The organism is Winogradskyella sp., assembly GCF_013042245.1.
Taxonomy (GTDB): domain Bacteria; phylum Bacteroidota; class Bacteroidia; order Flavobacteriales; family Flavobacteriaceae; genus Winogradskyella.
On the sequence record NZ_JABDQL010000025.1, the window covers coordinates 115,343 to 161,685 of the forward strand.

Annotated in this window: 37 protein-coding genes, 2 tRNA genes and 1 pseudogene (1 of these 40 cut by a window edge); 12 read left to right on the plus strand and 28 right to left on the minus strand. The window is 33.3% G+C overall.

Annotated elements, in window-relative coordinates:
• A protein-coding gene (locus tag HKP48_RS02520) for a TAT-variant-translocated molybdopterin oxidoreductase (RefSeq protein WP_296342470.1) crosses the window boundary here: on the minus strand, positions 1–1,871 show its 5' portion. The gene continues 1,213 nt to the left of window position 1, outside the view; 1,871 of the gene's 3,084 nt are visible here — the first part of the coding sequence; the start codon lies at positions 1,869–1,871; its stop codon lies beyond the left edge, outside the window.
• Between the two features lie 24 nt (positions 1,872–1,895).
• The gene (locus HKP48_RS02525) at positions 1,896–3,191 is read right to left on the minus strand and encodes a cytochrome c3 family protein (RefSeq protein ID WP_296342472.1); all 1,296 of its coding nucleotides are present in this window, start codon (positions 3,189–3,191) and stop codon (positions 1,896–1,898) included.
• A gap of 213 nt (positions 3,192–3,404) precedes the next feature.
• Here HKP48_RS02525 and HKP48_RS02530 point away from each other — a divergent pair, with 213 nt between their 5' ends.
• Complete coding sequence (locus tag HKP48_RS02530; protein ID WP_296342474.1) at positions 3,405–3,782, plus strand: SPOR domain-containing protein; 378 nt, start codon at positions 3,405–3,407, stop codon at positions 3,780–3,782.
• A gap of 55 nt (positions 3,783–3,837) precedes the next feature.
• Here HKP48_RS02530 and HKP48_RS12190 read toward each other — a convergent pair.
• The 9 genes and pseudogenes from HKP48_RS12190 to HKP48_RS02570 form a co-directional block, all read right to left on the minus strand.
• A pseudogene (locus HKP48_RS12190) lies at positions 3,838–3,930 on the minus strand (T9SS type A sorting domain-containing protein); the annotation flags it as partial.
• Positions 3,931–3,960: 30 nt separating this feature from the next.
• Positions 3,961–4,131, minus strand: coding sequence for a hypothetical protein (locus HKP48_RS02535; protein ID WP_296342476.1), 171 nt, complete (start codon positions 4,129–4,131; stop codon positions 3,961–3,963).
• A gap of 53 nt (positions 4,132–4,184) precedes the next feature.
• Positions 4,185–4,352 carry a hypothetical protein gene (locus tag HKP48_RS02540; RefSeq protein WP_296342479.1) on the minus strand — a complete coding sequence of 56 codons (168 nt, stop codon included), beginning with the start codon at positions 4,350–4,352 and terminating at the stop codon, positions 4,185–4,187.
• 295 nt (positions 4,353–4,647) lie between these two features.
• The gene (locus HKP48_RS02545; protein WP_363928580.1) at positions 4,648–4,833 is read right to left on the minus strand and encodes a tail fiber protein; all 186 of its coding nucleotides are present in this window, start codon (positions 4,831–4,833) and stop codon (positions 4,648–4,650) included.
• A gap of 203 nt (positions 4,834–5,036) precedes the next feature.
• A complete protein-coding gene (gene infB, locus HKP48_RS02550; RefSeq protein WP_296342481.1) occupies positions 5,037–7,772 on the minus strand; it encodes a translation initiation factor IF-2 in 2,736 nt (911 codons plus the stop codon).
• Positions 7,773–7,835: 63 nt separating this feature from the next.
• Positions 7,836–9,068 (minus strand): transcription termination factor NusA, encoded by a 1,233-nt coding sequence (gene nusA, locus HKP48_RS02555; protein ID WP_296342484.1) that lies wholly within the window; start codon positions 9,066–9,068, stop codon positions 7,836–7,838.
• 11 nt (positions 9,069–9,079) lie between these two features.
• On the minus strand, positions 9,080–9,544 hold the full coding sequence (gene rimP, locus HKP48_RS02560) for a ribosome assembly cofactor RimP (protein ID WP_296342486.1): 465 nt from the start codon (positions 9,542–9,544) through the stop codon (positions 9,080–9,082).
• A gap of 107 nt (positions 9,545–9,651) precedes the next feature.
• Entirely contained in the window at positions 9,652–10,455 is an 804-nt protein-coding gene (locus tag HKP48_RS02565; protein WP_296342488.1) for an FkbM family methyltransferase, read from the minus strand.
• Positions 10,456–10,672: 217 nt separating this feature from the next.
• A tRNA-Gln gene (locus HKP48_RS02570) sits at positions 10,673–10,745 on the minus strand.
• 154 nt (positions 10,746–10,899) lie between these two features.
• Between HKP48_RS02570 and HKP48_RS02575 the strand changes: the two genes are divergently transcribed.
• The gene (locus HKP48_RS02575) at positions 10,900–14,334 is read left to right on the plus strand and encodes a DUF2723 domain-containing protein (protein ID WP_296342490.1); all 3,435 of its coding nucleotides are present in this window, start codon (positions 10,900–10,902) and stop codon (positions 14,332–14,334) included.
• Positions 14,335–15,033 (plus strand): polysaccharide deacetylase family protein, encoded by a 699-nt coding sequence (locus HKP48_RS02580; RefSeq protein ID WP_296342492.1) that lies wholly within the window; start codon positions 14,335–14,337, stop codon positions 15,031–15,033.
• Here the strand turns inward: HKP48_RS02580 and HKP48_RS02585 are convergent.
• The 5 genes from HKP48_RS02585 to HKP48_RS02605 all read right to left on the minus strand — a co-directional run bounded on the left by HKP48_RS02585 (position 15,030) and on the right by HKP48_RS02605 (position 22,336).
• Positions 15,030–15,326, minus strand: coding sequence for a thioredoxin family protein (locus HKP48_RS02585; RefSeq protein WP_296342494.1), 297 nt, complete (start codon positions 15,324–15,326; stop codon positions 15,030–15,032). The genes HKP48_RS02580 and HKP48_RS02585 overlap by 4 nt on opposite strands.
• A gap of 136 nt (positions 15,327–15,462) precedes the next feature.
• The gene (locus HKP48_RS02590; protein ID WP_296342496.1) at positions 15,463–16,710 is read right to left on the minus strand and encodes a metallophosphoesterase; all 1,248 of its coding nucleotides are present in this window, start codon (positions 16,708–16,710) and stop codon (positions 15,463–15,465) included.
• A 42-nt stretch (positions 16,711–16,752) separates the two neighbouring features.
• Positions 16,753–19,161, minus strand: coding sequence for a glycoside hydrolase family 2 protein (locus HKP48_RS02595; protein ID WP_296342498.1), 2,409 nt, complete (start codon positions 19,159–19,161; stop codon positions 16,753–16,755).
• 79 nt (positions 19,162–19,240) lie between these two features.
• Positions 19,241–19,936: a copper homeostasis protein CutC gene (locus HKP48_RS02600; protein ID WP_296342500.1), complete on the minus strand. Its 696-nt coding sequence runs from the start codon at positions 19,934–19,936 to the stop codon at positions 19,241–19,243.
• Between the two features lie 111 nt (positions 19,937–20,047).
• Positions 20,048–22,336 (minus strand): family 20 glycosylhydrolase, encoded by a 2,289-nt coding sequence (locus tag HKP48_RS02605; RefSeq protein WP_296342502.1) that lies wholly within the window; start codon positions 22,334–22,336, stop codon positions 20,048–20,050.
• Between the two features lie 38 nt (positions 22,337–22,374).
• Between HKP48_RS02605 and HKP48_RS02610 the strand changes: the two genes are divergently transcribed.
• The 3 genes from HKP48_RS02610 to HKP48_RS02620 are packed head-to-tail and all read left to right on the plus strand — an operon-like array spanning position 22,375 to position 28,037.
• Entirely contained in the window at positions 22,375–25,302 is a 2,928-nt protein-coding gene (locus tag HKP48_RS02610; protein WP_296342504.1) for a GH92 family glycosyl hydrolase, read from the plus strand.
• Positions 25,303–25,327: 25 nt separating this feature from the next.
• Positions 25,328–27,007, plus strand: coding sequence for an MFS transporter (locus tag HKP48_RS02615; protein WP_296342506.1), 1,680 nt, complete (start codon positions 25,328–25,330; stop codon positions 27,005–27,007).
• A 16-nt stretch (positions 27,008–27,023) separates the two neighbouring features.
• Positions 27,024–28,037, plus strand: coding sequence for a N(4)-(beta-N-acetylglucosaminyl)-L-asparaginase (locus tag HKP48_RS02620; RefSeq protein WP_296342509.1), 1,014 nt, complete (start codon positions 27,024–27,026; stop codon positions 28,035–28,037).
• 89 nt (positions 28,038–28,126) lie between these two features.
• Here HKP48_RS02620 and HKP48_RS02625 read toward each other — a convergent pair whose 3' ends face one another.
• Positions 28,127–29,539 (minus strand): aldehyde dehydrogenase family protein, encoded by a 1,413-nt coding sequence (locus HKP48_RS02625; RefSeq protein ID WP_296342511.1) that lies wholly within the window; start codon positions 29,537–29,539, stop codon positions 28,127–28,129.
• 299 nt (positions 29,540–29,838) lie between these two features.
• Entirely contained in the window at positions 29,839–31,734 is a 1,896-nt protein-coding gene (locus HKP48_RS02630) for a hypothetical protein (protein ID WP_296342513.1), read from the minus strand.
• Positions 31,735–32,034: 300 nt separating this feature from the next.
• Here HKP48_RS02630 and HKP48_RS02635 point away from each other — a divergent pair, with 300 nt between their 5' ends.
• Positions 32,035–32,640 carry a hypothetical protein gene (locus HKP48_RS02635; RefSeq protein WP_296342516.1) on the plus strand — a complete coding sequence of 202 codons (606 nt, stop codon included), beginning with the start codon at positions 32,035–32,037 and terminating at the stop codon, positions 32,638–32,640.
• Here the strand turns inward: HKP48_RS02635 and HKP48_RS02640 are convergent.
• The 10 genes from HKP48_RS02640 to HKP48_RS02685 form a co-directional block, all read right to left on the minus strand.
• Positions 32,635–33,330 (minus strand): porin family protein, encoded by a 696-nt coding sequence (locus HKP48_RS02640; protein WP_296342518.1) that lies wholly within the window; start codon positions 33,328–33,330, stop codon positions 32,635–32,637. The genes HKP48_RS02635 and HKP48_RS02640 overlap by 6 nt on opposite strands.
• Positions 33,331–33,426: 96 nt before the next feature.
• The gene (locus HKP48_RS02645; protein ID WP_296342520.1) at positions 33,427–33,891 is read right to left on the minus strand and encodes a biopolymer transporter ExbD; all 465 of its coding nucleotides are present in this window, start codon (positions 33,889–33,891) and stop codon (positions 33,427–33,429) included.
• Positions 33,892–33,895: 4 nt separating this feature from the next.
• Entirely contained in the window at positions 33,896–34,510 is a 615-nt protein-coding gene (locus HKP48_RS02650; RefSeq protein WP_296342522.1) for a biopolymer transporter ExbD, read from the minus strand.
• A gap of 6 nt (positions 34,511–34,516) precedes the next feature.
• A complete protein-coding gene (locus tag HKP48_RS02655) occupies positions 34,517–34,954 on the minus strand; it encodes a hypothetical protein (protein ID WP_296342525.1) in 438 nt (145 codons plus the stop codon).
• A 9-nt stretch (positions 34,955–34,963) separates the two neighbouring features.
• Positions 34,964–35,734, minus strand: a complete 771-nt coding sequence (locus tag HKP48_RS02660) for a MotA/TolQ/ExbB proton channel family protein (protein WP_296342526.1) — start codon at positions 35,732–35,734, stop codon at positions 34,964–34,966.
• 74 nt (positions 35,735–35,808) lie between these two features.
• Positions 35,809–35,896: transfer RNA gene (locus HKP48_RS02665), tRNA-Ser, on the minus strand.
• 72 nt (positions 35,897–35,968) lie between these two features.
• The gene (locus HKP48_RS02670; RefSeq protein ID WP_296342527.1) at positions 35,969–36,994 is read right to left on the minus strand and encodes an asparaginase; all 1,026 of its coding nucleotides are present in this window, start codon (positions 36,992–36,994) and stop codon (positions 35,969–35,971) included.
• A gap of 1 nt (position 36,995) precedes the next feature.
• Positions 36,996–37,763 carry a TatD family hydrolase gene (locus HKP48_RS02675; protein ID WP_296342530.1) on the minus strand — a complete coding sequence of 256 codons (768 nt, stop codon included), beginning with the start codon at positions 37,761–37,763 and terminating at the stop codon, positions 36,996–36,998.
• 21 nt (positions 37,764–37,784) lie between these two features.
• Positions 37,785–38,528, minus strand: a complete 744-nt coding sequence (locus HKP48_RS02680) for a hypothetical protein (RefSeq protein ID WP_296342532.1) — start codon at positions 38,526–38,528, stop codon at positions 37,785–37,787.
• Entirely contained in the window at positions 38,528–39,109 is a 582-nt protein-coding gene (locus HKP48_RS02685; protein WP_296342534.1) for a sigma-70 family RNA polymerase sigma factor, read from the minus strand. Before HKP48_RS02685 ends, HKP48_RS02680 begins: the two co-directional genes overlap by 1 nt.
• Positions 39,110–39,317: 208 nt before the next feature.
• Between HKP48_RS02685 and HKP48_RS02690 the strand changes: the two genes are divergently transcribed.
• The 5 genes from HKP48_RS02690 to HKP48_RS02710 all read left to right on the plus strand — a co-directional run bounded on the left by HKP48_RS02690 (position 39,318) and on the right by HKP48_RS02710 (position 45,982).
• Complete coding sequence (locus tag HKP48_RS02690; protein ID WP_296342536.1) at positions 39,318–39,761, plus strand: hypothetical protein; 444 nt, start codon at positions 39,318–39,320, stop codon at positions 39,759–39,761.
• A 71-nt stretch (positions 39,762–39,832) separates the two neighbouring features.
• Positions 39,833–40,816: a hypothetical protein gene (locus HKP48_RS02695; RefSeq protein WP_296342537.1), complete on the plus strand. Its 984-nt coding sequence runs from the start codon at positions 39,833–39,835 to the stop codon at positions 40,814–40,816.
• Between the two features lie 86 nt (positions 40,817–40,902).
• Positions 40,903–42,945, plus strand: coding sequence for a PKD domain-containing protein (locus HKP48_RS02700; RefSeq protein ID WP_296342538.1), 2,043 nt, complete (start codon positions 40,903–40,905; stop codon positions 42,943–42,945).
• A gap of 78 nt (positions 42,946–43,023) precedes the next feature.
• Positions 43,024–45,549: a CHAT domain-containing protein gene (locus HKP48_RS02705; RefSeq protein ID WP_296342540.1), complete on the plus strand. Its 2,526-nt coding sequence runs from the start codon at positions 43,024–43,026 to the stop codon at positions 45,547–45,549.
• Positions 45,539–45,982: a retropepsin-like aspartic protease gene (locus tag HKP48_RS02710; RefSeq protein ID WP_296342542.1), complete on the plus strand. Its 444-nt coding sequence runs from the start codon at positions 45,539–45,541 to the stop codon at positions 45,980–45,982. Before HKP48_RS02705 ends, HKP48_RS02710 begins: the two co-directional genes overlap by 11 nt.
• Positions 45,983–46,343: the final 361 nt, after the last annotated feature.

Genomic DNA, 46,343 nt, shown 5'->3' on the forward strand with positions numbered 1-46,343 from the left:
TTACTACCGTTAAGACCTCCATTAGCAACATTTTCATTAATTAAGCCTGCTGCATCTGCATCAACTTTTGAAATGGTTAAATAGTTGTCCCAAGATGTTCTTGTAATTGGATCAGGAAATTCTTGTAACCACGGATTGTTAGCTTGTTGTCCATCTCCCATACCCGTTTTGGTATAGATAGCTAACTCCATACCGCTAGACTTAGCTGAAGCAGCTAATGCTCTTGCAGCATTTCCGTTAGGTATTTCAACAGCTTCACTGTCTGTAGTAGACGCTTCTATAGTAGAAGTAGAAGCAGCAACAAAAACACCATCATGCAAAGCTTGGTTATATGATGCGCCATTTAAGATGCTCTCGGTCCAAGTTGCTTTGATGTAATCGTTATAATCTGTTCCATTATCAGTCCATGCTAAAAGCACTTCTTGAAATTGCTTTGTATCAAATAAAGGACGAATGGTCGGTTGCATCAATGCATAATGACCAGTCTTCATTTCAACATCGCCCCATGATTCTAAATAATGAGGTGCTGCTGCAATGTAATCACAGTGTATTGCTGTTTCGTCTTGTTTCATCGAAAAAGCAATAGACTTTGTTTTCTTTAAGCCTTCTGCAAAATCAGAAGCATTAGGTAATGTGTACATCGGATTAACACCAACCATTACTAAAGCACCAACTTTACCTGCTTTCATATCGGCAACTAATTGCATAACTGCTTTGTCGTTACCTTGTTTTGTATGTATTGTAGTTGTTGTATCAAAAGCCTTACTAGATAATGCTTCATTAAGTTCTAATACAACAGTTTGTGCATTTACATCTTGAATACCCGATACAACTACACCATTACTACCTGCTTTCTTTAACTCTGAAGCAGCAGCTCTAACAGCTTTGTCTAGATTTTCTGGAAGATTACCACTAACACTGTTTCCTGTAACATAACTATATAACTTTGCTAAGGCAAGACGTTGTTCGCTTGGCTTCACTGGCACACGCTTGTCTGCATTAGCTCCAGTTAAAGACATGTTAGACTCAAACTGAATATGACGTGACATTTTTCCGTTGTCAGGAATACGTTTATTAGCATAAGCAGCATCAAAGCCACCTCCTTGCCAATCTCCTAAGAAATCAGCTCCTACAGAAACAATAGTCATCGCTTTAGAAAAATCGTAATTTGCTAAAGCGCGTTTGCCGTATTTTGCTTGAAAAGCATCTAATGCAGTAGATTCTGAAACAGCATCGTAAGATACGTGACGCACATTACCATACTTCTCAGTAAACTCACCAACTAATTTTGACGTCGATGGACTTGCAAAAGTTTGAGTTAAAAACACGATGTCTTTATCGGCAGCATCGCTTAATATTTGTTTTGTATCCTTTACAAAAGCACCCCAAGAAATAGTGGCATCACCTTTCATTGGTCCTTGGACACGTAAGCTATCGTATAATCCTAAAATTGAAGCGTTAACTCTAGCATTAGCGTGACCATTAGTCTTGGCTAATTTGTTATTTTCAATTTTAATTGGACGTCCTTCTCTTGTTTTCACTAAAACACTAGCAAAATCATAACCATTTGCAATGGTAGTTGCATAATAATTTGCAACACCTGGAACAATCTCCTTCGGCTGCACTACGTAAGGTATAGATTTCACAACTGGCCCTTCACAGGCAGCTAATGACGCTGCAGCTGTACTAAAACCAACATATTTTAAGAAATCACGACGCGATGTAGATGAAGACTCTAAAGTTTCTTTATCTCCTAAAAACTCATCCGTAGGAATTGCTTCCACAAATTCGTTTTGTTGTAGCGTCTCAACAATAGAGCTGTTTTCGTTTAGCTCCTCAACACTTTTCCAGTATTTTTTGTTAGTTGACATATAATTGTGAGTTACTTCTAATTATTAATAATGACACTTACCGCATTCTAATCCGCCCATTTGAGCTGCAGTTAACTGCTCCACTCCATATTTCTTAGATAATTGCTCATGGATTTTGGTATAGTATGCGTTGTCTTTAACTTTTACATTTGTTTCTCTATGGCAGTTAATACACCAGCCCATTGTTAATGGCGCATGCTGATACATTATTTCCATTTCTTCAACTGGACCATGACACGTCTGACATTCTAACCCTGCCACAGAAACGTGCTGAGAGTGATTAAAGTAAGCAAAGTCTGGTAAGTTGTGTATACGTATCCATTTTACAGGACTTGTATCGCCTGTGTATTTTTGATTATCTGCATCCCAACCAACTGCTTTGTATAATTTTTGAATCTCTGCGTTGTAATCTACACCGTATTCTTGACCTTCTGCTAGGGTTTCTGGAGCAACTTCTCCTATACTCTTATGACAGTTCATACACACATTCAATGAAGGAATACCAGAATGCTTACTTACTCTTGCTGAAGAGTGGCAATATTTACAATCTATTTTATTATCACCAGCGTGTATTCTGTGTGAATAATGTATTGGCTGTACTGGCTCGTAACCTTGATCAATTCCAACTTGCATTAAATACCCATAAACAAAATACCCACTTGCTAATAATAATACAATTGAAGTGACTAATACTAAGAATTGGTTTTGTACAAAAGCTTTCCAAATTGGCGTTCTTTTTTCAGTTTCTGGCACCTGAACCCCTTTTGCATCTGCGAATCGCTTTAAAGTGCGATTTACCAAAACTAAGGCCATGGCTAATAAGCCAAACAATAAAGCTAATGCACCTAATATTATTGAATTTGAAGTTGAATCGCCTGTTTGACCACCTTCACCTGAAACAAGTACCGGAGGTTTTGGAGGTTCTGGTTTTGGCTGTGCTGTATAAGCCAAAATATCAGATATATCTTGGTCACTCAAAAGCGGAAACGCGTTCATCGCTGTTTGATTATACTCGTTCCAGATTTTATTGGCATAAGCATCTCCAGATTTTATTAAAGCAGCACTATTTCTTATCCAGCTATTTAACCACTCCCTGTCTAAACCTTCATCTTCATAAAGCCTTGCTTCAACGTTACGTAAAGCAGGACCCGTCATTTTTTTATCTAACTTATGACAAGCTGCACACTGTGCGTTAAATAAAGATTTTCCATTTGCTGGATCACCCTCTTGGGCCAAAACGGTAGTTGAAAACGTAAGTAATAATATGAAACCTAAACGAAGAATGCTTGAGGTTAAATTACGGTAGATAACGTGTTTCATATGTGTAATTGAATTATCTTCTAAAATTTGGTACGATTTTTTCAGTAATTATGATAAAAATCATGTTTCTAAAAACTCAGGCAAAAATAAGGTATAAAGTCGATTTTATAAATGTTACATAAGTCATAATATACAATTTATACACATTCTAAATAACAATTTATCCCTTGAATACGTTAAGAAAATATAACTTTGTAACACAAACAGAAGATTATGAATAAATTAAATATAAAAATGTTACATTTTTTAATACTCACTGGCTTTTCTATGGCAATATTTGCACAAGATGCAACTGTAACTGTTAATCAGCCAGAAGCTATCAATAAGCTTTTAGAGTTCAAAAAAGATACGCGAACGGTTGAAACCTTTAGGATACAGATTTATAGTGGTGACAGTTCTTTTAGAGCTAAAAAAGTTAAATCTGAGTTTAGAGAAAAGTATGGCGAATGGCCAACAGAAATGGTTTTTAATACGCCAAATTATAAAATTTGGGTTGGCAATTTTAGAAGCCGTTTGGAAGCAGACCGTGCTTTACTTCGTATTAAAAAAAATTATATAAATGCTTTTATTTTTAAACCTAAAAAGGATTAATATTTCATTTTAAACCAGTATAAGAGCCGAAATCAAATATTGATTCTGGCTTCGTTTATTTAATAATTATTTTCTTTTCTAAGGTGACAAGTTCAGTCTCAAGCTTTAAAAAATAAATACCTTGCTTAAGCCGAGAAACGTCAATTGAGTTTTGGTTTTCTCTTTAAAACTCTTTTTTCTAAAATATCAAAGAATCAAAGAATGAAACAGAATAATCTGGATTCGAAATATTACTAGTGACATAAAGAATGTCGTTAGCAGAATTAGGAAATACTTTAAATTGCGATTCTAAATCAGCATTATCAATACTCAAAATACTACTTTGGACTGCGCCACTTAAAACAGTCATGTTACTACATAATGATTGTGTTGTTGCAGTTTCCTGTACCCAAGTTCCTAAAGTTAAATCGGGCGGGTTTGGTAAAGATGCTTCGGTATTTGAAAAAGGATATAAACATTATTAAACCCATCATTTCCATCATCTGCAGAGATTTCCCAGCGGCTTTGTATATCGTTCCATGCTATACGCATTTTACAAAAACCTATTCCGCTACAATCTCTAGATTCCATAACGGGATCAGTAGGATCTCATAAACATAGCGCTCGTTTACTAAAGAGATTTGTTCAAAAACATAGTCATTTCCGTCTATCAAGGTATTACATGCATTCATTGTAATACTTTGAGAAAACAAAAAACCACCAGATGCCAAAACACAGGCAAACTAAACTTGATTATAATACTTCAAAATCTAATTAATTTTGTGAAGAGAATATTCCAACTAAAGTTAAATAAAGGTAAAGTCTGTATATGGCGATCTATGGCTTATGGATTGACCTCCACCTGTATTCCCAATCATAGCAGAATTCATTGTTGACTAAAACAACCATGAACTGGTCCACGACCTCTTAAATCTGGTAAAGCAATTGTCGTTTGTCCGACACCACCATAGGTCGTTCCTATAATTGAAAACAAAGCTGTATTTTGAGCCATAGGAAGTAACTGTCCTTCAGATTTTACCCAACCTACCGGAGCAAAGTTACCAACAAACATTCTAATCTCTTCTATATAAGCATCTTGAGCATTAGATAAATTGACTGAGCACAGAGCGACAATCAGTAAAAAAGTGTAATAATTTTTTTCATGACTTAAAGTATTACGTTGTTTTTGAGTCTACCCATAAATAATGAATGAAAAAAGCACTTATTAGAAAATAAGTGCTTTGTCTACTTTTTGTCCGCTCTAAAAAGAGTTATCTATTTCAAGGTCTTCTTCACTTCAACTTCTTGGAAAGCTTCTATAACGTCACCTTCTTTAATATCATTGTAATTCTTGACTTGCATACCACAATCATAACCCTTTGATACTTCTTTGACATCGTCTTTAAATCGCTTTAGTGATGCTAATTCACCTGTATAAATTACAACACCATCACGTATTAAACGAATACCTGAATTTCTATAAATTTTTCCACTTGTAACCATACATCCTGCAATAGTTCCAATTTTAGATATCTTAAAAGTCTCGCGAATTTCGGCAGTACCAATAATCTCTTCCTTAAGCTCTGGAGATAACATTCCTTCCATAGCATCTTTAAGGTCATTAATGGCATCATAAATAATAGAGTATGTACGGATATCGATTTCTTCTTTATCTGCGATTTGACGAGCATTACCCATCGGTCGCACATTAAATCCGATAATAATAGCATCAGAAGCTGTTGCTAGTAGTACATCACTCTCAGTAATTGCACCAACACCTTTATGAATTATATTTACCTGAATCTCTTCCGTAGATAGCTTTTGGAATGAATCTGTTAATGCTTCAACAGAACCATCCACATCACCTTTTAGGATGATATTCAACTCTTGGAAATCGCCAAGGGCAATACGCCTTCCAATTTCATCAAGTGTAATGTGACGTTGCGTTCTTACTGTTTGTTCGCGTTGCAACTGTGTACGTTTTGTAGCTATTTGCTTAGCTTCACGTTCATCTTCAAACACATTGAATTTATCACCTGCTTGTGGTGCACCATCTAAACCTAATATTGATACTGGAGTTGACGGACCTGCTGCTTCGATGTCGTTTCCACGTTCATCTTGCATAGCTTTTACTTTACCTGAAGTTGTACCAGCTAAGACATAATCACCAACTTTTAAAGTTCCTGCTTGTACTAAAATTGTAGATACATATCCACGACCTTTGTCTAAGAATGCTTCGACAACAGTACCTTGTGCAGCTTTATTTGGATTTGCTTTGAGCTCTAATAATTCAGCTTCTAGCAATACTTTTTCTAATAATTCTTTAACACCAGTACCAAATTTAGCAGAGATATCATGAGATTGAATTTTTCCACCCCAATCTTCTACCAATAAATTCATTTGTGCTAATCCTTCTTTTACTTTTTCAGGATTTGCATCTGGCTTATCTATTTTATTAATTGCAAAAACAATAGGCACTCCTGCGGCTTGCGCATGAGAAATCGCTTCTTTTGTTTGTGGCATGATATCATCATCCGCAGCTGCTACAATAATTGCTATATCTGTAACTTGTGCACCACGAGCACGCATTGCTGTAAAAGCTTCGTGACCAGGTGTATCTAAAAATGCAATTTTTTGACCATTCTCTAATTGAACACCGTAAGCACCAATATGCTGGGTAATTCCTCCAGACTCTCCAGCAATTACATTTTCTTCACGTATATAATCTAATAATGATGTTTTACCATGATCTACGTGACCCATTACAGTTACGATTGGCGCACGTTCAACTAAATCTTCTGGCTTGTCTTCTACTTCTTCAAAGGACTCTTCGATATCTGCAGTTACAAACTCTACGCTGTACCCAAATTCTTCAGCAACAATAGTTAATGTTTCAGCATCTAAACGCTGATTCATTGTTACCATCATACCTAGAGACATACATGCAGAAATCACTTCTGTTACACCAACATTCATCATTGTAGCAACTTCACTAACGGTAACAAATTCTGTTACTTTTAGTGTTTTGCTTTCTGCTTCTTCTATTTGAGCATCAATTTCTGTTTGTTCTCTTCGTTGGTCTCTCTTTTCTCTACGGTACTTAGCACCTTTACCTTTACTACTTTTACCTTGAAGTTTTTCTAAAGTTTCTCGGATTTGCTTTTGTACATCCTCTTCGCTAGGTTCTTCTTTAACAACCTTTGGTCTATTACCACGACCCTTGTAATTTCCTCTTCTGTCGTTCTTATTATTTGATTTTCCTGGATCTCCTGGCTTGCTAATTCTTCTTCGCTTACGTTTATTAGAATTATCACCAGCTTTAGGTTTATCTTCTTTTTTCTTTTTAGGCTTATTGAATTGAGTTAAATCAATCTTTTTTCCTGTAATATTTGGTCCGCTAAGTTTTTTATACTGTGTTTTAATCTTTTCATCTACTGGCTCAGAAGTAGACTTAGATTCTTCCTTAGTATCTTCCTTATTATCTTCCTTTTTAGCTTCAATTACTTTAGGCTTTTCTTCTGCTGGTGTAGGCTTTTCTTCTGCTGGTGTAGGCTTTTCTTTTTTAGCTTTTGCTTGTGCTTTTGGCTTAGTCACAGGAGCCTCTTTTTTTTCTACTTCAGCTTTAGGTTCTTCTTTCTTAGGTGTTTCAGCTTTTGGTTTATTACCTTCCAAATCTATTTTACCAACTTGTTTTGGACCAGAAAGTTCTGCCTTAGCCTTAAGAACCGTTTCTTTTGCAGCCTCTTCTTTAGCTTTTTCTTCGAGCTCACGCTCACGTTTTTCTCTAAGCGCTTCTTTTTCTTTCAACTTTGCTTCGCTGACCTCTTGCGCTTTTTCACGTTTAGTTGCATCGGTCTGAAATTCATCAGCCAATGTATCGTAAACATCTTGAGAGATTTTTGTATTAGGGCTTTTCTCTATCTCGATACCTTTGGATTCTAAGAAATCCACAGCACGATCTAAAGAGATATTTAATTCCCTAAGTACTTTATTTATTCTAATTTGAGCCATAAATGCTTTTATATAATCCTAAATATATAGTTTACCAATCAATTTGCAAAAATTGGTAAGTTTTTAGTCTTCGAATTCTTCTTTTAAAATTCTGATAACGTCTGTAATTGTTTCTTCTTCTAAGTCTGTACGCTTCACAAGGTCGTTAACATCTTGTTCTAAAATACTTTTTGCTGTATCTAGACCTGCTTTGCTAAACTCTTGGATAATCCATCCTTCGATTTCATCAGAGAACTCACTTAATTCTACATCTTCTTCTGCACCTTCTCTAAAGACATCAATTTCGTAACCTGTTAATTTACCAGCCAATCTAATGTTGTGACCACCACGACCGATTGCTTTAGATACTTCTTCTGGCTTTAATAACACTTCTGCTCGCATGTTTTCTTCATCTAATTTTAAAGAAGTTACTCTTGCAGGACTTAAAGCACGTGTGATAAATAACTGGATATTATTGGTGTAATTGATAACATCAATATTTTCGTTCCCTAATTCACGGACAATACCGTGGATTCTAGAACCTTTCATACCAACACAAGCACCAACTGGGTCTATCCTATCGTCATAAGAGTCTACGGCGACTTTCGCTTTTTCACCTGGAATACGAACTACACTTTTAACTGTGATTAAACCATCGAACACCTCAGGAATTTCCTGCTCAAATAATTTTTCTAAGAACAATGGCGATGTTCTAGACATAATTATCGCTGGCTTGCTTCCTTTGAGCTCTACACTTTCTATAACACCTCTTACATTTTCTCCTTTGCGGAAAAAGTCTGAAGGTATTTGCTTGTCTTTTGGTAAAATAATTTCGTTACCATCATCATCTAATAAAATAATTGCTCTGTGACGTATGTGATGTACCTCAGCCGTATAGATTTCACCTTCAAGCTCTTTGAATTGCTTATATATGTTGGTATTATCGTGTTCATGAATTTTAGAAATTAAGTTTTGCTTTAATGCTAAAATAGAGCGTCTTCCTAATTGATGAAGTTTTACTTCTTCTGCAACATCTTCTCCAACTTCAAAATCTGGTTCAATTTTTTGAGCTTCAGATAATTCTATTTCTTGATTTTCGTCCTCTACCTCACCATTAGCAACAACAATTCTGTTTCTCCAAATCTCTAAATCTCCTTTATCTGGATTAATGATAATATCAAAGTTATCGTCATCACCATATTTCTTCTTTAACGCATTACGCAATACATCTTCTAGTATTGCCATAAGCGTAACTCTATCTATTAATTTATCATCTTTAAAATCCGAAAATGATTCAATTAACGCTAAATTTTCCATATTAACAGGACTTAAAATTTTATTTTAACTTTTGCTTCTTTAATATTTTCTAAAGCGATTGTAGCCTCTTTGGTTACAGTCACTTTTCCTTTTCCTACTGGTTTTGGTTCTCGAGTTTTCCATGTTAAATGAATGGATTCTTCGTCAGCCTTTACCAATTGACCTTCTATGTTTTGATCGTCCTTTGTTTTAATTTCCAAATTACGTCCTACATTTTTCTTATACTGTCTTGGCATCGTTAAAGGTGATGCGGCACCTGCAGAAAGCACTTCTAGAGAAAAATCTTCTTCTTCTCTATCTAAGTTATGCTCGATTGCTCTGCTAATAAACATACAATCTTCTACCAAGACACCTTTATCACCATCGATTACTATTTTGATAGCATTGTCTAGTCCAAAAGTAAAGCTTATAAGAAATAAGTCTTGACGTTCTTCAAGAGCGTTTTGTAATAATTCTTCTACCTTATTTTTTAACATACAGCTATAAAAAGAGGGGACTTTTCGTCCCCTCATAATCTTAGTTTCCTTAAACAGAGTTGCAAATATACGATATATATTGTGTTTTACAAAGCAACAACTTAGATTTAAAAGTTCTGTTTTTTAATAGCTCGTATAGCTGAGCTATGATTATCGTCCTTCCAGGCTTTAAAACCTTTATTCTCTAGTATACTTATGTATTCACTTATTTCACCATCTTGTAGTAAATGCATTTCAATATTTAGCTCAATAACTCTATCCAACCAATCTAAATTTTGGTCGCTTAGTATGTCTTTTTCAGTTCCTTCAATATCTATCTTTAGGTAATCAATCTTTTTAATAGCATGAGTATCTATTAATTGGTGCATCGATATACTTGGCACACTTGCATTATTCTCTTTCGACAAAATATTTAATGAATAACCATCATAACTACCGTCTTTATAATATTTGACAATATCTTCTTTTATCCATATTGCTTTGTTTTCAATAATTATATTACTATAATCTAACGTGTTTTTTTTAGCTAACTCGTAGTTATCTTTATCCATCTCATAACCAATGATTTTTGAGTTAGGAAATAGATTTTTATAATGCCCTATTGTTACTCCAATATTACAACCTAAATCAACTATAATACACTTATTTTCATTTATCTTATTTATAGGTAAATGGTATTCTCGAAGAAAAACATCTTGAACCGTTCTTTTATCTCTAAAACTATTTCTAACCTTAATTTCGTTTACCCATTTCTTAGGGTTGAAATTTAAATAACGTTCTTCATCAGAGACATTATTTTTAAAATATGATAATTGAAAAGCCTGAGCAATATTGAAATCTGAGATTAATCTATAGAATTTTAAAAATCTTTGTAATTCGTACTTTATTCTATTTATAATCTTTTTTAGCATTGCTTTTTAGCTATTTTTACTAATACAATAATTTTTCTGTTGAAAAATTTATAGACTAGGTTTATAATCTCCATCTTTTATTTACCTACAATTTAAAACAGTAAATGTAAATTTATTGAGAAATCCTGTATAAGCTGTGGTTTAAAAAAAACTATGTTCCTAATGTAGAGGAATAAAAAATCCTAATTCAGAATTGAATTAGGATTTTAAAATTATGTTGGCCTACTAGGGCTCGAACCTAGACTCTTCTGGACCAAAACCAGACGTGTTGCCAGTTACACCATAGGCCATCATCTCAAAACGAGGGTGCAAATTTATAACAAAGTTTTACTTGGACAAAAAAAATTTGAATAAATAATTGCAAATACTTAACGTTTGCTTAAAAGCATTAGGCTGTGTTGTAATAATTACTAAATTCGCCTGCATCAATAAGAGTTCGTTTTTATGACCAATTTTAACTTCAAGAAGTGGAACACAATTTTAGGATGGGTTGTGTTTGCTATAGCTGCAATCACTTACGCATTAACGATAGAGCCGACAGTTAGTTTTTGGGATGCTGGAGAATATATTTTGACCTCATCAAAACTACAAGTTGGGCATCCACCAGGAGCACCATTATTTCAAATGCTTGGTGCATTTTTCTCAATGTTTGCTTTAGCGCCTTCACAAATTGGCGCTTTACTAAATATGATGAGTGGTGTTTCTAGCGCATTCACCATATTATTTATGTTCTGGACAGTTACTATTTTACTTAGAAAATTAGTAAAATATGATACTGAAAAAGATAATTCAAGTAAAGGTATGGCTATCTTAGGAAGTGCTCTGGTCGGTAGTTTAGCGTTTACATTCACAGATTCTTTTTGGTTTAATGCTGTTGAAACTGAAGTCTATGCGATGGCAACACTAATCATGGCAGTGCTGTTTTACCTCGCTTTACGCTGGGAAGAAGATATGCACAAACCTCGTGGTAATCGTTGGTTAATTCTTATTGCTTTTGTTATTGGATTATCATTCGGCGTCCACTTTATGGGTCTATTAACTATACCTGCAATAGGATTGATTTATTACTTCAAAAATTTCAAAACGATAACGGTTCAAAATTTCATTTTAGCGAATGTTATTTCGGCAGCAATACTATTATTTATCTTCAAACTCTTACTACCCAATGCTCTTCGCTTTTTTGGTTGGATGGAAGTTTTTATTGTCAATACCTTCGGAATGCCCTTCCACTCAGGCACCATAATCGCAGGACTTATTGTTATCGCTGCCTTTTATTACGGGCTTAATTATACCCTTAAAAAAGGGTTTATCCACGCCAACACGTTAACACTCTGTTTACTTTTTATTTTTATTGGATTTTCGTCTTGGATGATGTTACCCATTAGAGCAAATGCAAACGTTATTATTAATGAAAATGACCCTTCTGATGCCAGAGAATTATTAGCTTACTACAACTTAGAGCAGTATCCCGAAACCCATTTATTCTATGGTCCTCAGTTTACAGAATTATACTCTGGACAAGATGAAAATGAACCGTTTGTAGATGATAAAAAGAATTACGAACGTGATGAAGAAAAAGGAGAGTATGTTATCATCAACGATTGGAAAAACGCAAAGCAAAATTATAATTCTGAGCATGCTTCAATATTACCACGTATGTGGAGTACAGAGCACGCAGAAAATTACTTTATGTTTACTGGTTTAATAGATTTTAAAGTTAAACCAACACTTGGTAATGACATCTATAATAGCTATCTCAATGGTGGTTATCCTGAGGAGGAAGCAAGTGCTAGAGCAAGTTACCAGATGCAACAAATTAACCAAATGGTAAGTCAGTTTAGACTAGCGGTTTCTCAAGGTAAAGTTGATTATGAAGATTACCATAATTTCCTAAAAGAAAATGCACAATCGTGGTTTGAAGTAGAGAAACCTTCATTTGTAGATAACATGTTTTACATGATTCAATACCAATTTGGTTACATGTATTGGCGTTATTTTATGTGGAATTTTACCGGGAGACAAAATGATATTCAAGGAAGATACGATGATTTTAATGGTAATTGGATTTCTGGAATTTCGTTTATTGATGAATTACATCTTGGTATGTCACAAGACAATCTACCGAGTGATGTTGAAAATAATAAAGGTAGAAACACCTACTACTTCTTGCCACTTATTTTAGGATTAATAGGCTTTTTCTTTCTACTAAATGCAGATAAGAAACGTTTTTGGGTGCTTTTAGTTTTCTTTTTACTTACAGGTTTAGCCATCCAGTTTTACACCAATATTAGACCTTTTGAACCAAGAGAGCGCGATTACTCTGTTGTTGGTTCTTTTTATGTATTTGCGATTTGGATAGGTTTTGGTGTTTATGCACTTTACGATTTACTAAGTAAGAAAGCTAAGAAAAGTGTCATACCTGTTACGGCAATTACACTAGCTTGCTTAGTTGCAGTTCCTGGAGTTCTAGCTGCTAATAATTGGGATGATCATGACCGCTCAGGTAAATATACAGCTAACTCAATGGCTCGAAAATATTTAGAATCTTGTGCGCCAAATGCCATATTGTTCACTATCGGAGATAATGACTCCTTCCCATTATGGTATCTGCAGGAAATTGAGGGTGTTAGTACGGACGTCCGTGTGGTCAATACAAGCCTGTTTCAAACGGCATGGTATATAGATCAAATGAAACGAAAAGCTTACAGTAGTGACCCTATACCGTCGCAACTTACGCACAAACAATATAGGGATGGCACAAGAGATTATATTTTCTACAGAGAAATCAATAAAAAAATTGCTGAAGATACTTTGGACATCAAAGACTTTATGGATTTTGTTGCTGGCGATGACCCAAAACGAAAAATTAAACATTTAGTCAAAGCACAAGGTGAAGATCCAAACGATTACCCAACGTATTATGTCAATTCTAACTACTACCCGACACAAAATATCAGAGTGCCTGTTAATAAGGAAACTGTTCTTAAAAATGGGATTGTAAAACCAAAAGACGCTGATAAAATTGAAGATTATTTAGATATTAAAGTTTCTGGGAATGCGATTTATAAAAATCGTTTACTAATGCTAGATATTATAGCCAACAACAATTGGGAGCGTCCAATCTATTTTAGTGGTGGTGCATTTTCTGATGAAGATTATATTTGGATGAAAGACTATCTTCAATTAGATGGTTTGTGCTACAAATTAGTACCTATAAAAACACCTGTAGATAAAGCAAACCCTTTTGATATGGGACGTGTTGACCCTGATTTAATGTATAACCTTGTAAAAAAGTGGGATTGGGGTGGTACAGATAAAGATATCTATCATGATGTGGAAACGCGTAAAAATGGTATTACTTACCGTGGGAATATTGCTCGCATGATAGAAAGTCTTTTAGATGAAAAAAAATTAGATAGAGCAGAAGAAATGGCCGATTTAGCTATGGAGAAAATGCCTGTAGATAAATTTGGGTATTACACGCTTTTAGAGCCTTATATTTCTACTTATTTTGAAGTTGGTGAAGACAAAAAGGCTAAGAAACTATTTATAGATGTGGCTAAGAAATACCAAGAAAATTTGGTGTTTTACAGTGGGCAAGATATTGATGTGCAGACTGATATTATTGACGAAATATTTACAGATATTCAAAAATACCGCTCTTTAGTTGATGCACTTGTTGCATATGGCGATAGAGATTATGCATTAGAACAAACTAGAGTTTTTAATGATTATTTGGGTTTATTTGGCCCATTAATGGGGGATGAAGAACTTTCTGAAGAACCTGAAGCAGATATCAATGACATTTTACAAGACGGACAAACAGTTAACGATACTATAAAAAAACTAACTCCAACAGAAAGCAATAGTAATAAGTAAATGAACTTAATTCCTGCAAGGATACCAGGATTTGTAATGTCTTTATTCCCAAATTTTATATGGAATATTGATACAAATAACAAGGAATTATATCTCACGTTTGATGATGGTCCTACCCCAGGTATAACACCTTGGGTTTTACAGCAGCTAAAGAATTACAATGCCAAAGCTACATTCTTCTGTATCGGAAGTAATATTGAAAAATATCCTGAAATCTTTGAAATGATTGTTGCTGAAGGTCATTCCATAGGAAACCATACTTATAATCATCTAAAAGGCTGGAAACATGAGACTAAAACTTATTTGGAAGATATTAAAAAAACACAGCTAATTATAAACTACAATAGCCAAAAAGAAGTAGAATACCATACTGAGCTAGCCTGCACTAAGCGAAGTCGAAGTGATGTATCTCAAACTATCAAATTATTCAGACCGCCATACGGAAAACTTAAAACAAAACAAGCAAAACAAATTCAAAAATTAGGTTATAAAATAGCACTTTGGGATGTATTGTCTTTTGATTGGGATTCAAAAGTTTCAGAAGAAAAATGCTATGATAACATCATAAATTCTGCAAAAGCAGGGAGTATTATTGTGATGCATGATAGTAAAAAAGCAAAAAGGAATTTAAAAACTGTATTACCAAGGGTTTTGGATTATTACAACAAAAGAAGTTTCGAGTTCAAAGCAATCTCCTAAATGTACTCCTGGATAATCCCAATCAGAGTATTTGCATCTTGCTCACCACTATGGCGCCATTTCATTTCACCGTCTTTATAGATAATAAGTGTTGGCAAGCCTTTTACACGAAGTGCTTCAGCTAATTCTTGGTTTTTATCAACATTAATTTTTATAACTTTGGCTTTGTCTCCAAGAGCCGCTGCTACATCTCTAACTACTGGATGCATTGCAGTACATTGCTCGTTCCATTCTGTGAAGAAGTCTAGTAGCACAGGTTTGTCTACATCTATAAGCTCTCCAAATTTTGACATATCATTGCGTTTTTTTGTCCAATGTATGCTTCAAACTTAAGCAATTTTTCTATACTATACTTTAAATAAGCTTCAGTATTGCTTTCAGTTTGATGCTTTTATAAATATACAAAATTGTTTAATGCAATTTGCATCTCTACACATTGACTTTTTTACTCCCTTTTTTAAGCTCAATGACTGTGATTTCTGGCCAGATGCCCACTCGTCCAGGAAATGCCAAATACCCAAATCCACGGTTTACATTAATATATTGACCCAACTCTTCATAAACGCCAGCCCAACGCTTGTAACGCCACTTAACTGGACTCCACTTAAACCATCCTGGAATTTCGATACCGAATTGCATACCATGTGTATGACCACTTAATGTTAAATGATAATGATAATCATCATTAACAACCTCAGCGTCCCAATGACTCGGGTCATGACTAAGTAAAACTTTAAAGTCCTTTTCATTGACTTGAGATTTTGCTTTCTGTAAATCACCTGCTTTTTTAAACCCACCTTTACCCCAATTTTCAACACCAATTAAGGCTATGCGTTCTCCTTTCTTTTCAATAAATCGATTTTCGTTTAGAAGTAAATCGAAACCTATATCCTTTTGAAGAGTTTTTAAATCTTCTAGGTTTTGTTGTTTTTCTTTTTCAGAAGTCCAACTGATGTAATCACCATAGTCGTGGTTTCCTAATACGGAATACAAACCATCTTTAGCTTTTAATTTATTGAACACAGAAACATAAGGTTCTAATTCTGTAGCTTTGTTATTAACCATATCCCCAGTAAATAAAATGACATCACTCTGTTGTTTATTGATTAAGTCTACGGCATATTTTACCTTATCCATATTATCGAAACTCCCAGAATGAATATCACTTATTTGTGTGAGTCTATAGCCATCAAAGGCTTCAGGTAAATCTTCAAAATGTAGTACATATTTTAAAACCTTGAAGTTATATTTTCCTTTATACATACCGTATAATATGGATACAAAAGGAATAGCTGCAAATCCTAGCCCAATCTGACTAATAAACTTTCGGCGTGAAGGTAAATAATTTAAATCTTGTCCATTCTCGCTACTTTGCATGAAATAACTGTAAATTCCTTGTGGAATTCGGAACACGTCTTCGGCAAACATGATGGTTATTAGAATGAGTTTTGGAACTACCATAGCTATCAAAAACCCAATAGCCAAACCGTGAGCTTGCGAAAAACCATCGCTTCTACTAAATCCAAAAAATTGATATACGAAATTACCTAAAAGAGCTATCGTAAAAACCCAATATAAAGCATACCACCAATTACTTTTTGTGATAGTCCGTAAAGACTGAAATGCATAATAATCTGCAATAACAAACACAATAATAAATATAAACCAGCGAATCATAATAGAATTATAATTGCCAAATTTACAAAGACAACCTTCTACTTATCTTACAAAAGTGTTAAAGGTTTTTAGCTGCAGATATTGAAGTGATTCTGCTTCGGTTTTATAATGAATTTGGTACGTTTTATTTGGCAATATATCGAAGAAATTATCACTGAAATGACCTTTGTGATTTGAATATAAAAATACATCTTTTTGAAGTGTTTCACTTTTTAAGTCAATATTAAAACCATCTGAAACTTTTTCAATCTCAGTTTCAATTTTAGCTTGATTTAGTTTTAAATTTTTAGGGCTTACAAAGTAAAAAAACGACGTCTGTCCATTAAATTCTGAGACTAAAACAGCCTTTTCTTTTTCGAATGTTATTCCGAACAAATCTTGAGAATTTATAAGTAAACTCGTATTTGCCTTTGCTGTTTTTTGGCTTGTATTTTCCCAAATAATAGTCCCTCCAAAATCCATAATTTTTAGCGACAAAATACCTGTAAAATCATCCAAACCATCATTTACTATCCAAGTTTCCAAGGTGTTATTTTCAACTTTTGAAGACACTAAAATATTCTCAAAGCTACGTTTGGCTTTATAATGCAATGCTTTCCAATTTCCCATAAAATCAATGCTAGACCAAGAAACTACGGGCCAACAATCGTTGAGTTGCCAATACAAAGTTCCCATATTGTATGGTCGAGAACGCCGTTGTGCTTCAAACCCCATCGTCATACCATGAGCTTGTAGCAATTGACTCATATACATGTAATCTTCTGGTTTTGTTGGCACCGGAAAGTCGCGCTGCATATACTCATTAATGAGCTGAAAACCTCTAATATGTTTTTGATGGTTTTTAAAACCCTTTGAAGAAATTTCTATACTATCATTAGGATTTATATACCGAATCGCTTCATAACTAGGAAAGGACTGAAATCCAAACTCGCTCATAAAACGTGGTACGTTTTCTTGAAGATGCTCAAACGGATACGCATCATGCCAAATCCACCAGTTATGCGCATCTCCCTCGGTTTTGTATTTAGGATTACCACGACCATATTTTGGGGACGTTTCCCAATAGTCAGTTTCTGTATATTTTAATACTGTATTTGGTAAAATAGAATCGAAAACCTTGAGATAATTATCCCAAATTTCTTCTTTCTCTGTTTTGCTTCTATCGGCTTGCCAACCCCAACGTTTCCAACCTTCTGAGTTTTCATTATTACCGCACCAGAGTGCAATAGATGCATGATTACGCAAACGCTTTACGTTATCAATAGCTTCTTGTTGCACATTTTCTAAGAAGGCTTTATCTCCAGGATACATGGCACAAGCAAACATAAAATCTTGCCAAACTAAAATGCCTTTATCATCGCATAAATCATAGAAAATATCATTCTCGTAAATGCCGCCACCCCAAACTCTGAGCATATTCATATTGGCTTTAACGACATCATTTAGTAATTTTTTGTAATGCTCATCTGTGACTTTGTTTTGAAAACTGTTTTGCGGAATGTAATTCGCACCTTTTGCATAAATAGGTTTGCCGTTTACTTTAAAATAAAAACTCTCGCCAAAACTGTCTTTTTCTGTAACTAACTCAATATCTCTAATACCATATTTAGTAGAAACGCTATCTAAAATTTTTTCACCCTCTTTTACAATGACTTTGATATCGTACAAATAGGGTTCTCCTAAATTATTTGGCCACCAGAGTTTTGGATTCTCTACTGTTAATGGTAAAAAAAGAGGCGAAAGTGGATTGGTCTCTGTAAATTTAAAATTCAAACTATCGTTCACATATATATGATAAGAGTAATCTGAATTAAAACCACCTTCCGAGATTAAATCTATAATTAAGTTGCTTATATTCTCATTAGTATGACCTTTAATAATATTTAGATCTTCAATTTTATAATCATCCCAACCTACCAACTTAATTAGCCGCCAAATACCGTACGTATTTAATTTTGGTCCCCAATCCCAACCGTATTGAAATTGCGCTTTTCTTGTGAAAATGCGTTCGCCTTCTGGTAATTCGTATGGTAACTTTTGATTTTCTTTTTCTTCGTATTTTGAAGTGGATTCAAACAAAATTCTCAATTCATTTTCAGACTTTAAAAGTGGTTTTACATCAACTTCAAATTCTCGAAATGCATTATTGGTTTTTAAGATGAGACTGTCATTCAAAAAAACAGAAGCGTACGTATCTAAACCTTCGAAATTGAGTTCTATATTTTTCTTATCTAGTATTTTTTTATCAACCAAAAAAGTGGTTCTATATTCCCAATCTTCTTGCGACACCCATTGCACCTCTTTTTCGTTATCGCCAATAAAAGGGTCTTCAATTAACTTATGGTTTAATAAATCTGAAAAGACATTTCCAGGAACAATTGCCGAATTCCAAACGGTATCCCCTACTTTTTTGAATTGCCATTTTTGATTCAATTCAATGGTAACTGGCACATCGTGTTTGGGTTGACAGCTAAAACAAATTAGAATGAGAAATAATAGAGATTTCTCGACAGGGCTAAAAATGATATTTCTATTTTGATATGGCATCTAAAATGGCTTTTATTTTGTTAATATCTGAAACGCTTTGTGTCATCCCAAATATGGAATTTTCTTGTTCAATTTTTACAGAAGCAGAGGCATGTACTTCTTGTAAACCAGCGGTTTTAAATTTTGATGCATTGTCTGCATTTACACCACCACCGGCTAAAATGGTAATTCTCCCGTTTGCGATTTTATTCAATTCTTTTAGCAAACTCAAACCTTCTTCTGCTGATGATTTTTGCCCTGAAGTCAGCACACGGTCAACACCTAAATCTATTAATTGCTCTAACGCTTCTTTTGGTTTTAGCACCTCATCAAACGCACGATGAAATGTAAATGGTAATGGTTTTGACAACTCAACCAATTCTTGTGTTCGTTTTAAATCTATGGTTTTATTATGATTTAAAACACCTAAAACAATACCCTGACAGCCTAAATCCTTACAGATTTTAATATCATTTTTAATAATTTGAAACTCGTTATCTGTATAAACAAAATCTCCACTTCGAGGACGAATTAAAACAAATATTTCAATCTCTAAATCCTTAATAACTTGCTTTAATAAGCCATATGATGGTGTGATGCCTCCTACTGATAACTCTTGACAAAGCTCTATCCGTTGTGCTTGTGCTGATTGCGCATTTTTTGCGGATTGGTATGAGTTGGCGCAGACTTCTAGTTTCATATTAGTTTTGATTCGTCACTTCGAGTGATTTTCGAGGTTCGATAAAATAGTATCGAGATGTTTCTGGTTCTCGATACATCACGCAAAAAGCGTGACACTCGAACTGACGTATTAATTAATTATAATTTCATCTATAAAGGTCCAAGCTTTATTGCCAGCACCTTGTTTTCCTTCTGGAATTGTCCCGTAGTTTTTTATAACTATTTCTATTCGGGTAACAACCGTAGGTTCTATTTTATAAGCATAATCAACTATCAAATCATGACTATCTTTAATAAGCTTTATATCATTGATTGTTCTTCCATCTTCTTGGAGTTTAAAACTAAAACCGATTTCCTCTGGCGCATAAATCCACTGCCCATTTCCATTATGAAATCGAGTGGAGATTGAGCTAATCTCCTTTGGTGTTGAAAAATCTATGATAACAACAATATCTTCTCCCCAAAAGCCCAACCATTCTTTATCACCGTAACGACTAACACTTCCACTAATCCCATTTATTAAGCCTTCTGCACCACTACCTGAATAGGCCTTATGCGGTTCTTTATCTATAGAAATTTTTGCGCCAACAGCTTTATGGAAATTAATGTTTTGAGAAAATATTTTGCCTAGTTTTTCTTCAGCATTAAAAACTGCAGCTTTTATTTCTAAACTTTTAGAAATAGGAATTTCAGCCTTATAAATTTCTGATTTTAAAGTTGGCTCATTACCGTCTAAAGTATAACGGATGTCTTTACCTTCAGTAAGTGTTTCTAATTTGTAAAATGACTCGTTGTTAATTGAAATCATTTCGCCGTTAATTTCATATAAGTGATTTGCATAATTGATCCCCAAAACGTATAGTCGCTTATGGAAATCTTCAACTCTAGTTACAAAATCTCTATAATTTTTATTTTCAGTATTTGTCCAAAGGACTTCACTCATAGCTAATATCCTTGGGAACGCCATATACTCTACTTGTTCTGAAGTTGGCATATATTCCGTCCAAACATTTCCTTGAACACCTATGATATATTTAGATTCTTCCTCGGTTAATTCATCTGGAATTGGATTAAAACTATATACTTTCTCTAATGGTAAATAACCACCAATAGCTGTGGGTTCATTTTCATTGTCGGACTGGTAATAATCAAAATAACAATGAGATGTTGGTGTCATGACAACATTATGTCCAGATTTTGCAGCTTCTACTGCACCACTTGTTCCACGCCAAGACATTACGGTTGCATTTGGCGCTAAACCCCCTTCAAGAATTTCGTCCCAACCGATAATCTGTTTGCCTTTAGAATTCAAATATTTTTCCATTCGGGTAATAAAATAATTCTGAAGTTCATGTTCATCCTTTAAACCTTCAGCCTTTATCCTAGCCTGACAATTTTTGCAAGTTTTCCATCGTGTTTTTGGTGCTTCATCACCTCCGATATGAATATACTCACTTGGGAAAAGTGCCACTACCTCGTCTAGTACATTTTCTATAAAATTAAACGTTTCATCCTTTGTGCAATAAATATCTTCAAAAACACCCCATTTTGTAGCTACTTCTACCTGTTCTCCAGTGCATCCTAATTCTGGGTATGCTGCAATGGCAGCCTGACTATGACCAGGCATTTCGATTTCTGGGATGACCGTAACAAATCTTTCCGCTGCATAGGCGACAACTTCTTTTACTTCTTCTTGGGTATAATACCCTCCATATTTTTTACCATCAAACTGATGTGGTTGGTCACTATAATGTCCCATAAGGGTTTCTTTTCTGTATGCTGCAACTTTTTGTAATTTCGGATACTTTTTAATTTCTATACGCCAACCTTGGTCTTCGGTCAGGTGCCAATGAAACGTATTCATTTTTAACATGGCTAGAGCATCGATATATTTCTTTATAAATTCAACAGGATACATATGTCGTGCTACATCGAGATGCATGCCTCGATATGAAAACTGAGGCTTGTCCGTTATGGTTAAAGCTTTTATTTTCAAACTATTTGACTTATACTCTTTCTCAATAAATTCGGCTGGAAGTAATTGGATTAAAGTTTGTACTGCATAAAAAGCACCTTTTGCTGAGCTTGCTTTTATTGTAATTTCCTCTGTATTAACAACTAAATTATAGGCTTCTAAATTTTTAATTGTCTTATCTAAAACAAACTTTATAGTATTTACTTCTCCAGTATTTCCCCCAAAAACTGGTGTTGTGATTGATTCCCAATATGCAACAGCAGGTTTAAGCTCTTCATCATAAACAAGGTTTGTATTAGAACTTAAAAGAAATTCGCCTTTGTTAATATTTAAAGTATTTGGTGCTGGAATTATTTGCGGGTCAATCGCTGACTGCTCATTCTCTTTACAAGCAATAATGCTTACTAACAAAAATAAAACAAGGCACTTTTTCTTGAAATTCATTTTAGTATCTTAGGTGCATTAAAATTAGTAATCTTTTGATGAATCCTAAATTTATTCCTGCTTTCCTTGGTATATTCTTGTTATTTGGATGTCAAAGTGAAAACTCAACCACAACAGCAAAAAAAGAACAAACGCTTATAAATTATGTCAATACATTTATCGGTACAGGTGGTCACGGTCATACCTACCCTGGCGCATCTGCACCTTTTGGTATGATGCAACTAGGGCCAGATACACGACTTGAAGGTTGGGATGGTTGCTCTGGTTACCATTATACGGATGAATATATTTACGGCTTTTCGCACACACATTTAAGTGGCACAGGTATTAGCGATTATGGCGATGTACTTTTAATGCCAACAAATCAACAAATTTTTAATAATGGTGCTGATGGAAAACTAGGATATCGTGCTCATTTTTCTCATGATAATGAATCTGCCCGGCCAGGATATTATAAAGTAAAATTAGATTCTACAAATATTGATGTCGAATTAACTGTATCCAAACGCAGTGGTATCCACAAATATCAATTTCCTTCTTCAGACAATCAATATGTAATTTTAGATTTAGTACATCGCGATAAAGTCTTAGACGCTAAAATTGAAAAAGTATCAAATACCGAAATTGTAGGTTACAGACATTCTGAAGCTTGGGCAAAAGACCAACGCTTATTTTACGCCATTAAAACCTCGCATCCATTCTCCGACGTGATGCAATCTCCTGAAAAAACAGGATTATCTGGCGGAAGACGCTCTGCTTTAAAATTTAACAACCCAAATAACGAACCTATATACATTAAGGTTGGTATTTCAGCAGTTGATATTGAAGGTGCACGTAAAAATCTAGAAGCTGAAATAGAAAATAAAGATTTTTCAGCTATTAAAAAAGAAGTACAAGATTATTGGGAACAACAACTTGAAAAAATAGTGATTGAAGATGATAATTTAGATAATAAAACCAACTTCTACTCCGCTTTGTATCATACCATGTTGGCACCGAATCGCTATCAAGATGTTGATGGACGTTACAGAGGTATGGATTTAGAAATTCATAATGCAGATTTTGACTACTACTCAGTATTCTCGCTTTGGGATACTTATCGTGCAGCGCATCCTCTTTACACCATTATTGAACAAGAAAAAACCAACGATTTTATAAATACGTTTTTAGCAAAATATGACGAAGGTGGAATTATGCCTATGTGGGATTTGGCAGGGAACTACACCGATTGCATGATTGGTTACCATGCTGTACCAGTAATTGCAGACGCTTACTTAAAAGGTATTAGAGATTATGACACTGAAAAAGCTTTTGAAGCTATGAAACATTCTGCCACTCGTGATAAATTTGGCCTTGAAGCATACAAAAAATACGGTTTTATTCCAGTTGATGAAGAAAGTGAATCGGTCTCTAAAACATTAGAATACGCCTATGACGATTGGACCATTGCACAAATGGCAAAAGACATGGGCAAAACAGAAGATTACAAAAATTACATTCAGCGTGCCCAGTATTACAAAAATGTGTTTGACCCAGAAAGCAAATTTATGCGTGGACGTTTTAGAAATACATGGTTTGCGCCTTTTGATCCTTATGAAGTAAATTTTAATTATACCGAAGCCAACTCATGGCAATACAGTTTTTATGTTCCACAAGACATTTCAGGATTTATAGAGTTATTAGGTGGTAAAGACCAACTTGAAAGTCAATTGGACGAGTTATTTACTGCAAAAACAGAAATATCAGGACGAAATCAGTCTGATATTACAGGATTAATAGGGCAATATGCGCATGGAAACGAACCTAGTCATCACATGGCGTACTTGTATAATTTTGTAAACAAACCACATAAAACTCAAGAACGCGTTTATCAGATTTTGACGGAATTGTACAATAATGACCCTGACGGCGTTTCTGGAAATGAAGATTGCGGTCAAATGAGTGCTTGGTATGTTTTAAGTTCAATGGGGTTTTATTCTGTCACACCTGGAAGCAATCAATATATTATTGGAACACCGCTTTTCGACAAAGCAACTATTAATTTAGAAAATGGCAAACAATTTACAGTTATTGCTAAAAATCGAAGTGAAACCAATATTTACATAGAAAGTGCAAAACTTAATGGTAATCCGTTAGAGGAAACATTAATCAAACACTCAGATATTATTGAAGGAGGAACTTTGGAATTCAAAATGACCAATCAACCTTCAACTTGGGGAACATCTGAAGGTAGCGAACCAATAACTGAAATCACGGAGCATATTATTTTGCCTTCACCATATATTGAAAAAGGTGATATTACATTTAGAGGTAGTACTGAAGTGGTTCTTAATACTTCTGAAAAAGATGCCCAAATTTTTTATGCTTTAGATGCTGAAGAATTTCAACCTTACGACAAACCGTTTACTGTTACAGAAGATACTAAAGTGAAATTATATTCTGAAAAAGGGGAATTAAAAAGTCCTGTTTTAGAAACACCTTTCTATAAAATTGACCCAAATTTGAGAATAACATTAGAAAGTGAATTTGCTAATCAATATTCCGCTGGTGGCAATGATGCGTTAATTGATGGGATTAGAAGTACAAAAAATTATAGAACAGGTAGTTGGCAAGGTTATCACAATCAAGATTTGGTTGTTATTGTAGACTTGGGTAAATTAAAGCCTATTTATAATTTGAAAGTAAATTTTCTACGTGACCAAGGTGCTTGGATATTTCTACCTAAATCGGTCGATGTATTGACATCTATTGATGGCAAAAAATTCAGGAAACATATTACATGGAATTTTCACACTAAAGAAAAAAATGACACTATAGACATCAAAACTGTTCATCTATCAAAATTGGGTAAAGCTAAATATGTAAAAGTCATTGCCAAAAAACTAGGCGATTTACCTCAATGGCACATTGGACATCCTATGAATGGAAAAAGCTGGATTTTTGCAGATGAGATTTCAATAAAATAAATTAACTAATAACTAATAAAAAATCATGAGTAACCAACAAACTAATAAATCGGCATTAACAACCTTAGTCACAGTCTTCTTTTTCTGGGGATTTATTGCTGCGTCAAACGGTGTGTTTATTCCGTTTTGTAAAACGTATTTCAATATCGACCAATTTCAATCACAATTAGTTGATTTTGCATTTTATGGTGCTTATTATATTGGTGCTTTAATGCTTTTTATTATTTCGAGTTCTATTAAAAAGGACATTGTCAATTCTTGGGGTTATAAAAAAGTGATTGTTAATGGATTGTTGCTTTCGGCAATTGGAGCTTTTGTCATGTATCCAGCAACTGCAGGTGCAGAGCAAGGACAAACTGCTGTTTTCTATTTTGTATTAATTGCTTTATTTATTGTTGGCCTTGGATTTTCATTACAACAAACAGGTGCAAACCCTTTTGCTATTGCACTTGGTCCAACAGAAACAGGTTCTCATCGTTTAAATCTCGCTGGCGGAATTAACTCTTTTGGAACAACTATTGGCCCTATTGTTGTGGCACTCGTTCTATTTGGAACAGCGTCTGTAAGTCCTGAAGAGTTAGTTGCTATGATTAAGAATAATAAAATCACCTTAACCACAGTACAGTTATTATATCTTGGTGTTGGAGGATTGTTTTTAGTTGCGGCAGCATTATTTCACTTTTCAAAAAAATTACCAGCACTTAAATCAGATACGCCGTTTGAGCCTGCCAACAAAGCGCGAAATCTATTGATTGTATTAACACTAATAATAATGGCTTGTTTTGGCTATATCTTTAGTACGTATTCGGGAGAAACCCAAGTATCAGAATCAGTTGAAAACATACGTTTAGTATTATTATTTGTTGCTTTAATAGCTGTGATTGCTTCAGTATTTATTGCTAATTCAAGAGCTACAAAAAAACCAGAAGGTTGGGGTGCGATGAAATACCCTCAACTCGTTTTAGGAATGTTAGCTATCTTCACCTATGTAGGTGTGGAAGTTACGATTCAGAGTAACTTAGGGGAGCTTCTAAAGACCGTTGCAGATAAAGTCAATAACTTAAACCCTTTAGGTCTCCCAGTTTTAAATGACGCCGGAATTGCACCTTTTATATCACTTTACTGGGGTGGTTTAATGATTGGTCGTTGGGTTGGTGCTATTACAGTATTCAACCCAAGTAAAGGATTAAAAAAGGTGTTATTAATCATTGTACCCTATATTGCTTTTGCGGTGATACTAATTGCTAATAGAGCTGGTGGAAAGAGCTTCTCTTCAGACGAAATTATATTCTTTGGCATCTGTGTTGCGGTACAAGTTGGTGGTTTCTTTTTAGCTAAAGACAATCCAGTAAAAACACTAAAAATATTTAGTTTACTTGGCGTTTTAGGCATGTTAGTAGGTTTATTCACAACAGGTAATTTGGCGTTATTCGCATTTTTATCTGGTGGATTGTTTTGTTCTATTATGTGGCCTTGTATTTTTACGTTGAGTATTGCAGGTTTAGGGAAATACACCTCTCAAGGTTCAGCATTTTTAATCATGATGATTTTAGGTGGTGCAATTATTCCTCCTCTTCAAGGTAAGCTTGCAGATATATTTAACATCCAATCGTCTTATTGGATTGCAGTTTTCTGCTTTGTATACTTATTATTCTATGCCTACAGAACAAAAACAGTATTAGACAAACAAGGCGTGACTTACTAATTCTAAATCAAAAAACATGGAACGTAGAAAGTTTATAAAAAATGCCTCATTAACTGGTGTTGGGTTGGCTGTTGGCACATCAGTATCTTCTTGCAGAAACCTGACAGAAAAAAAATCTATTCAAACAAAACCGAAAGAGAAGATGCCGATAGACATATCTAATTTTCCCATAGCCATATGTACATGGGGTTTTGTTAAGGCAAATGCTAAAGCTGGAGAAGCCTTGCTATCTGGAAAAAATGCATTAGATGCGGCTATTGAAGGTGTTGCTGTAGAAGAAGAAAACCTAAAGAACACCACCGTTGGAAAAGGTGGCGCGCCTGACCGTGAAGGCAACGTAACTTTAGATGCTTGTGTTATGGATAGTAATGGTGATTGTGGTGCTGTGGTTTGTGTTGGAGGCTATACCAATGTTGCTGCTTTGGCTAAGAAAGTAATGGAAGAAACGCCTCATGTAATGTTGGCTGGTAAAGGCGCTGAAGAATTTGCAAAAGTTCAGGGTTTTAAAAAAGAAAATCTTTTAACTGATGCTTCTAGAAAAGCGTGGGAAGAATGGAAAAAGTCTCCTGAATACAAACCCATAATTAATATAGAAAATCATGATACCATTGGTATGCTCTGCATCGACAAAGATGGGGATATAGCAGGCGCTTGCACAACTTCTGGCTTATCGTATAAAATGAAAGGTCGTGTAGGCGATTCACCAATAATAGGCTCAGGATTATTTGTTGATAACGAAATTGGTGGTGCAGCAGCAACCGGAATGGGGGAAGAAATTATGAAAACCGTTGGAAGTTTTTTAATTGTAGAATTAATGCGAAACGGTATAAGTCCTCAAGAAGCTTGTGAAGAGGCCGTAAATAGAATTGTTTCTAAAAACGATAGGTACAAAGATTTTCAAATTGCCTATATAGCTATAAATAAAGCTGGAAAAACTGGTGCCTATTGTATTCATCAAGGTTTTTCAATGATGAAATATCAAAATAAAAAGAACGAACGCATGGAGGTTGATTTTTTTAATAAAGTATAATTATCGCTAGGGTTTCGGTATAAGTTATAACTAAATTAGCTTTCGACTACATTGACTTCTCCCAATAGCTATCGGGATTCAACTTTAAATTAAAACCACTTCACTGTAAATCGCGCTAATTTTTCTTTATAATTACTATATGGCGGAAACAACAACTCCGTGATTCCAAATGTATGTTGCTTAACAATGGCACGCTCGTTACTAAATGCTTTAAAGCCATAATAACCGTGAGATTTTCCAATTCCGCTATTGTTTACACCTCCAAATGGTAAATTGTGGTTGGCGTAATGTATAATATTGTTGTTAATACATGTTCCCCCAGCTCTTGTATAACTAAGTAGTTTTTCAGTATTCCTTTTACTTTTACTATATATATAAAGTGCAAGTGGTCGTTCTTTAGAATTTACATAAGCAATAGCATCATCTATGGTTTTATAAGTTACCATAGGAAAGATAGGTCCAAAAATTTCTTCTTCTAATAACAACGCATTTTCCCCTAAACCTGAAACTATAGTCGGCGCTATATATTTTTTAGCTTTATCAGTTATATTCCCAAATTCAAAATTACCTCCATTATCTTCAGCATCTGTCAGAAGGGATTTAAGACGTTCAAAATGTTTTGGTGTCACAATACGCGCATAAGAACTAGACTCTTTTGGATTATTGCTGTAAAAGGCTTTTAACACATTTTTACATTCTTCAATAAATTGATTTTTGACGTTCTGCTGTACTAAAGCATAATCGGGTGATATACAAATCTGTCCGCAATTCATAAACTTACCCCACATAATTTTTTTTGCAGCTGTTTTTAGGTTAGCAGTTTCATCAATTATTGTTGGTGACTTACCGCCTAATTCTAAAGTTACAGATGCTAAATGCTCTGCAGCGGCTTTCATAATAATTTTACCAACGGTTGGCGAGCCTGTAAAAAAGATATGATTAAATGGTAGTTTTAATAAGTCTGTAGATGTTTGCACTTCACCTTCAACTAAAGCGACTTCTTCTTCACTGAAAACAGTGTCAACAATTTTTTTCATCAATGCAGAAGAATGTGGTGTCATTTCCGATGGTTTTATGATTGCAGTGTTGCCAGCAGAAATAGCTGATATCAATGGGCCAAAGGTTAAATTAAAAGGGAAATTCCATGGCGAAATAATTAGGCAAACACCTTTAGCTTCGTACTTAATATAGGATGACGCACCTAACATTGACAATGGTGTTTTTACTTTTTTGTTACGCATCCATTTGTGCAAATAGTTTTTTGCATGCTTAATGTCTCCTACTATCTGGTAAATTTCAGTCATTTCAGACTCCACATATGGTTTACCTAAATCTTTTAATAATGCTTCTTTAATTTCCTCTCTAAAGGTAATTTCTATAGCTCGTTGAAGTGCACTCAACTTCTTAATTCTCTGATTATAAGCGCCATTAGAGACTTTAAACTGATTGTTTTTTTGCTTTATGAATAGATTATAATATGGATTATTGGTGTTTTCTGTCATTATATAGTATTGATTTTAAAAGGCTAAGGGAAGAAACTATATATTTCACCGATATTTTAGACAATTACTATCCGTGGATCTAAAAGTGTCCCTTTTTGGTCTAAAAATTTCTTTTTAAGACATAATCCTCGCTTATGTTTGTACCGTTGTTAAAAATAAGAACAATAAAACAAATTAAAAACTTAATTCTATTACTAGTCTTTTTAACTCTACCTTTAGTAGGGTTAGCACAGACTGAAAAGCCTGTGTCGGTAGATGTGGACTACCCAATTAATTTGCGCTCTAATTATTCTTAAAATTTAATCATTACAATTCTCGCAATAATTAGCTCTTAGGTAATCATCCTTTAGAAGCTGAAATGTCACTCCATCTTTATCGGGAGAATCAAATAATTGACAATATCGTTTTTTATTAAGATTGACCGCATTAAGCATGATAGCGCGATATGTTTCAGTTTTAGTAAGATCCTTATTTATTAGTGTTAGATTTAGATAGTAAAATAACAAATCCTCGTCAACCTCAATTTGTCTTGCCTTATCGGATAACAGTTCTGCAGCTGATTCGACGTTTGCATAATATGATAAAAACTGTGCCAAACTGAAATAATCAAAATCTGTAAGTGGTACTTTCTTGTATATTGATTTAATATGATTAACTGATTTATCCTTATTAGCATAATCTCTTTTACGATTAAAATTTTCACTCTGTATGATATGAAAATTAATCAGCATCCTATTAATTAATGCTTTTGAAATTTTATAATTCTCAAGATTATAAATTTCATCTTTAAATAAATCTGGATTTACCTTTTCGATATTATAACGCCATATCTTAAATTTTATAGCCGCTAAGTTGTATCTAATCTTAGGGTTTTTAGGATCTAACTTTTTTAGTGCTTCAAGTTCATTTCTGACAATAATAATTTGTCTTTCATTTAGTTGGTATTTAATAGCACTATTCTTGTTTAAAAAATTAACAAAATTTAGCTGCATCGGTACTTCGAGCTGTTTTAAAATATCTGGTGATACTTCGCTGTTTTTTAACTTTTCGAAAAGAGAATTCTGAATTGTATTAGCTTCATCTAATTGATTTTCTTTGATAGATTGATTAAATAATGACGCCAATTGGTGTGCTGGCATAGTTTTATACTTGTCCTTTTTCTCCAATTCTAATGTTATTAAAGCCTTACGATGGTTTTTTAAATAGGGTTCCATTTCACTTGAGAATGCCCCAACCAATTTTGCTTTTATTTGTGTCTTACTTAGTGACTTTAAACTTTCGTATTTAGTACCTTCAATATCATTTAAGAATTCAACCCAATTTTCTGAAGAAGATATACTGGTTTTAATTGTGGGCTTTTGGTACGTTTGTATGGCTTTTGCAATACTGTTAGCGCGTCCTTCTTGTAATTCTACATTTCGTTCTAAACTTCCTTCAACAGAAGCATATGCTTTGATATTAATTGTTTTTATATTAAAATCTGTAAGATTTAAGGAGTCGTAAACTGGCTTAATATCCTCTGGAGAATACACTGATTTATTCTTATCAAAAGGTATTTTAAACTTTAAAGTTTTGTATCTAATCTTTACATTTTCTTCGCCCTCACTTATTAATTTTTGATTGTTGAAACTTACAGAATCTAAATACATACCCATATCCAATAAATCCAATTTATAGGCTTTTAGGTTATATATCACTTGATATCTACACAAAGTCTTATTGCCTAAAAACAGGATATTATACTCTAACTCTTTTTCTTTAAGTTCTGAAGGAATTTTACCAACTAACACTTTAAATCTGTCTTTTCCATTTACCCGTAAACCACTTTTAAGGCGTTGTGCATAAACAGGCTTTAGCAGTGTTCCGTTTATTTGACCTCTTTCAATTGAGACAATGTCACAACTATAAATATCTTTTGCAACTACATCAATGGCTAAACCATCAGTAGAGTTTTTGAATAGTTGATTAAACCATTTTTTGTCGTTAGTTTCAAAATATAAGCTGCCATTTTCATTTATTATAGAAAACTTTACCTCTTTTGGTTTTTGACCAAAAACTCTGAAACAATTATTACAAGCTTTATGACGTTCTGCTACTGTTTTTGGGAATACAATTCTATAATTATCTTCTTGAGAAAGAGAGAAGTTAGCTATAAATAAAAAAATAAAAGTTGAGAGGATGTATTTTAAATTCATCTTGTACTATATTTCTGAAACTTAAAAATAGTAAATTGTAATTACTATCAATAATATAAAAATCTATTATTTTGAATTTGAATGTCGGTAATATGTCATAAATTGATTTTAATTTAATTTATAGCGTTGAGTACTTCGACTATGCTCAGCATAAACTAAAGTCGAAATGTATTAAAATCAAGTGCTTATATTTCTCGACTGTCGCTCGAAAATAGAGAAAATCAGGTTTATTTTTAGCTTATGATAGTTAGCGTATATACAAATTTTTAATTTAAATAAATTACTTTTGTTTACAAGTACATGGATTTTATTTTAAAAAGCATATCGTACGTTTTGCATCCGCTAATAATGCCTTTATTAGGTGTACTGTTTTACTTTTCTAAGACGCCACGGTTTATTCCAGAGCCTGTTAGTCAAGCCAAAATATTTTCAACGGTTTTACTTACTATTATTCTGCCAGTTCTTGTCTATTATTTATTAAAAACTTTAAATAAAGTAGATAGTATTTATCTAAAATCTACTAATGAACGGAAGCTTCCTTTATTGATTAATTTTTTTATAATTTCTTTAATGATTACTCGAGTATTCCCCTTAAATGAAATTGAAGAATTATACTATTTTTTCATTGGAATTTTAGCATCTACACTTCTATGTTTTATACTTGCTATTTTTAAGATAAAGGCAAGTATACACATGCTAGCAGCTTCTGGATTTTTTATGTTCGCTGTTGCGTTAAGTATTCATTTTCAAATAAACATAAACGGAACCATTGCTTTAATGATGATTTTACTAGGTGCCATAGCAACATCCCGCTTACATCTTAAAGCGCACACCTATCCCGAGTTGTTAATTGGGAGTCTTACAGGGTTATTACCGCAGCTTTTTTTACTTAAGCTTTGGTTATAATATATAGAACATAATCCCAACTTTAACTGCCCTAGAATCTATGGTTTGACCATCTATCTGAGTGCTTTCATAAAAAATTGAGTTTAGTCCATAATACAAATTGAAATTCCATGTGCCATAACCAGCACTTAATGTTAATCCGCATTGAAGTCGATTAAAGACATCTAGGTTTGAAAGTTTTACATCCTGTAAACTACTACGAAGTTTTGTAGAATTGTAAACTAAATAACTGAATTTAAAACCTGAATAAATCCTCCAAAACTTAAATTTTTCAGGATTCGACGTTCTCCAGCGCAATTCAACTGGAACATCGATTAAATATGTAGTAAACTTATTTTTTGTAACATTTCCTAAATTGGTAGCATCTGTAGAAAAACTAATAGTCCCAGAGTCCTGTGTTATATATAAATCCTGATTGTAAGAGTTAGAGGAAACACCTAGACCTAAACCAATAGCCCAATTTCTTTTTTGATTAAATGGCATATCCCTAATAAAACCAAAATGAAACCCTGTAGAAAAATCGCTTTGTGAAACTCTTTCTGGGTTATTAACTAATAGATTGTAAGTAATAGATGCATAAAACTGATCTTCACGATATTTATTATCTATGGTTTCACTTAGATTATCTTGCACTTGTGCCAGTGAAAACATGGACCATGCAGAAAACAACATATATAGATAATATCTCATAATGTAAAGCTAAAAAAAATTAGACTACTTTAAGTTTAAAGCATAAAAAAGCGCTATGATAGTATCATAACGCTTTTTTAAAATTAAGGTTATTATCTAGTCATCTTGACTAACGCTAGTTACATACATTATCTTTAATGCATTAGCTTCACGAAGTTCTTGTTTAACATCAGATATAATACCAGCATTGGTATTTTCATCAACTTTCAAAGCAACGACAACTCTATCTTTTAATTCTTCATTAAGAGTTGCTATATATTCAAAAACTGCAGGTTGTATTGCATCCAAACTAACAAAAGCATCATTAATTTGAATACGTCCTTCTGTTCCTAAATTCTTGTATTGAGAATTAGGCTTCCCTGCGTAGATAAACATAGTTCTGTCTTTCTTAAGCTTTTCAACCTGATTTGCAGCAGGAAGGGTGTTTTCTACCATTGTAGTGTTATCTCTCATTACGGTTGCTACCATAAAAAAGAATAATAACATAAATACAATGTCTGGTAAAGATGCCGTCGATATCGCCGGTAATTCACCACCTTTTTTCTTCTTAAACTTAGACATACTATTAACTTTTATCAGGTTCTGCTTCAGAAAGCTTCATAGGGAACATTTTCTTAATCCTCTCTATATCCTCATTAAGCTTTTCGTCTTTATTAAACTGATTCTTTTCTTTTTCTTCAAGCATGGAAGCAAATGAACGGTTAAATAAACGTTGTGCTTCTCTATTTCTTAGAAAGTTGTAAGCTGCTACTAACTCATTTTGCACTTGGATGTAAGTACCATAACTAGTTTCCCTATCGTGCTTAAGTGTTATAATTGCTTTATCTGGATGATCAGAAGATGCTTCATCTCGTTTACCTCTACAGTAATCGCAAGACTCACCTTCAGGATTTACGCCTCCTCCATTATCCAAGAACTCAATAGCTGCTTGTCTTAGGTCTTTGATATCCATAATTTCTTCCTCAACCAATAATCTATTTTGTCTATCTACCAAAATAGTAAATAGATTTTTCTGCTTAATTATTGGAGGCTCGGTCTCTGTATCGTCAATCGGCGGTAAGCTTCTTAAAATACCTTTATCCTTCTCGATTGTTGTTGTAACTAAGAAAAATATCAATAGTAAGAAAGCAATGTCAGCCATTGAACCCGCGTTAACTTCTGGTGCTGCTCTTTTTGCCATAATTTACTATTTACTTAATATTTTTTTAACGCCTGAGAAAATCATTGAAACGGCTGCTACAGCTAATAATATATAAAATGCTGTTAATCCAGCGCCTACCATTTGAGACTGCCCTTCAGTTGCTATACCATCTTGCAATTTATAAGCTCTTGTGTCTCCACCAGAAACTACATAAGATACAATAAGCACCAATGCAAATGCACCAACTCCTATTAGGGTATTTTTTAAACCTGAAGGATTTATCATTATATTTCTAAAAATGAAAAATACAACAGCTGCAACCACGGCAATTAATATTGCATAGGCCGTATAAGCCATAGGGTCTACTAAACCTGCTTCTTCACCGCTCTTAATAACATCGTCCCCAGCTGAAATAATTCTTACCAAAAAAATTATACCTAGGACGCCTATTACAGCAGCTACTATTTTTAATATTCTGTGCATATCTATTTCTTATTTTTTGTGTCTAACTAATAAATCCATCAAAGTGATTGATGAATCTTCCATATCATTAACTATGCTATCAATCTTAGCGATGATGTAATTGTAGAAAATTTGAAGAATAATAGCCACAATAAGACCAAATACTGTTGTTAAAAGTGCTACTTTAATACCGCCTGCTACTAAAGAAGGTTGCATATCACCAGCTGCTTCAATTTTATCAAAGGCTTGAATCATACCAATTACAGTACCCATAAAACCAAGCATTGGTGCTAATGCAATAAATAATGATATCCAAGATACATTCTTTTCTAATTGTCCCATTTGCACACCACCATAAGCTACAACAGCTTTCTCAGCAGCATCAATATCTTCATCTGCTCTATCTAAACCTTGATAGAATATAGAAGCAACAGGGCCTTTTGTATTTCTACAAACTTCCTTAGCAGCTTCAATACCTCCAGATGCTAAAGCGTCTTCAACATTTTGAGTTAATTTTTTGCTATTTGTTGTAGATAGGTTTAAAAAGATAATTCTTTCGATAGCGATAGCTAGACCTAGAATTAAACATAATAAAACAATCCCCATAAATCCAGGACCACCTTCAATAAATCTCTTTTTTAATTCTTGATGAAACCCTAAATCTTCAGTTTCTGCTGTGTCATCTTGGGCTACATTTGCAACAGTTATTGTTGCGGCTGCTACGGTTGTTGTTGCATTTGCATTAACAGTTCCGATAACCATTAAACATGTAACGGCTAGGATAGAAAATAATCTTTTCATTGTCTTGAATCTTAATTTTATTAGTTAAAGTGTTAAAGATAAAAAAAATATGTAACAATTTAATGAAACATCAGCAGAGAGGAAGGGATTCGAACCCTCGATACCCTTTTGGAGTATACACACTTTCCAGGCGTGCGCCTTCGACCACTCGGCCACCTCTCTGTAGGTTATTAAAAATTACAGGACGTGAAATAACAAAAAAAACTTTAAACACTAAAATTATAGGCGTTAATTTTAAGACAACTCGCCACGCAAAGACGTTTCAAATATAGCTTTAAAAGCTAAAGGGTTAATATTCTGACCTATAAGATACATGAGCTTAGTTATTGCTGCTTCTGAAGTTAAATCTCTTCCTGAAATAATACCTATTTTTTTTAATTGAGAACTTGTTTCATATTGCCCCATATTAACACGACCACCAGAACATTGGGTCACATTAACTATATATATACCTCTCTTTATAGCTGCTTCTAGTAAATCAATAAACCAAGTTTCTGTAGTAGCATTACCCGAGCCGTAAGTTTCTAAAATTAATCCTTTAATTAGCCTGCTCCTTAACACCGCTTCTAAAATAGGTTTTGATATTCCTGGAAATAATTTTAGGATGGCAACATTTGTATCAAAACCCTTATTTACTTTAAGTTCTTCTCCGAGATTAGGTTTTAGCAGAAACTTATTATTTATGTTAAGGTAAACGCCTGACTCGGCTAAATGTGGATAATTTAAAGATTCAAACGCTTCAAAATGTTCTGCATTTATTTTTGTTGTACGGTTACCTCGATATAATTTGTATTCAAAATATAAGCCAACCTCTCTTATTACTGGCACTCCTTTTTCGTGTAATGAAGCCAACTGGATGGATGTTATTAAGTTTTCTTTTGCGTCTGTTCGTAAATCTCCGATAGGCAATTGACTTCCTGTAAAAATGACTGGTTTTGTCAAATTTTCGAGCATAAAACTTAGCGCAGATGCAGAATAGCTCATGGTATCACTTCCGTGAAGCACAACAAAACCATCAAAATTTTCATAATTATCCTTAATCATATCGGCAATAATGCACCAATATTTTGGATTCATGTTTGAAGAATCTATAGCTTTTTCAAAAGATATTGTCTCGATATTACAATCTAATAATCGCAACTCTGGTATTGACATTAAAAGATTGTCAAAGTTAAAAGCTTTGAGGGTACCTGTATTGCTATCTTTTACCATACCGATTGTTCCTCCGGTGTAAATAAGAAGTATGTTTGGTTTATTCATGCTATATGCCAAAGATGGTTTTTGAGTTTTCTGTTGTAATTTTGGCTATCTCTACTTCTGAAACATCATATATATCTGATAGTTTTTCTAACACTTTAGTAATGTATGTGCTTTCATTTCTTTTTCCGCGATAAGGTTTTGGAGCTAGATAGGGCGAGTCTGTTTCTAAAACAATATGCCTTAAATCTATTTGATTTATAAATTGGTCTACTTTCCCATTTTTGAATGTTACAACACCACCAATTCCTAATTTCATATTATATGATATGGCTTGTTCTGCTTGTTCTAAATTACCAGTAAAGCAATGAAAAATCCCGAATAAATCATCACTCTTCTCTTCTTCCAAAACTTGAAATATTTCATCAAAAGCTTCTCTACAATGTATTACAATAGGAAGCTGGTATTTTTTAGCTAAATTAATTTGATATTTAAATGCTTCTATTTGAATAGCCAACGTGCTTTTATCCCAATACAAATCTATTCCTATTTCGCCAACAGCATAAAAATTTCGTTTTTTAAATTGCTCTTCTACATGAAGTAATTCTTCCTTAAAATTCTCCTTCACAGAAGTCGGGTGCAAACCCATCATCAAAAATACTTCATTAGGAAAGTCAGCTTCTAGGTTATACATAGACTCTGTATAGCTAGAATCAATTGCTGGAATAAAAAAGCGTTTTACTCCTGAGTCAATTGCTCGTTTTACCATCTCTTGCCTATCTTCATCAAAAGCCTCACTATATAAATGGGTATGCGTATCTGTTATAATCATAGAGCAAAAATAGGCATCTTTTTAGTCTAGTTTATCAATTAGTTTTTGTGCTTTTTGATAATGAATAGCATCTTCAGGTAATGTTTTAAGTAATTCAATTGTGGCTTCAGAATCTTTCTGTTTTAGCTTACTAAGTGCAGCGTACCATATGGCTTCGTTTTTATAGGCGGTCTTTCCATTTACCATTTTGGTTAACGCGGCATCAGCTTCTTTAAACTTATCCTGTTCTATTTGACTTATAGCCTTATACAGCTTTACCTCTATATCATCTGGTTTTACTTTTAAGATATCATCGAAATAAATTTCTGCAGCTTCAAAATCTTTATTGTTAAAAGCATTTTGTGCTTTAGCTGCTGCGTCACTAACAACACCTCTAACAGACAAACTAATTACACCATGATTTGAATAATCTTCATAGCCAGTTGTTGAAAATCTGTTGAATATAAATATTCCTAAAAATATTACCACTGCTGCCGCAATTGCTAATTGACCTGTTCTAAAAATCCTTGATGTATTTCTTAGCTGATTTTTATTATTCTTTTCAAAATAGTTAGTTGAAATTTTATTAAGATTCACCTCAAATTCTTTTGAAGTATGATTTTCATCTAAATGTTGTTCTAAAAATCCTGATAACTCTTTATAGGTTTCAAAGGCTTCTTTAAATTCAGCATCTGAATTTAACTTTTTCTCAAAAGCTAAAACTTCTTCATCTGATAAAGATTTAGAAAGGTAATTTTCAAACGCTATGTAGTTTTCTTCATTCATTACACTTTAAGCTGGTTAAACTTGGGCGATTTACGCACCATTTCGGTTAATTTACCAATACACAATGATTTCTTCTTTCTAGCATAAGCATAGGTTACACTTAAGCTTTCTGCAACATCTTCCATCGATTTCGTTTTAAAAGTTGCTTTGAGTAAGTTCTTACAAGCATCTCCTAATTTTTGAAACATTTCAGAAAACAGGGCTTGCTTTTCTCCAAAAAGCTGAGTTTCGAAAGCTAGCCCTTGTGCATCGTCACTTATAGATACAGTAGCTTCATTAATTGTTACCTCTTTATTGTAATTTTTTTTGAGATAGTTTAACCATTTACGCTTACAAAGTAGAAAAAAGTAAGCATCAAAAGGACAAGTAAGCTGAAGGTTTTTTTGACTTCCTTGATTGTATATTGTAATTATGGTCTCTTGGACGATGTCTTTGGCTTCATCTTCACTTCCACTGTTCTGTTTAATATAATTAACCACTTTGGGCACATACTTATCATATATAGATTGTATAATAAATGAGTTGTTTTGCAACAATCCAATGATATATTTCTGGTCTTCATAAATTTTTTTTTCGCTCACTACCCCTTGTAATTTCTACTAATTTAAAAAAACTTTATTGAAATAGGGTAACAATTTTATAAGTGTGCTGATATAAAGTTGTAACAAGAAAATTAATTCATTAAAAAAATTAGAAATTATGAAACGCGCATGCTAAATATATTATCTCCCAGAGGAATGATTAATAGCGAACAGCATGTGTCCTTAAAAAAACAATACATATAAACACATGAAACAAGCAATTTTAATTATCAGCACAGTCGTATTATCAGTATTAAACTTAAATGCTACGACTTCAAAAATAAATTTTAACCCTATTAATACAGAAACTGAAATTACAGAGAACCATTTTGCAAAAATCTACGAATGGTCTGTAAAAACATTAACAGGTAAAAGTTTAGGAATATCCTCTAGTCTTGAAGATGCAAAAGAAATGATAGCCCTTTTTAGTGGTAATGAAGCAGTACTTAAGAAAGAGATTACAAGTTATTATGTTCTAAAATCTGAAGCTACAAACTCTAATAACAGAACGTATTATTGGGAAGTAGTCTCTACAAACGGAAATGCAAAAGAGCTTTCTTCTTCCGAGAGAGATGCAAAAGAGATGATTAACCTTGTCTCAAACGAAGAAATTATTACCCATAAAATAATTACAAGCGAAAAAAGAAAGTAAAATCAAAAAACAGGGTAACAAAATAGTTGCCCTGTTGATATAACAATATAAAACACTAAATATTAGAAATCATGAAACAATTAAAAACAATTTTCGGAACCTTATTAATGACAGCTATTTTATTCACAAGCTGTGAAACATCAGACGATAGTGATGGAGACATCCTTTTTACACCAAGTGCACAACAATTTCAAAATTTAAAAGAGAATGCTCGTGAAGTTTTAAAGCAAGATTTTCAGATAACTGTTGAGGATGGTATTACTACGCTAACAACAGATAATGGTGTAAGTGTAAGCATTAATGGTGCTTGCTTAACAGTAAATGGAAACGCTGCAACCGGTGTTATAGATGTTGAGTTAATAGAAATTTTTGACAAGGCTAACATGTTAAAGACAAATAGAAACACTATGGGTGCTTTACCCGGAGGAGATAAAGCTATGCTTTTAACTGGTGGTGAATTTTTGATAGAAGCTTTTCAAAACGGAAATACTGTTGATACCAACTGCCCTTTAGAATTACAAATCCCATCAAATCTTACAGGTGGTGATGACCCAGCAATGGAGCTATGGACTGGCACAATTGATGAAAATGACAACCTTACTTGGGATGAGATGGAAGGCGGTCCTCAAGGTCTCGGTGGAGAGGTTTTTGCAGAAGGTGGTCAATACTACGCATTTTTTAATGACTTTGGATGGAGTAATGTCGATCGTTTTTATAACGACCCAAGGCCTAAAACTACCATATTAGTTGCTCCACCAACTGGTTTTGACAATACTAACAGTTCTGTATTTATTTCATATGATGGTGAGGATACAGGATTAGCAAATCTAGATACTTATGATACTGGATTAGGATTATTCAGTGAACATTATGGACAAATACCTATAGGCTTAGAGTGCCATATCATTTTTGTATCACCAAATGAAACTGGAGGATGGTTATACCATCTTCAAGCGGTGACCATTGCAGCTAATGACCAGATTACTTTTAGTTTTGAAAATTTAGTTTCTGGGACAGACGCAGAGTTAACTAGCGCTATAAATGCCCTACCATAAATCTTAATCCGTAAAAGCGGTGGCTACTAGTCACCGCTTTTTTTTATCTTTAAATGCAATCAACTCAATATAATTATGAAACGCGCATGCTAAACATATTATCACCCAAAGGAATGATTAATAGCGAACAGCATGTGTCTTTAAAAAACAATACATATAAACACATGAAAACTAATGCTTTTGTCTTTGGCCTTCTTTTCTGTTTTACTACGGCATTCTCACAACAATCCACTTCTGTAGATTCTATAAAACCTAGAATAGCTTCTATAAATCATACTATAAAAGGAGATAGTCTATCCTTAAGTGCCATAACACCACAATTACAACAAATCGCAGGAGCTCCAAAAGCATTTTACACCTATTACTGGGAAATGGGTGATGGTAATTTTAGTAAAGAAAAAAAACCTAAACACGTCTATAAAGACAAAGGTGATTATGAAGTAAAATTATGGGTTACCAATAATTACGATACTGGAAAACCACCTGTGAGTCGTCCAAAAAAAATAAGCATTTCTAATAACGCTGAAAACTATGAAGCTCAAGCATCAATGCCTGAAGATTTTACTTTACAGCGTAACAGAGAACCTGTACCAGATGAAGAGATGGTAGTAGTTATGAGTTATAAAAATGAAAATGACTTTATTACTGACGGAAAACTCTTTTTGTTTTACAACGAACAAAAATATACTGCTGATAATTTTGAACTTACAGATACTCGTGTTCATAACAGTGAACAAGAAGTATTTAATCAAGATATTGTTTACAACACACCAAAAGATAATTTTGAAGGCACATTATTAGCTTTAACTGATAACAAAGGAGTATTAAATTTATATCAAAAACAACAAGACTCTACAAAGAAAACGGACTTGGCTTTAACTTTAAAAGAGTCTAATGAATACTTTAAAAATTCTAAAGTTTTAGAATTTAAAAATATGGAGCCGCAAGAAGAGCGCAATGTCTTTTTCTCACTAAAAACAACACCAGAAATGCTTAAAGACACAAGCGCTATAATTTCTGTTAGAGGTGTTTATATTCCAGATTCTAATTATAGCAATCATACTGTAAAAGAAATGGAGATGGAAATTGTGACTTCTCACGATCCTAATAAAATGTCTAGTAACGGCACGTTCCTAAATTATAGATTAGTTCGTTTTAAAACCCTGAAATATAAGATAAAATTTCAGAATAACGGTGAAGGTCCAGCTCGTAAAATTAGACTAGAATCGGATATTCCTGAGATGTTAGATGAACAGACAATTGAAGTTATTGACATGTATCCTAAAGTAAAAATATGTCCGAAGCTAGAGATACAATATAGCTGCTTAGACACTACTTTTACTAACCAACAAGCTATATTCACCTTCAAAAATATTTACCTTCCCGGGAGCGAACAAAAAAATGTTAAGGAATACGATTCTACCAAAGGCTTCGTGACGTATAAAATTAAATTCTCGAAGGACTTCCACAAGAAAAAGACTAAAAGTAGAACTGCCATAATTTTCGATAAAAACGAACCTATAATTACCAATTATTCGACAACACGATTTTTGCCAGGTATATCTATTGGTACAAAAGCAGGTTATAATTATTTTCCTGATTTAGTTGACTCTAAAAGTTACTTTTTTGGTGCTACGATTTCCCCCTATAAATCTTACCGGTGGTATTGGCAGGTAGAGCTTTTAAATAGTTTTCATAATTATGATTCTCAGACAACAATAACTGAAGATATTATTGGTCAAGCACAAGGCTTTGAACAATTGCAACGTACTACAGCCACCTCAAGTTTTCAGAATATAGATTGGGAAATTCCTATTTTAGTTAGATATAATCTCAATAACTACTTTGGTTTAGGTGTTGGCATAAATACCATGATATCCCTTAACGAAAAAAGAGAAGAATCGCTTTTTATAGAACGTTTTGAAGGAACAAATCCGCAAGCTCCAATTGTTGAGACACTAAATACATCTTCTGATTTTTCGGATTCGTTTACAAATTTCAGAACAGGCTTATTGATGGAAATCACAGGAGGTTTTGCTCGTATTGGCCCAAGCTTCGGCGCACGCTATGTCTATAATTTTAAAGACAATTTTAATTACATCCAATTGTATGGTATTTGGAAGTTCTAAATTATTTCAAAGTTTTAAATGAAACATTTTCTCTTTCTCTTTTTTATTTTAAGCATCTCTCTTTGCTTTTCTCAATCTTTGGAAGAAAAGATTTATGCATCAACAGAACAGTTTTACAGTGAACCAAATCATAAAAACCTACAAGTTTTAAATACTGAAATTGCTAGTTTTGAACCTCAATTAAAAACTAAAGACGAATATTTTGCCTTTATAAATCTTATTATAAATAAAGCCTACTATTTGGCTGAACATAACACTCAAGATAAAGCTATTTCAGCATATGAAAAAGCATACAAAATCTATTTAAAAAATCAGGTTTTTAGCTATGATATAGTTGAGTATTGTTTAATTCCGCTAGGTGTTCTTTATCATAAAAGCAATGCTTATATAAAAGCTGAAAATATTATAAAACATTATATAACACTTGCTATAAAACAAGGTAATGTATCACAACAAATTTCAGGTAGTATCAATCTGGCATTGCTTTACCAATCTTTGAACAGGCATCAAAGCGTGATTTCTATAGTAGACAAAACATTACTTGGTTTTAAAGACATAAAAAAAAATCAAGAACAACGCCTTAATAGCATAAAAAAAAGAAGTTTACTATTAATAGAAAGCAATCAAGAAAAATTGTTATTAGATAATGATGTAATTTTTAATTCTCAAGATGATTCTGAAATTTTAGACTTAAAATATAGGACAGCACTGCAGAATAGGGATTACTCCAAAGCGTATAACTACTTCAATCGTATAAAAAATAAAAGTCTCGTAAATAATTTGATATCAAAAAGAGAGCTAGCAAAACTTAGTTTTCAAGAAGCACAATTATTTTATCTACTAAACAGAGCTGACAAAGCTCATAAAGAGTTATATAATACACTCTCACTACTTATTCCTAGCTTTAGAAGCAACCAATCACTTACTGAAAATGATTTGTATCCCGAAAATATTTTTATCGATGTGTTTGATTTATTGGCTACGATAGAAACTACTCCCGAAAATAAACTACTAAATTATAATCTTAGTTTCTATGTTACATCACTATTAAATAAAGAAAACACAAACGAAGAGAGCCTTATAATTAGCGCTAGTGCAAATAGGACTAGAGCAGAGAATTGTATAGAAATTCTTTATCAATTATATATAAAAGAAAACAATACAGACTTCATACAACGTGCTTTAAACTTTGCAGAGCAGTATAAAGCCTCTATCTTAAAAACCAATTCTCAACGAAAATCATTTCTTCAAAAATATGGTAAGATAGACTCAACACTCATAAGAGAAGATCTTCTTTTAAAAGAACAAAAACAATTAACCAATAGGCTTCTAAGCGGTACTTCTAACACAGATTATCTAAAAAGACAAGATAGTATTAGATCCCGTTTAATAGGTATAAGTGTAGAGTTGAAGTCACTTCAAAACGTGATTGAACAGACTTATAAAATTGGCATTAATAAAACAATCTCTCTAACAGATATAACGTCTAAACTTAACGACACAAAAAAAGCTGTTATACAATATTTCTATGGAAAAAAAGCAATTTATCAATTTGTATTCACTGAAACAAATTATGGCTTTAATGAAATACCTGTAGGAGCGTCTACAAATCAAAAAATCATTGATTTTATAAGCTATTTTAATGATGTTTCAAAAATCAATTCAGACATCTCAATATTTACAGAAGATGCCTTTTACATATATAATTTACTAAAATTTGATGCAGTTAAAAGCTTTGAAGAAGTGGTAATAATCCCAGATGGATTAATGAGTTTTATTCCTTTTGAGACGCTATTAAACTCAAAAACTACTTCCACTTCATTTGCCAAAATGCCTTTTGTTATTAAAAGTCAGTCTTTGGAATATAACACAAGCCTTCAGTTTTATTTGAACAACAGAACTGAAAGATTAGAAGACAAATTACTCGGTATGTTTCCAGTATTTAAAAATTCTAATCAAGAGCTTACATATACTAAAAATGAAGCCGAAGAAATTAAAAGTAAAATATCTTCAAAACTTTTAATGTATGAACATGCTACAAGAGTAAATTTTTTAAATCAAATGAAAAACTATTCTGTATTGCACCTCTCAACACATGCTTCTTCAGGAGATTTTTTAAATCCTGCTAACATCTCATTTTATGATACCGAATTATCGGTAAACGAACTTTATGATTTAGATATAAACCCCAATTTAGTTGTGCTTAGTGCTTGCGAGACTGGCGTTGGAAAAGTACTTAAAGGTGAAGGTGTTATGAGTATTGCAAGAGGGTTTCAGTATGCGGGTGCAGAAAATACTTTGTTCTCTCTATGGCAAATTAATGATTTAAGTACTTCTAAGATTATGACTTCATTTTATAAGTATTACGCAAGTGGAAAGACTGCTACTTTTTCCAATAGTCAATCAAAAATAGATTACTTAAGTAATAGAGAAGTTAGTAATGCAAAAAAATCGCCTTATTATTGGGGTGCTTTTGTTTTTTATGGAGATGTACCAGAGTTAAAACCTAATAAGCAAACGTATTATTTATTGACTCTTGGCATATTAGCTTTGTTAATAGTCGTATTTTTAATTCTTAAAATTTTTAGTAAAAATGCAAGCTAACCTTAAAGACTTTTTGATTGAAAAAGGCTATTGTAAAATAAAACTGAAACTTACAAAAACTAATCATTTTGAAATAAAAGCATCTATTAATGGTATAAAAGGTCGTTTTATTTTAGATACTGGTGCATCTAGTAGTTGCGTAGGTTTTGAGGCTATAGAACAATTTAAACTTAAAGTCGTGGATTCTGAAATTAAAGCTGTAGGTGCAGGTGCTTCTAACATGACCACTAAACTTTCAAAATCTAATATCATAAAAATTGGCAAATGGAAAAAGCAACGTATTGCCTTAATTCTATTTAATCTAACACATGTTAACGAAGGTTTAATTAATCACAACTCAAATGCTGTTGATGGCATTATTGGCGCCGATATTTTAAAAAAAGGAAAAGCAATAATTGACTATAATAAAAAATATTTATATTTAAAACTATGATTTTCAATTATTTAACAACTAAACAACACTAAAATTACGTATTTATACGTATAAATACTTCAACTAAAATTTGGAATTTTACTAATGCTAACAAAGTCAATTATATCGCAGAATATGTTTTGGATTATGAAACGCGCATGCTAAACATATTATCACCCAAAGGAATGATTAATAGCGAACAGCATGTGTCCTTAAAAAAACAATACATATAAACACATGAACAATAACAACAGTAAAATATGGCTATATTCTATAATATGACTTAAATAAGTTGTATTTTAGTAAAAACGAAAGTCATGATACCACAAAATTTCACAGAATACTTCAAAAGCCTCGAATTATTTGAGCGACAGGAAATAGT

What these genes read in the sequence shown, in the direction of transcription:
- HKP48_RS02525 (WP_296342472.1), bottom strand. Translation starts at nt 3,191, where the DNA reads ATGAAACACGTTATCTACCGTAATTTAACCTCAAGCATTCTTCGTTTA.
- HKP48_RS02530 (WP_296342474.1), top strand. Translation starts at nt 3,405, where the DNA reads ATGAATAAATTAAATATAAAAATGTTACATTTTTTAATACTCACTGGC.
- HKP48_RS02535 (WP_296342476.1), bottom strand. Translation starts at nt 4,131, where the DNA reads ATGACTGTTTTAAGTGGCGCAGTCCAAAGTAGTATTTTGAGTATTGAT.
- HKP48_RS02540 (WP_296342479.1), bottom strand. Translation starts at nt 4,352, where the DNA reads ATGGAATCTAGAGATTGTAGCGGAATAGGTTTTTGTAAAATGCGTATA.
- HKP48_RS02545 (WP_363928580.1), bottom strand. Translation starts at nt 4,833, where the DNA reads ATGTTTGTTGGTAACTTTGCTCCGGTAGGTTGGGTAAAATCTGAAGGA.
- infB (WP_296342481.1), bottom strand. Translation starts at nt 7,772, where the DNA reads ATGGCTCAAATTAGAATAAATAAAGTACTTAGGGAATTAAATATCTCT.
- nusA (WP_296342484.1), bottom strand. Translation starts at nt 9,068, where the DNA reads ATGGAAAATTTAGCGTTAATTGAATCATTTTCGGATTTTAAAGATGAT.
- rimP (WP_296342486.1), bottom strand. Translation starts at nt 9,544, where the DNA reads ATGTTAAAAAATAAGGTAGAAGAATTATTACAAAACGCTCTTGAAGAA.
- HKP48_RS02565 (WP_296342488.1), bottom strand. Translation starts at nt 10,455, where the DNA reads ATGCTAAAAAAGATTATAAATAGAATAAAGTACGAATTACAAAGATTT.
- HKP48_RS02575 (WP_296342490.1), top strand. Translation starts at nt 10,900, where the DNA reads ATGACCAATTTTAACTTCAAGAAGTGGAACACAATTTTAGGATGGGTT.
- HKP48_RS02580 (WP_296342492.1), top strand. Translation starts at nt 14,335, where the DNA reads ATGAACTTAATTCCTGCAAGGATACCAGGATTTGTAATGTCTTTATTC.
- HKP48_RS02585 (WP_296342494.1), bottom strand. Translation starts at nt 15,326, where the DNA reads ATGTCAAAATTTGGAGAGCTTATAGATGTAGACAAACCTGTGCTACTA.
- HKP48_RS02590 (WP_296342496.1), bottom strand. Translation starts at nt 16,710, where the DNA reads ATGATTCGCTGGTTTATATTTATTATTGTGTTTGTTATTGCAGATTAT.
- HKP48_RS02600 (WP_296342500.1), bottom strand. Translation starts at nt 19,936, where the DNA reads ATGAAACTAGAAGTCTGCGCCAACTCATACCAATCCGCAAAAAATGCG.
- HKP48_RS02605 (WP_296342502.1), bottom strand. Translation starts at nt 22,336, where the DNA reads ATGAATTTCAAGAAAAAGTGCCTTGTTTTATTTTTGTTAGTAAGCATT.
- HKP48_RS02610 (WP_296342504.1), top strand. Translation starts at nt 22,375, where the DNA reads ATGAATCCTAAATTTATTCCTGCTTTCCTTGGTATATTCTTGTTATTT.
- HKP48_RS02615 (WP_296342506.1), top strand. Translation starts at nt 25,328, where the DNA reads ATGAGTAACCAACAAACTAATAAATCGGCATTAACAACCTTAGTCACA.
- HKP48_RS02620 (WP_296342509.1), top strand. Translation starts at nt 27,024, where the DNA reads ATGGAACGTAGAAAGTTTATAAAAAATGCCTCATTAACTGGTGTTGGG.
- HKP48_RS02625 (WP_296342511.1), bottom strand. Translation starts at nt 29,539, where the DNA reads ATGACAGAAAACACCAATAATCCATATTATAATCTATTCATAAAGCAA.
- HKP48_RS02630 (WP_296342513.1), bottom strand. Translation starts at nt 31,734, where the DNA reads ATGAATTTAAAATACATCCTCTCAACTTTTATTTTTTTATTTATAGCT.
- HKP48_RS02635 (WP_296342516.1), top strand. Translation starts at nt 32,035, where the DNA reads ATGGATTTTATTTTAAAAAGCATATCGTACGTTTTGCATCCGCTAATA.
- HKP48_RS02640 (WP_296342518.1), bottom strand. Translation starts at nt 33,330, where the DNA reads ATGAGATATTATCTATATATGTTGTTTTCTGCATGGTCCATGTTTTCA.
- HKP48_RS02645 (WP_296342520.1), bottom strand. Translation starts at nt 33,891, where the DNA reads ATGTCTAAGTTTAAGAAGAAAAAAGGTGGTGAATTACCGGCGATATCG.
- HKP48_RS02650 (WP_296342522.1), bottom strand. Translation starts at nt 34,510, where the DNA reads ATGGCAAAAAGAGCAGCACCAGAAGTTAACGCGGGTTCAATGGCTGAC.
- HKP48_RS02655 (WP_296342525.1), bottom strand. Translation starts at nt 34,954, where the DNA reads ATGCACAGAATATTAAAAATAGTAGCTGCTGTAATAGGCGTCCTAGGT.
- HKP48_RS02660 (WP_296342526.1), bottom strand. Translation starts at nt 35,734, where the DNA reads ATGAAAAGATTATTTTCTATCCTAGCCGTTACATGTTTAATGGTTATC.
- HKP48_RS02670 (WP_296342527.1), bottom strand. Translation starts at nt 36,994, where the DNA reads ATGAATAAACCAAACATACTTCTTATTTACACCGGAGGAACAATCGGT.
- HKP48_RS02675 (WP_296342530.1), bottom strand. Translation starts at nt 37,763, where the DNA reads ATGATTATAACAGATACGCATACCCATTTATATAGTGAGGCTTTTGAT.
- HKP48_RS02680 (WP_296342532.1), bottom strand. Translation starts at nt 38,528, where the DNA reads ATGAATGAAGAAAACTACATAGCGTTTGAAAATTACCTTTCTAAATCT.
- HKP48_RS02690 (WP_296342536.1), top strand. Translation starts at nt 39,318, where the DNA reads ATGAAACAAGCAATTTTAATTATCAGCACAGTCGTATTATCAGTATTA.
- HKP48_RS02695 (WP_296342537.1), top strand. Translation starts at nt 39,833, where the DNA reads ATGAAACAATTAAAAACAATTTTCGGAACCTTATTAATGACAGCTATT.
- HKP48_RS02700 (WP_296342538.1), top strand. Translation starts at nt 40,903, where the DNA reads ATGCTAAACATATTATCACCCAAAGGAATGATTAATAGCGAACAGCAT.
- HKP48_RS02710 (WP_296342542.1), top strand. Translation starts at nt 45,539, where the DNA reads ATGCAAGCTAACCTTAAAGACTTTTTGATTGAAAAAGGCTATTGTAAA.